Below are 57,671 nucleotides of genomic sequence, written 5' to 3'. Positions count from 1 at the left end.
TATCCGTTTTATCTAAGGGAAGGAGAAGCGGTTTTCTTCGCCATTTTTTGCTGTAAAATTTCATGAAAGGATAGACCTTGAGTGTTCTCATTTTCCTTTTTGGGTGCAGTGGTCGCCGTGTTGCGCGGATATTGGTGGTGATACGGGATCATTTGCTGAATAGGCATGCGGATCATCTTGGTTCCTCCTTACGTGCATGATGGACATGCATCGGTTGTTTATATGTATTTTCAACAGTAGTTTTGTTGGTCGAAATAAAATGAATTCACCCTGTACGCATATAGGTACTATGACTTGTTATATGAAGAAGCGGGAATTGAATCGTAATTCCGACTCGGATGTAGTGATTTTACCCAGTATTCAGAAGATGTAAACGGTTTTAGGGAAATTCAGGAATAAAGAACCTGATATGAAAGGCGGGATGTGGGAGCATGGTATCGGTTGTTATGCGAATGGTCCTAATTTTAGGGAAGTCAATGGTGCTTGCCTCTAAGGCATATGTCCAAGTGACTAGGTATGGTATATGCTAACTAACTTGGTCCTATGGTCGGGGTATAGTGCTCATAAAATGTAAAAAAAAGCTGCCAAGACCTCTTGGCAGCTACAGATTTTCTCATTTAATTAATTCTGTTACCTGCGTTCTTTTACCGCAATATATACATCCACCTGTGTATGCTCCGGGTCTAAACTCCGCTCATCGTAGTACTCAAAATCTCCCGTAAATGTGCGGTCACTCTGATGGCTCCACGCCCATACTGCTTCCCACACTTCACTGACCACTTCAACCATCGGTCCGGTTCTCGAAGTAAACACTGCATAAGTAGCAGGAGGTAGCTGCACCTCATCGAATCCTTCAGGCAGCAGTTCACTCTCACCGACTTCATGTCCGATCAAAATGGTATATTCACCAACAATGCCATCCGCGTAATCCGTGTAACAGCCGTAGCGGGCAGCTTCAGCAGCCGGAATATGTTCGGAGGCAAAATAACGCCCCCATAACGCACCGATGCTGCCTTGGCCGCTCATCTCAATCGCGTTGGTCGTACGTGCGGACAGTCCGGCTAGGCGTTTGCCCGGAAGGGTGACATAACGAACGGGTTCCCCGGCAAGCAAAGCATCGTTAACCGCAGAAGAAGCGTCAGATGACGGTGCTCCTGCATGAATAGGTGCATTAGCGACAGTCGCTTTCCCGTCCTGACCGTTCCCTACATTTCCTTCATTACGCCAGCGTTTCAAAAAGGGCAGTTGATTGCGTAACATCGAGCGAGCAGATTCCTCATCCATGCCTTCTTCCTTCAGAATGGTGGTGCACATCTCCGTCATGGCTTCAAGCGAAATTCCTGGCTGTGCAAACTTGCCATCCTTGTAACAATATATGCAGTATTCGCGGGTTGTACTGCCATCCATTTCTGTGCCGAATTGATCGGTACTTGTAAGTGGCATTCCACAGCTTTGACATACCGTAACGTTCATGTTTCATTCCTCCTTGGGTATATATGCAACTTCAACCTGAACATATTTGAAGTATACGGGGAGGAACTGGACAACAGTCTGTCAGGTTTGAGCGGAGGTTTTATAAGTTTGAACAATTTGTTCGGCTATACGGCACACGTTATCCCGAATATGTAAGGGTTCCAGCACCTCTACATCCGCTCCAAACCCCAAGATGAAGCCATACAGCCAGTTATCTTCTGGAAAAGCGAGCTGGCTGATATAATACCCGTTCCCATCAGGCAATACATTTTCAATACCGAACCATTCTTCCGCAAGATGACGGATACGGGCATGGAATCTCAGGGTAATCCCAATCTGGTTGTCTGGCCGACTCCATTCCTGCTGCCACGGCCGGTCTTGAAGGTTGATGGATTTTCGTTCAAAGTGTTCTGCCCCAAGAGAGACCTCTTTCATACGAACCAGCTTGAACATGCGGAATTCATTTCGTTCATGGCAAAAAGCATACAGATACCACGCGTGCCTCTTCAGCACAAGCGTGTGGGGTTCAACTGTACGATAGGTCTGTGCACCTTCGGCGCTGCAATAGGCAAAATAAATGCATTGAAGCTGATCGATCCCCTGATCAATAACTTTTAATTTCTGTTGCAGCGCTTCAGGGTGCGTCCACGTGGAATGATCCACGATGAATCGGTGCGTGCTGGCTTGAAAATCTTCATTTTTGGCTTCCGGAACGATACTGCTTAGCTTTTCCACCAACAGTTCACGTGCAGCATTTGTATGTGAGGTGGATATGCTGCGCAGGGCGGTGACGATGGAAACAAGATCCTTGTCGGTTAACAGATTGCGATCCAGACGATACCCTTCGGCTAGCCCGATGCCTCCGCTTGCTCCCTGATAGGTCACGACTGGAATTCCGGCTTGTCCCAATGTGTCGATATCCCGATAGATCGTACGGATGGAAACTTCAAACATATCGGCCAGGTCTTTTGCCTGTAATCGCCCCCGGTTGATAAGCAATACAACGATGGCTAACAAACGCTCCAGTTTCATAGTTTAATGTCCTCTCCGTTAAAGTGTAAAAGAAAAGTCCAACTTATATAACATTGCTTTCAATTGTTTATCTGGTAGTTATCTGTTAGATTCATAGGTGTTATATTGCCCAGCATCCCATATAGGAGTGAAATAAGCAATGAAGCGAATTACGATTCTGATTGCGGACGATGAAGTAGAGATCGCGGATCTGGTGGCTTTACATTTACAAAAAGAAGGCTATCATACCGTCAAAGCATCTGACGGACAGTCAGCACTACAGGTGATTCAGACACATGCCATTGATTTGGCCGTACTGGACATTATGATGCCGGGTATGGACGGGTATGAGGTGACCCGTAAAATACGGGAGCAGCATCATTTTCCGATCATTTTCCTGAGTGCCAAAACCTCGGACATGGATAAAATTACGGGGCTTGTGATGGGTGCCGATGATTATATGACCAAACCGTTTAACCCGATGGAACTTGTAGCACGCGTGAATTCTCAATTGCGGCGTTCATTGCAATTCAGCCAGTCTACAGCGGCGGTTCAGCGCTCGATTTTGGAAAAAGGCGGACTTGTCATTGCACCGGAGCAGCATAGCGTGACGCTTTACGGTAAACCGCTGGAGTTAACACCGAAGGAATTTGATATTTTAGTGCTGCTCGCGAGCAATCCAAAACAGGTATTCAGCGCAGAAAGCATTTTTGAAAAGGTATGGGGAGAGGCTTATTTCGAAAGTGGCAATACCGTTATGGTCCATATTCGGACACTGCGCAAGAAGCTCGGAGAAGATGTGGACAAGAATAAGTTTATCAAAACCATCTGGGGTGTGGGGTACACGTTCAATGACTAAACGCAGAAGCTTTCGCACAACGATGATTATGCTGCTCGGTCTGAGCATGCTGTCTTCTGGCGCCGTAACATTTATCGTGTACAGGCTGTTGCAGATGTATTATGCAGGGGTCAGGAGAGAGGATCCGCTGGCGGAATATCGTAATATTATGAGAAGTATTGGCGATATATATGTTTTTATGCTGCTTTTCATCCCGCTTGCGATTTTATTTTTCTACTTGTTTACGAGACCTTATGTTACGTATTTCAAAGAGATTTCCGCAGGCATTAATCACTTGGCCAATGGAGATTTTCAGCATCGTGTGCAGATCTCCTCGAAGGACGAGTTAGGTACGATTGCGGAGGATGTGAATCTGGCAAGTGAGAAGCTGAGGGAAGCGGTGGAACGAGGTGATTTTGCCGAGACCAGCAAAGACCAGCTCATTGTAAACCTTGCGCATGATCTGCGTACACCGTTAACCTCCGTGCTGGGCTATCTGGATCTTCTGATGAAGGATGAGCAATTGACGGAGGAGCAGGTGCGGCACTTTACATCGATTGCATTCACCAAATCACAGCGTCTGGAGAAGTTGATTGATGATTTGTTCGAAATTACCCGCATGAATTATGGCATGTTGCCTATAAATAAAACACGGCTGGATCTTAGCGAACTGCTGAAGCAGATGAACGAAGAACTCTATCCTGTATTTGAAAAGAACCAACTAGCCGCACGACTACAAATAGACACTGACCTTACGGTCTCCGGTGATGGCGAGTTGTTGGCACGTGTGTTCGAGAATCTGCTGATTAACGCTGCACGGCACGGCAAGGATGGCATGTACGTCGATATTAACGGATATCAGGATGCAGAACAGATCATCATCCAGGTGATTAATTATGGTGGACATATTCGTCCGGAGGAATTGCCGCATATCTTCGATATGTATTACACCGGAGATCGCGCCAGGACCCCTCAAGAGGGTGGGACAGGTCTTGGCTTATTTATTGCTCGCAATATTGTAGAGCAGCATGACGGTACGATCTCGGCTCAGAGCGACGTGGTACGGACGTTATTCGAAGTTCGTTTGCCCGTATTCCGATAAGGCTCGACGTTAAATTTAAGAAAAACTTTAAAATTGCCCTGCTTTTTCTTTAACTTGTGTTGTCTATCCTTGATGTATGAGGTAAAAGGAGGAACAAGTATGAAAAAGTGGGGCTTTTTGATATGTATCATTTTGATCGGATATATTGTTACGCAATCACCGGGATGGATTCAGCAGAAGGATGAGCTGCCCATCGAGATTCAGAATACGCGTGAAAATCCCGCAGGTTATACGGTATCCGTCACAGGAAATATTCAGGATCAGGTACATAAGGGCAATTTGTTACTGGTTAATAAGCAATACCCCGTTCACGAGGAGGGGATTAGATCCGATATTGTATATGTGGCGGATGAGGATGATCTGCTTCGTGGATATGGAATAATGGATCGGAAAATCATGTTGTCCCGACTGGTGGCGCAGGAGTTTCAGAAGATGGTTGAGGCAGCAGGGGAAGAGGGAGTTCGATATTTTCTCATGAGCAGTGGGTACAGGGACTTTGAGAAGCAGGACGAGCTATATCAGGAAATGGGATCAGACTATGCACTTCCTGCAGGTCACAGTGAGCATAATCTTGGCTTATCCCTGGATGTCGGTTCAAGTCTGGCTGCCATGAATGAAGCACCGGAGGGTGACTGGCTGGAGAAAAATGCATGGAAATACGGATTTATCTTGCGTTACCCGAAAGATAAAGTAAGCATCACGGGTATTCAATATGAACCATGGCACTTTCGGTATGTGGGGTTGCCCCACAGTGCGATCATGCATAAGAACAATCTGGTACTGGAGGAGTACCTTGATATGTTGAAGGAGAAGGAGAACATCTCTGTTGAAGTAGAGGATGAGACGTATCATATCCGCTATTATCGGGCCACTGGAGATACGACTGTATACATACCTGAGCACGGCGAAACTGAAATATCGGGTGACAACATGGATGGCGTCATCGTCACCGTTAAGAAATAACAGGGCAACATAAGGGGGCCAAACCACATGAAACACAACAACCAGAAGAAAAGCAAACATAACATCCTTTGGACTGCCGTGTTCATTATCTATTTATATCTGCTGACGAAGCTGATCCTGTTCAAAGGAAATCCAGTCGACGTTGGCATCGTGAAGGTCCAACTTATGGCATTCTTGCAACAACCGGGTCTGATCCATACCCGAACCGTCAACCTGACGCCATTTCAGGAAATATCACGAGACTGGAACAGCCTGTCGTTACATCGTCCGGGTACTGCAATCCATCTGGCAGGGAATATTCTGGCCTTTATCCCGCTCGGCATCTTCATTCCTGTGTTGACGGGCAACAAGTTGTTCTCTGGAGTAAAGGTGTTCCTGCTGTCCCTATTGCTCAGTCTGGGCTATGAAGTGACACAGTTAGTGACGGGCATGGGCATATTTGATGTGGATGATCTGATGCTTAATACGCTCGGCGGCTTGATTGGATATATTGTTTTTACCATGGCTATGGGTCTGAAAAAGGTGCTGGTGGGAGGAGAATCCCGCGAGACGACGAAGTTAACCTCTAAGGAGAGTCACGTGTAAGGAGGGAATACGTTGATTATCATCGCGATACTGTTCATTAGCGTAGGGCTAATGTTTCTCGTGTATCCACACAAGGTAACGGATGCTTCGGAGAAACAGATTACGGAGCGATTGATCATGTCTAGATGGGTCGGAGGCTCGTTAATTGCTCTGTCGTGTCTGTTTCTGATCATGGGTACGATTCAATTGTTCGATCAAGCCTCACATCACATCGGGCATTAGCAGGCAGTTGGCCTTGAAGCAACGGAAAATACACACATACTGAAACCAAAGGCTCTCCATCACTGTGCAGATTGCACGTTACGGGGAGTTTTTTGTTGTTTCATAAGGTATCGAATTTAGCATAGGACCAGTGAACTTTGCGAGTAACATCGCAAATGAGGTAGAGTAGAGATGATGCGTTAGTGCTTATTCCTTACAAAAAAGGAGGACATACATTGTATTTATTAGCTAAAGAACTAGCAGGAACCATGAAAGCCATTATGCAAATTGAAAGCGAAATTGCTGAAGCTAAGAATAATCAACAGGCTGAAGAGATCATACTTGGTATCGAAGAGAGAAGATCGGCTTTAATAAATAATGTCACACGTGATGAATTAATGGTCATTCAAACAGTGATGAACGTAGGAAGGTCAGAAAGAGGGGATCGTTATCATTTTAATTCGGAAGACGTTGAGATTATTAACCTTCCCATTGAGTTAAACGAGCATGAGTTGATGCAGAAATATTCCTATTATCTGATACATAAAACCAAAGAGGAATTAGCACATGGAATTGAATATCATACGCTTGTGTCATCATTTCTAAAAGAAGGTATAGAGATCTTAAAACTCTAGACCGTTACCCGACATGCTGATAGGAGGCCTGCAAGATGATAATGAAAATTTCGTATTATACGCCAGATGGTTTCTACTATTATGTCCCCGATCAATATGCAGAGAAGATGGAACAGTGGAGAATTGAATTTTCAGATTTTTTGCAGAGTATAGAGGGGAAACATCCATTCACACAATACATGGAGTCCATTAATTATGAGGGTGAGCTGGAATATGCCGTTTTTGTAAGATGCTACGGAGGAGATGAGTTTGTAGACTGGATTAACGTGGAAAAAATAAACTGCAGAGGGCTATACCGCATTTCTGCACCAGCTGATGATTCAGAAGTTGGATTGAAAATTGATTTTTGAACTTATCCTTATTATAAAAAGCAAAGCAAAAAAAGCTCCCCATCACGTGCTGATTGCACGTAATGGGGAGCTTTTTGTATAACTTCATTACATTAATGAGTCATGTCATTAAGCTTTTTTCATCATTTGACGCAATACGGTTTGCAGGATACCGCCGTTATGGTAGTAATCCACGTCAACCATGCTGTCCAGACGAGCGATAACAGGGAAGTCGAACTGTGTACCGTCTTCACGAGTTACGGTTACTTTCAACTCTTGTCCTGGCTTCACATCATTGCTAAGGCCAGTAATGTCATACGTTTCACGTCCGTTCAGACCAAGGCTGGACCAGCCATGACCTTCCTGGAATTGCAATGGCATTACGCCCATGCCGACCAGGTTACTACGGTGAATCCGCTCGAAGCTTTCTGCGATAACGGCTTTGACGCCGAGCAGGAATGTTCCTTTTGCCGCCCAGTCACGGGAGCTTCCTGTACCATACTCTTTACCAGCGATAACGATCAGGTTCTGTCCTTCATCCTGATACTTCATGGAAGCATCGTAGATGGACATTTCTTCGTCCGTTGGCAGGTACTTCGTGATACCGCCCTCGGTGCCCGGAGCCACCTGGTTACGAATACGAATGTTGGCAAACGTACCACGCATCATGACTTCATGGTTACCACGACGTGAACCGTAGGAGTTGAAGTCTTTGCGCTCTACGCCATGCTCTTTCAGGTACAGTCCAGCCGGGCTGGATACGGCAATATTACCTGCTGGCGAGATGTGATCCGTTGTTACGGAATCCGCAAGCAATGCCATAACGCGTGCAGAACGGATATCTGCGATATCGTTCAACTTGTCGCCAAGCTCCTGGAAGAACGGAGGATTCTGAATGTATGTGGAGTTCGGATCCCACTCGTACAATTCGCCTTCCGGTACAGAGATCGCATTCCAACGCTCGTTGGCTGTAAATACGTTCTCGTACTTGTTGCGGAACATCTGAGCGTTCAGGGAACTAGCGATGGTATCCTTGATTTCCTCGGAGCTAGGCCAGAGGTCTTTCAGGAATACAGGCTCATTGTTCGTATCATAACCGATTGGATCGGTTTCAAAGTCAATATTCACAGTACCTGCAAGTGCATATGCCACAACGAGTGGTGGGGATGCCAGGTAGTTGGCCTTAACTTGTGCATGCACACGGCCTTCGAAGTTACGGTTACCGGACAATACAGCCGCTACGGTCATATCGTTCTCAGCAATAGCTTCGCTCACTTCGTCCGGCAGTGGGCCGGAGTTACCGATGCAAGTCGCACAGCCGTAGCCGGCAACGTTGAATCCGAGTTGGTCGAGATACGTGATCAGACCTGCTTTTTCCAGGTACTCGGTAACAACAAGGGAACCTGGTGTCAGACTGCTTTTCACATATCCTGGTTTGGTCAGGCCGCGTTCAACTGCTTTTTTCGCCAGCAGTCCCGCTCCAACCATAACACTTGGATTCGAAGTGTTCGTACAACTTGTGATCGCCGCGATCACAACAGCGCCAGCTTTCAGTTCACTGGTGGAACCGTTAGGGTGCGTCACAGGTACCGTTTGCTCAATTTTCTCATCGCTCAGCCCGTAACCACCTTTATCTACAGGTGTGCGGATGATGCTATTGAAGCTTTCTTTCATTTGTGTCAGCTCGATGCGATCCTGTGGACGTTTTGGTCCTGCAAGACTTGGTACAACAGAGCCGAGATCCAGTTCAATCACATCTGTGAATTCAGGGTCAACGGTGCTGGAAGTACGGAACATGCCTTGAGCTTTGTAATAAGCTTCAACCAATTCAACCTGTTCGTCAGGACGACCAGTACTGCGCAGGTAGTTCAATGTTTCGCTATCTACAGGGAAGAAACCGATCGTTGCGCCGTACTCTGGTGCCATGTTGGCTACTGTTGCACGGTCAGCCAGACCGATGTTGGCAAGACCTGGTCCGTAGAACTCTACGAATTTACCAACAACGCCTTTTTTACGAAGCAATTGGGTAACGGTCAGTGCCAGATCCGTTGCTGTTGCGCCTTCACTCAGGCTGCCTGTCAGTTTGAAACCGATAACGTCCGGTGTTACAAAGTAAAGCGGTTGGCCCAGCATACCTGCTTCGGCCTCGATTCCACCAACACCCCAGCCAACAACGCCAAGTCCGTTGATCATGGTGGTGTGGGAGTCTGTACCTACGAGGGAATCCGGGAATACAACGGTCTCGCCGTCAACGGTTTTTGTTGCTGCCACAGAAGCGAGATACTCCAGGTTAACCTGGTGAACGATCCCTGTGGATGGTGGAACTGCACGGAAGTTGTTGAATGCCGTTTGCGCCCAACGCAAGAAGCGATAACGCTCTTCATTACGCTCGAACTCAACTTTGATATTGTAATCAAGAGCATCGTTGGTACCAAAAGCATCAACCATAACGGAGTGGTCGATAACGAGGTCGACTGGTACGAGTGGGTTGATCTGTTTTGGATCGCCACCTGCTTTTTTCACGGTATCACGCATTGCAGCGAGGTCAACGACAACCGGTACTCCGGTGAAATCCTGCAGAACGATACGTGCAGGGATGAATGGAATTTCCTTGTTATTATCACGGCCATCTGCCCAGCCGGTCAGTTGTTTTACATGTTCTTCGGTAATGGCACGTCCGTCGAATTGACGAATTGCTGCTTCAAGCAACACTTTAATGGAGAAAGGAAGCCTGGAAAGATCGCCGTGGCCGTTTTCCTGAAGAGCATCGAGACTGTAGTAGCGGTAAGACTTGCCTCCAACCTCAAGACTGCGAGCGGCGGAGAAATGATTCTTTGCTGACATACATGTACCTCCTTGGGATGTGTCGGTGAGATGAAGAAAACGTTCATTTAGGTGAAGAACAGGCCTTCATCGTTCCGTGTTCTTGTTTGTTAGTTTCATCTGATGAAACGTAATTTCATAATCATGACTTTAGTTTTAAGTATACCGTTTTCACCTCCGTACGTAAAGGTCTTTTTGCCTGATCAAGCAAGCTTTTGCACCAATGAAGGCGTTTTCGTGAAGTGGGCAGGAATAAGATATCTGGTGTACCTGTATTTGCCGAATTTTGGATCTCCTTCCCGAGCCGTGTACATACAACTGAGGACCCTCTCATATGAATAGTAGGAGTTTATATACGCCATGAAATATTCCGGACAGAACTCATGCCAAAGGGGGACATAGGCTTGGAACGGGAATGGAAGAGTGCCTTATATACTTACGTGAACCAGTACAATCGCTGTGAGATCGACTACCGTCCACAGACCAGCGAACGGATCGTTACCGATCCTGACTTCGTGGTGGAACGGGGAGAGCGTATGGCAAGGCTGGATGAATGGTATCGTAAGCGGCGCGCCGTGCCTCTTCGCAGCGAGACCAGCGCCAAGCTTGTGCGCACGCTTATGGATGGACAGGAAGAAGCGGTGGTGGATGTACAATTGTACAGCAGACTGTTCTACGAAAAGAGCGGTATCACCCACCGGGAGGACCGGATTGAGCGGGAGCGGTTAACCTTTCTGCGGCAGAGTGGTGGATGGATCATTGGACGGGTCGAGCGAGAAGTGCCGGAGCGTCGCCCTGCTGGGGAAGGACGTCCGTTTCAACAAGCTGATTTTGTACAGGCGATGAATCGCCCGCTGCTGAATCGGGAAGTGTTGGGTCAAGGAAGAAGCTCAAGGCAACAATCATATCGCAGAGATCTGGCGGTCGCCTATGCAGATCGGTGGTGGAATGCGGGGAATCCGGCATTCGAGGAATTTGATGTGGATTGCACCAATTACGTGTCCCAATGTCTCTTTGCAGGGGGCGCACCCATCCACTATACTGGTAGAAGAGAAGCTGGCTGGTGGTATAAAGGGTATGTCAACGGCTCCGAAATGTGGAGTTACAGCTGGGCAGTCTCCAATAGTCTGGAGCGTTATTTATCAGGCAGCAGCTGGGGTCTGACTGCGACAGAAGTGGAGCGTCCTGAGCAGCTGATGCTCGGCGATGTCATTCTCTACGATTGGGATGGAGATGGGCGATTTCAGCACAGCACCGTTGTGACCGCATTTGATGCGGGTGGTATGCCGCTTGTTAACGCACATACGGTTAGTAGCCGTCACCGATTTTGGGATTACCGGGATTCTTACGCTTGGACGGAGCGGACGGTATACCGGCTTTTTCATATTGCAGATGAGTTTTGATGACGAAAGATTTTCGGGATGCGGTGACGCAGACATCCAGTTCCGTGTAAAATAAGATCAGATAACGCAAGCAGAATAACAAGGATGCTGAGCATGCAAGGGTGACAGCATCAGGCACAGATAATCGGAGGGTACACATGAGTATGGATAAATTAAAAGTAGGCGTCGTTTATGGCGGAAAATCAGGCGAGCATGAGGTGTCGCTGCAAACGGCGTTTGCTGTAACAAACGCATTTGATTACGAGAAGTATGAACTGGTTCCTTTTTATATCTCCAAGCAGGGGACGTGGAAAAAAGGACCTGTCATGCATGCGCCGTTTGCGCAGATTGAAGATTTGAAGCTGGAGCAATCAGCGGGTGGAACGCAGGATGCGCTGAACGCACTGTTTGGCCGTTTGTATGGCGGAGCGGAAGCGCTGGACGTGATGTTCCCTCTGCTGCATGGTACATTTGGAGAAGATGGTACCATTCAGGGCATGTTCGAGATGGCGGATATGCCATATGTAGGTGCAGGAGTACTGGCATCGGCTGGTGGTATGGACAAAGTGGTCATGAAAAAGCTGTTTGCACAGGCTGGCATTGACCAATGTGAGTTTACGTATTTTAACGCTACACAATGGAAACAGACCGAGCACGAAATGATCGTACAGGTCGAAGATCAGCTGGGATATCCTTGTTTTATCAAACCGGCAAATCTGGGCTCCAGTGTGGGCATCTCCAAAGCGCGTAACCGCGATGAGCTGAAGACAGCTGTTGAGTTCGCACTTCGGTACGATACGAAGGTTGTCATTGAGGAGTTCGTTGAAGCACGCGAAGTTGAGGTCAGTGTCCTCGGCAATGACGAGCCAATGGCTTCCGTTCCAGGCGAGATCGTATCCTCCGGTGAGTATTATGACTATGCAGCCAAGTATATTGATGGTCAATCACAGATGTTGATTCCAGCTCCACTGGACCCAGAGGCCGCAGACCGCATTCGCGAGGCAGCTCTGCAGGCGTTCCGTGCGATTGAAGGTAACGGCATTTCACGTGCGGACTTTTTCATTCGGAAAAATGACGGCGCATTGCTTATTAATGAAGTCAACACCATGCCTGGTTTCACACCATATAGCATGTATCCACTTCTTTGGCGTGAAACAGGTGTATCGTATGCCGAACTGCTGGATCGCATGATTGAGCTGGCGCTGGAGCGTTACAACCGCAAGCAGGCACTGAATTACGAGAACGGCGTACAGGCGTAGCCTGCGACCACAAGATCAGGAGGGATATGCATGGGATTTCAGACTGAATTCAATTCCGTATGCAAGTTCAAGAGTGAGCAGGAGCTGTTCGAACTGCTTGAATACGGTCGCGGCAAAATGGTCAAACAGGGCTTCCGGGTATTTCCTACCGGCCAGAAAGTGATTGCATACACACCGGATAACGTGGCTGTAGCCATCGTCAAGATCGTGGTTTCCATTGCAGAGATCAACTTCCAGGGGCAAGAGGTAACCGAGGTGGAGATGCAACTCATCCGCAAATTGACGGAGGAAGAATCACGCATCCAGACTGCCCTTGCAGATGAGATGTTCTTTGGAGAGCAAGCACAGGAATAGTTGTTGACTGTGAGTGCTGGTCGGAAGGACTGATTTGTCTGAGTACGATTATGGTCACTCTTTTAGGGTAAAACTTGGTTATATACAGTGACGGTACATCCTGACGGCTGAATATGCCTTGCGGGTTCTCCGCCCTAATAGAGAGGAAGAAATTCATGCTCGTACGCTTTGGTTACGTGGCCATGTCCGTGCTTATAGAGAACGCCTCGCCTTCCCGGACCATGACCATGTCGAGTTTTAACAAAATCGATGACAGGGAAGCAGCGATCCGCAAACTCGAACGGATTGCAGCCGAGAACCTGCACAATACATTACGATTGCTCAGACACAACAAGGGTAGCCATATTCATGTATATCGCTTCTCTTCCAAATTGATTCCACTGGCAACACACGAGGACCTGAATGACTGGGACCCGTTCCCGGCACTGAAGCAGGACTTTGCTGCCATTGGTGATTTTGTGAAGGAAAATCAGATGCGTGTGTCTTTTCATCCGGATCATTTTACCGTACTTAGTACACCCCGCGAGCAAGTTCTGCGCAACTCAATTCGCGACCTTCGTCATCATGTTCGGATGCTGGATGCCATGGGACTAAATGCCACTGCCAAGAACAATATACATATTGGTGGTGCATACGGGGACAAGCCTTCGGCGGCACTTCGTTTTGAAGAAAACTTTTTGAAGCTGGATCGGGACATCCAGGAGCGGCTGACACTCGAAAATGATGACAAAACGTTCAACGCGCCCGAGACACTGGCCGTGTGCCAGCGCCTGGGATTGCCCATGGTACTGGATATCCATCACCAGTGGGTGAACAACGAAGGGGAACAGGCATGGGATCTGTGGCCTGATATTCTAAAAACCTGGCAGTCACCGCTTGCCCAGGCAGATTCACCGGCTGATCAGCCATTACCACCCAAAATCCATGTCTCCAGTCCAAAGAGTGAAAAGGATCTGCGAGGTCATGCTGATGGCGTGGAGGTAGAGCCTGTGCTCGATTTTTTACGTCATATCGCAGCAGACACCCCAAGACTTGACGTGATGATTGAGGCTAAACGTAAGGATGAGGCTCTTGTGCAACTGATGCAGAAGCTGGCATTCTATCACGAAGAGGGCGTGGAGTGGGTGGACGAGTCTACCGTCATCATTCATCCGTAAAGCCAAAAGGGGCTTGGGCAACCAGAAACTTTACGACCTGTGGGGCGTATACTTTTAACAAGTATTTCAACTTTTCGTAGATTGATATAGAAAGTAGAGTGAACGCTTTGAATGAGAAGGAAAAGATACCTTATGTCGTGACAAGCAAAAGCTATACTGCCGTTGCCATTAATGCAGCTTCCAAAGCTGGCGAATGGATCAAAAGCCGTCTTGGGACGGTAGCTGAACTTGGCACCAAATATTCACCCCAGGATCTGGTGACCGAAGTGGATAAAGGAGCGGAGCAGATGATCCGCCGCCTGATTCTTACGCATTTCCCTCACCATGCCATTCTGGGTGAAGAAGGTGTGGAGCCGGGACCGGAAGCTTCGGCAAAAGCATTGAAAGAGGCCGAGGAAGAAGAGTTCCTCTGGATTGTTGATCCTGTGGACGGAACGACGAACTTTGTACACGGATTCCCTTTTTATTCGGTGTCCATCGCATTGGCTCATAATGGTGAAGTCATTGTTGGCGTGATATACGACCCTTCCCGTGATGAACTGTTTGTTGCGGAAAAAGGTAAAGGAGCTTACGTCCACGGTAACCGGATGCAAGTATCTGGTGAACAGGAACTGGCTCAGAGTCTGATTGCGGTTGGATTCCCGGCAGATACAACCTTTGCGTTGCCATTGAATATGGCAGCTGTGCAGGCACTTGCTCCGCAAGTTCGTAACTTGCGTGCAGGCGGATCCGCCGCCCTTCATCTGGCGTATGTTGCCGCAGGACGTCTCAGCGCCTATACCGAAGTTGGATTGAAACCGTGGGATATTGCCGCAGGTGCGCTGCTGGTCGAAGAATCCGGCGGTAAGGTAACGGATACCATCGGAACACCTTATCAACTGTCTGTGAGTCATGTGGTCGCCAGCAATGGCAAAATCCATGATGCATTAACAGGTGTGTTGAAGGAAGCAAAGGCTACCGGTCTGGAGTGAGTTTGTTTAACTCATCCATGCTTTAATTACTTTTAATTGTACATTAACGGAGGGGACAGAAAGTATCTGAAGAAGCGGGGCTAAAAGCTTTCTGAAGAAAGCTGCTTCGTAAGCATATGCTACGCCTGTAACAGCGATCGGAAGATGGTTCTGTACACGAAGTGAAAGTACAATAGTATAGGTAACGCATGTATGACTTTAATTAAAGGAGCGAGAACAATGGATGAATCCAAAGAACTGGAACGACGGCTCAGTGATATGCTGACGGAAGGGGACATGGAAGAGTCCGGCGACACCAATCAGCGTGAACGCCAGCTGATTCCTCCCAAATATGAAGTACGAATCCAGACAGAACGTGATCCAATTGTCGAGGAAACGTTAAAGTACCGGAAGATGGCACGTGAATTGGATGATCGGTATGATCGATATCTGGAGCGGGCTACCGGGAATAAACCGGAGAGCGACACGGGTCATTCGAATGCTGAGGACTCGAATAAGCCGCAATCTTAACTAATCACTGAACGTTATAGCTGTGCTTCACCAATAACAGGCTCCCCATCAGGGAGTCTGTTATTTCATGCGCGCTTCCAGCAGAGAGGACAGCGACTACTTTAAAATGATAGAATAGAGTAACACGAACCCATTGTCATTTATATATCAGTGTGAAATTATTATAGATTCACGAAAAGGAGTGTTACCCCGAATGAAGCGTAAACGTATATGGGAAAATACTGCTGCCGGTTTAACGGTAAGCATGTTGGCAGGAATGCTGCTCTTCACATCTTCTGCACTGCCTGCACATGCTGCTGACACCAAGACCGCTGTATTGCCTGTGGGTACCAACGAGGCTTCGCTGACTGCGAAGAAAGATGCAGTAGCCGTAACCAAAGAGTTACGCATCGTCACATTGGGAGATTCCATAACCGTAGGGTATGAGCCCAACACAAAAGAATTGCCTTATGGTTATGTAGAACGTCTGCAGGAGCAGGGTTTGCTGCATGGACGTACACAGGTGGATAACTACGGGATTGCGGGATTAAAAACCAGTGGCCTGAAAAACTTCACTACTGCAATTAAGGATGGCAATACGCTGACATCTGAAGCCATTCAACCAAGTCTTCCTGATCCAAGAGCGGGACAGATTGGAGCCAATACTGCTGCAATTCGCGAGGATATCGCCCAGGCGAATCTGGTTGCAATCACCATTGGGGGTAATGATGTATCGGAGCTTCTCGGTACAGCAGACAAACTGAGTGATGAGGAACTGCAAGCGAAGGTAAAAGAATTACTCGCAACATATACAGCTAATGTTAGTGCAACGATTAATGATATCCATGCAATTAATCCGACAGTTACAATTGTCATCGCCGACCAGTATCAACCGATGCCAGAAGTAGCAGGCAAGGCACTCTATGCCAAACTGATGGAGGCATCCCAAGGCTTCACTCAGACCATTGATGGCATTGCAGCACAATTCACTGCTCAGGGTACCGATGTCAAAGTTGCACACGTGGCCAAGGAGTTTGTTGGCGGTGAGGGCACGATGACTCATATGATCAAAGATCGTGATTTCCACCCCAATCAATTTGGATATGCTGCCATTGCCGAAGTATTTGCCAAAACGATCTGGGGAGATTACACCAAGCTGACTGCACCTGCCACAGGTAAACCCATGAATATTATCGTGAGTGGCAAAACATTAAATACACCATACAAACCGATTATCCGTAACGGCAAAAACTTTGTGGCGATCCAAGACATCGTAAACGCTGTAGGTGCTACTACGGTGTGGGATAACAAAACGTCAACCGCAACCATTACATATGGAGACCGGAAGGTTGCTGTGAAGATTGGTGCCAATGCTGTGAAGGTAAATGGAGCATCGGTTACTGTGGATACACCTGCATTCCTGAATAAGGTAGGCAAGGAGTCCAAAACCTATGTCCCTCTTGCCATGGTGGCTGAAGGTCTTGGCTTTGATGTGCAGTATGTAGCGAAGCTGAAAACGGTTTTTGTTAATCCGTAAAGTGTAATTCATGCTTTAGCATGGTGTTATTCAACAGCCAGAATGCCTTGATCATTTCAAGGTATTCTGGCTGTTTTGTGTTCTTTTTGAATTGCTGACACAGATGTATACCTTCTCTAATGACCTGAATTGTTGCATAAATATATCTTGTCAGATGACCAATGGATGTGTAAATATGAAAATAACTTACAATAAACCCACTAACCCATAACACGACAGCACCCTTCGCAAGGCAAAGGAGCGCTTAGGATGAGCAAAATTAAGAACGCTTTCACAACACTTCCCATTCATCACAAAACGATTCTCCTCATCGGACTTTTGATGTTAATCAGCTTTACGTTTTATGCGTCTGTACTCCGATATGTGTTCAGCATCTATGATCGTCAGATTTATGAGAAATCCTCGCAAGTCCTCAATATGTCTTCAGTAGGCATTGAGAATCAATTGCGCGAGATGTCCAGTCTCTCTTTCAAGGTGATGTCAGATGAGCCGCTTCAACAATATCTGCTTCAACTTGAAAAGGCCGAGACAGGTTACGAGAAAAATGGTCTGCGCAAAAAAATTACTAACCGGCTAGTTGCTTATGCAGGGTCTGAGAAATACGTCTATTCCATGCTATTTATCGATAATGATAATAACGTCATGGCTGCAGGGAACCGGGAAGGAATTTCGGAGACAAAACAGAAGGAACTGGTGGCACTGGGAGACCGATATTCGGGGTCCAATGTGTGGCATACCAGCGGGGATCAACAAGCTAGGCTTTTATCCGTCCGACAGGTGAAATCTTTTACGGGTGGGGCGTTTACGTTGGAAAAACTCGGTACGCTGATTATCCGTGTCCGCCTGGACCGAATTGTCCAGGATCAGATGCAAGAACCGGCAGAGGACTCCCAGTTGCTGATTACGGATGGAAAAGAAGTGATCTATCCAACAGAATCAGCAGTCAGTGAAGCGGAGATAGAGTCCGAACTGAAGCGGACTCAACCTTATGGCATTGCCATGTTTGAGCATGGTCGTTATTTTGTCGCCCGGGCCAACTCTTCCTACACTGACTGGACTTACCTATATACGACGCCTTTTGACCAGATGTTTAAACAGATCCAGTTTGTCAAACAGTTGGTCACGGTGATCTTCATTATGATTTTTCTGGCGGCGCTGATCATAGGAGCGAGATTCTCTCGCAGTATCACCCACCCGATTGCGCAGTTGATCAAAAAGATGCGTAACATCGAAAAAGGCGATCTGGATAAACTGGAGGAGGCTGCCCTTGGCAATGTTCCGATATCTCCACAGAATGAGGTGGGGCTGCTGCATCGCACCTTCAAGATGATGCTTCAACGGATACGTGAATTGATTGATGAGAATTATGCCAAGCAACTAGTGATTCGTGAAACAGAGTTGAAAGCGCTTCAGGCACAGATTAACCCACATTTTCTATACAACACGCTGGAGTCGATTAATTGGCTGGCCAAAGTACAGAAGCAACGACAGATCTCGGAAATGGTTGAGGCGCTCGGATTTCTGCTACGCAGCTCTGTGAACATGTCCGAGAAGTGGATCACGCTGGAAAGAGAGCTGGACATTGTCCGCAGTTACGTTACGATTCAGCGCACTCGTTTTGAGGAGAGACTTGATTTTGACATGGAGATTGCCCCTGAGGTGGGAACGGCCCGGATTCCCAAGTTAACGTTACAGCCACTCGTGGAGAACGCCATACATTATGCACTCGAACCAAGCATTGAACCCTGCCGGATCCGTATTCGGGCGAGAACAGATGGAGATAAGGTGATGATTGAAGTTGAGGACGACGGTCCGGGGATGACTTCGGAATTTCTCGAACAACTACACGAAGGACGTATTCAGACAAGAGGACAGGGCATTGGGTTATCTAACATCCAGGAACGAATCAGACTGACCTTCGGTGATGAAGGTGAAATGGTGATGAGCAGCAAGCCCGGATCAGGAACTGTAGTATCGATCAGCATACCTTGGATCAGAGAGGACGATGACGATGTACAAAGTGATGCTCGTAGATGATGAACGTGTCATTCTGGAGGGGATTTCCCAAGTGGTCGATTGGGCCGCAGCAGGTACTGAATTGGTGGGGACAGCGAGGAACGGGATCGAAGCATTGGACAAAATAGGGCAGTCAAGACCGGATATTATTATTACGGATATTTCTATGCCGGGCCTGGATGGTCTCGGACTCATAGAGAAGGCATCTGAAGCATATCCGGGTGTACGTTTCATCATGTTATCCGGTTACAAGGAGTTCGAATATGCCCGCAGAGCGATGCAATATGGTGTGAAGCATTATTTGCTCAAACCCTGCAATGAGAATCAGATCCATGATGCGTTAACTGAACTGTTGCAGGAACATCAGGATGCCCAGGTGAAGGAGCATGTTGCCGGTGAGATGAAACAGCGATTGCAGCGTGTGCTTCCGCATGTGAAGGAGCAATTTCTGTTGGAGTTCATGACCAACCGCACCTATGGTCCGGTTGATCTGGAGTATTATCAGAAGCTGTTTGATCTGGAACTTGAAGAGAACGCAGTTCGGTTACTCCTGTTTCGAATTGTAGATGAACATGATTACAGTCACTTATTTGCGATCAAAAACATTGCCAGTGATCTGCTCCCCCATGTACTGTTAAGCACAACCATTGAAGGCAAACTCCTGATTTTGCTCGCGGATTCAGCTGATCCGGCTGGACTGAAAGAAAGCATTGAAGAAGTTCGGGCTGCATTTACCAGACTATATAAATTGGAAGTGACCGCTGCGCTGAGTGAAGCAGATCGAATGATCCAGTCCCGGCGGTTGTTTCGTGAGGCATTGCAGTATCTGAACCATCGCTTTTTTATCGGTGAAGGCAAGCTGATTACGAAGAATGATCTCGTCCTGGCGGGAGAATGTGACGGCGTGCATGTGGAACAGGATGCGGAGCAACTGTGTCAGTTGATCAAATCGGGCAATACCGAGGAAACAGCGGTAGAGGTAGATCGTCTGTTTGATCTATTATCACGTCAGCAGCTGGAGATTGACGTGACTCGCTCTTACGTAGTGCAGCTGTACTCGGCGATGGTTCATGTCTGTCCGCCTGAGGAGGCAACGGAATTCACCCAGCGTATGGCAGAGTTGCCCCATATCGATACGTTGTCTGGTTTGAAATCTTTTGTGGCAAGCAGTGCAGCCCGATTAACCTCCGGTTATTACAAAAACCATATCAGTCGCCAGTCTTCTGCCGTGGAGAAGATGATGGATATCGTGGATCGTCATTATGGAGAGGCGGATCTTTCTCTCAATGGAGTCGCCCATCAAATGTTGTATATGAATCCGGATTACCTGGGCAAGATTTTCAAAAAAGTTACAGGCGAGAATTTCTCCAACTACGTGAATCGCCTGCGCATTGAACGCGCATGTGACCATATTCGCAGAGGCGGGGATGTGAAAGTATTCGAGCTTGCCGAATTGTTCGGATTCGGGGGCAACTCGCAGTATTTCAGCCAGGTGTTCAAAAAGTGGACCGGTATGACACCTACGGAATTCCGCAGAATCGGCATATAACAATGGATTACCAATCATGTGATTCATATCTGGGGAGGGCGTACAGTGCCGTGAGGCGGCTGTTGTCCTCCTCTGTTTTTTGAACCAACAAGACGGTTTTGTGTATTCAACTCTGGTCGTACATTTGCGAAAATGACATTAACAAGTTTGTGAAAGCGTTATCAGAAATAAAAGGATAACTCGTTCACACAACTATATATCAACATAAAAGGGGAGATTGGCATGGTGAAAAAGGCAATATTCCTGATGATGGCTGCATTGCTCGTTTTTACAGCGGCGTGTAGTTCAGGTGGAGGTAGCGAACAGGGATCATCGGATGGATCGGTTACCCTGCGGATCGCTTGGTGGGGCTCGGATGCACGGCATGAATATACACAGAAGGTCATCGACCTGTACAAATCGAAAAACCCGAATGTCAAAATCGATGTGGAATATGCTTCATTTGATGACTACTGGAAAAAACTCGCACCACAAGCAGCGGCAAATCAGTTGCCTGACATCGTTCAGATGGATATTTCCTACATCAGCCAATATGCACAGAATGGTCAGCTTGAGGATCTAGCTCCTTATCTGGGCAACCAGATCAAAGTGGACGATGTGTCCGAGAATGTCATTAGCACAGGTGTAATTAATGGCAAACAATACGGTGTACCTGCCGGTGTTAACGTTCTTGGATTCCAATATGATCCGGCGTTGCTTAAAAAAGCAGGCGTGGATGCACTCCCTGAGAATATGACTTGGGAATCGTATGAAGCATTGGGTAAACAAACCGCAGAAAAAGGACTGTATCTGGATGGAGGAGTAGCTCCTGATATTTTCTTCCACTACTTCCTGCGTACCAAGGGGTTGTCGCTATACAATGCGGAAGGTACAGGTCTTGGTTATGATGATGACCAAATGTTTGTTGAGTTCTTCGGACTTATGCGCCGCATGATTGAACAGGGCGCAGCACCTACACCGGATGTAGCCAACCAAACCAAAGGCATTATTGAGGAATCGGATCTCGTGAAGGAAAAAGGAATTGGCGTATGGCAATGGTCCAACCAGTTCGTCGCTTTGCAACAGGTAGCGAACCGTCCCCTCGAAATTGCTCCAATGCCAGGACCGGATATGGAAAAAGGACTTTATATGCAACCAAGTATGTACTGGGGGGTAACATCCAACTCCAAAGTGAAGGAAGAAGCGGCTAAATTCATTGATTTCTGGGTGAATGACGTGGAAGCCAACAAACTGATCAAAGGGGAGCGCGGTGTGCCAATCTCAGGAGCAATCAAAGAAGCCATCGCACCTGAGCTGAGTGACGCAACAAAACAGGTCTTTGAATTCGTAGCAGCAATGGAGCCAAAAGCTTCACCAATGAGTTCTCCGCCACCAGTTGGTTCACCTGAAGTAATCTCTGCTCTGGCAGATGTGGTTGAAGAGTTGAACTTTGGCAAAATTACACCTGAACAGGCAGCAGAAACATTCCGCAAGAACGCCGAATCTGTACTTGCGAACAATAAATAACAGTTGAATGATGGCTTGCTCGTCCCACTGCAGGGATGGTCGGGAATGGGGCTACTCGCGAATGCGAGGGCCTTTCCCCGTCCAGATGACCGAAGCAAGGATGAGGGAGTAAGCTGATCCATGAAGGAGGTTCGTTCCATTGAGGCAGTATTCGTCGTTACGTAGAAACTTAACTGGATATGCGTTCATAAGCCCGTTTATTATTGGATTCTTGGGCTTCACACTCATCCCCATGTTTGTGTCCTTATATATGTCGTTCACGAGTTATAACTTGTTCACATCTCCGCGGTGGATTGGGCTCGATAACTACACCAAAATGTTTTTTGATGACCCGAAATATTGGAACTCGGTCAAAGTAACGTTTCTGTATGTATTCATTGGGGTACCGTTAAGGTTGATCTTTGCCCTTTTCGTAGCGATGGTACTGAACACCGGCTCTCGTATGATTGGAACGTACCGGACGTTGTATTACCTGCCATCCATTATCGGTGGTAGTGTGGCCGTATCCATTATGTGGCGTAACCTCTTCAGTAATGAGGGTGTTATCAACAGCGCTCTAACGGCAATTGGGATTGGTCCTATAAGCTGGTTTGGTGACCCGAATGCGTCCCTGGTTATGCTTATCTCACTGTCTGTGTGGCAGTTCGGTTCGTCCATGCTGATCTTCCTGGCTGGTCTCAAAAATATCTCCCCTGAGATGTACGAGGCAGCAGGCGTGGATGGTGCGAATCCTGTTCGGAAATTTTTCAGCATCACCTTGCCGCTTCTTAGCCCAATTGTCCTGTTCAATATGATCATGCAGACGATTGGAGCATTCATGACCTTTGTACCTGCTTACATTATCTCCAAAGGCGAAGGCGGCCCAATGGATGGGACCATGCTGTACTCCCTGTATCTGTTCCGTCAGGCATTTATGTTTAACAACATGGGTTATGCTTCGGCAATGGCCTGGATCATGCTCATTATGATCGGTGTGCTCACGGTAGCCGTGTTCCTGACATCCAAGTTCTGGGTATTCTACGAATCTGAAGGAGGGAAGTAACGATGGTTTGGAGAAATATAAAATGGCCCGTATATCACCTGTTCGTTGCAGCTCTTGCCCTCCTGATGCTCTATCCCGTACTCTGGATGCTCTTCAGTTCATTCAAGGAAAGCCGCACAATCTTTGTCACTGCCGACACCTTGTTTCCTACCGAGTGGATCTGGAGTAACTATGTGGATGGTTGGAAAGGCACAGCAGGAAGACCGTTCATGGATTACATCACCAATTCCCTTGTAATCGTAGTTATATCTACCATCGGTGCTGTGATATCATCATCGCTGATTGCTTTTGGTTTTGCCAGACTTAGCTTCAAGGGGCGTAGCTTCTGGTTCTCCATTATGATGTTGACGCTGATGCTGCCACATGACGTGGTACTGGTTCCTCAATACATTATCTTCACGAAGCTGGGTTGGCTGAATACGATTCTTCCAATCGTTGTCCCTACATTCTTCGGAATGCCATTCTTCATCTTCCTGATGGTACAGTTCATTCGAACGATTCCGAAGGAGTTGGATGAGGCTGCAACCATCGATGGATGTAACAAATTCAGACTGTATATCCAGATTATTATGCCGCTCATCAAGTCTTCTCTGGCAACAGCGGCGATTTTCTCCTTCTACTGGAGATGGGAAGATCTGCTCGGTCCGGTATTATACCTGAACTCGCCTGAGAAATACACCGTATCCATGGCGCTGAAAATGTTCCTGGATAGCGAGTCTGCCTCCAACTGGGGAGCAATGTTTGCGATGTCCATCGTCAGTCTGGTTCCGGTTGTAGCTGTATTCTTCATCTTCCAGAAACAAATTGTTCAAGGAATGAGCACTAGCGGATTAAAAGGATAAGGATGATTCACTGTATCTTCGTATCTTCGCCCGAATGAACGTTTACGAAAGTTAACCAAGGAGGTTATCGGTTTTGAATAAAGCTCAGGGTAGTCAGAGTCAGGCCGTTGCCATGGAGGCAGCGGCAGAGGGCCAGGCAGTGTCCGTGACCAGCTGGAAGTTTAACTTTGGACCGGACTCGGAAAGAGCAGATGAGACAGGGGATTATCTGAAAGTAACTGCAACCACCGCATATGAGGAACGTGGAGGATACGGATTCGAAGCAGGTTCCCTCGTGTATGAGAAACAACGCATCGGAGATGACGATGAGCCGAATTGCACGAGACAACATCATAACAATACGGGGCAGACAACCATGTCTGCCCGATTGCATTCCGGCTTCTGTATTCCACTCAAAGCATCCTTCATCGTGGATGTTCCCGATGGAACCTATCAGGTTTTACTTGTTGCAGGTGATGAATTGGCTGAGACAGTGACCCGCGTGAAAGCTGGTGAGGGCAGGCTTGTACTGCCAACCATTCGTACACTTCCTGGGCAATTTGCAGAGGTGCGATTCTCGGTCGTTGTTCGCGACGGCAGACTTCGCCTGTCATTCTCCGGTCCCGCGCCAAGAATTAATGCGTTGGAGATCACTCTTGCGAAGCAGACGATGACCGTATTTCTTGCCGGGGATTCTACCGTAACGGATCAGCCGGAAAGTGGATATCCGTATTGCGGTTGGGGCCAGCTCTTGCCAGCACAGTTCAAACATGATGTGGCAGTGGATAATCACGCCCAGTCAGGCCGAAGTTCCCGCAGTTTTATTAATGAAGGCAGACTCAGCGCCATTCTGGAGCGAATCAAGCCTGAAGACTTTCTGTTTATTCAATTTGGACATAACGATGAGAAGCCGGACCCTGAACGTGGGACCGACCCATTCACAACATATAAGGAATATTTGAAAAAGTATATCGATGCTGCCCGTGAAGCCAAGGCTCGTCCGGTGCTCATCACCCCGGTGCATCGTCGCTATTTCGCGGATGATGGCACATTGACCGATACCCATGGCGATTATATCATCGCCGTACGTGAGCTGGCGGAAGAGGAAGAGGTCCCGCTGATCGATCTGGCTGAGCGCAGCCGTCTGCTGTTCGAGCAGGCAGGCGTGGAAGCCACCAAGGACGATTTCATGTGGGTGCTGCCAGGTGAGTATGTGAATTTTCCCTCCGGCGTAGAGGATAACACGCATTTTCAGGAACGCGGTGCCCGCCGCCTTGCCCAACAGGTAGCAGAAGCCATCCGTGAGATCCAATTGCAACCGTTGCAGATGTATCTGCGGTAGGTTCATGTCTTGAACTATTAAGCGAGTTAAACAAAGTAATAAGCCATCAAAGTTGCCCAGCGAGCAGCGAAGGCAATAATCTTTTTAAATCAGTCCGCCGAATCGATTGCCCCGCGAGTTATTTAGGGTTTAAAAGCTATAGCGAGTTAAACGAAGTAACGAGCCGACAAAAAGTTGCCCAGCGAAGAGCGAAGGCAATAATTTTTTAAATCAGTTCGGCGAGCGTAGCAGCGGAGGAGGACGGAATCGGGTAGAGGGAGCGGAGCGTCCGCCTTTGGAGCGGGATTTCCCCTGCTGAGGGGGAATAAATAGAAATCCCGAGCCAACAGCGGCCCACAGCCCGATCCGTCCACCGGAGCGACTGCGTGCGAGCCCACCTGATTTTAACTTAATGATTGGAGGATAAATTTCAATGACATTGGACTCGACCAGCCAAGGCACATCAGCCCATAAGAACGATCCGACCGCCACAGGTCATACCTACTGGGTTATCCCTGATGGCTACATCCCGCCGGAGAGCAGCGGCACACTGGAGAGTCACGAAAGCATCTGTGTATTAAACACAGGTACAACGGATGCAGAGCTGAACATCACAATCTATTTTGAAGACAGAGAACCGCTCGAAGATATGGTGGCGGAGGTGCCAGCGAGAAGAACAAAACATATTCGTACTGCATCGCTGCGATCTGGAGAGTTGTCTATCCCGTCAGGCGTACCTTATGCGATCACTGTTTCCAGCAACATCCCTGTCATTATCCAGTACAGTCGCTTGGACACAACCCAGCCTGAATTGGCATTAATGAGTGTCATGGCGTATCCATTGGGATAACATTGCGACTTGGCATGAAATTCAACCCAAAAAGAAGACCGGTAACCTTGCATGTAATGCAGGTCTCAGGTCTTCTTTTATTTACTGTATTTATACGTACTTGCATTCAGGATATCCACATGGACCTCCACTTTGCCAAGCTTGAAACGCTCGATGGGATCAGCCCGTTGGGCAGCTTCCTGTTTCCATAAAGGTAAATTGTGGCGATATAGATGTTCCACAAGACCGTATGAATCAATCTTGCGTGACTTGGTTTTCTCAAACGTATCGCGAATTTGGGATTCGATCTGTTTTTCGGCTTCTTGTTCCATGGCATGAGGCGTGCGTGGGGCTCCATGGTCTTCGGTAATGGAACTTTTGACCGAGGTGACCAGATCAAATGTGACGCCGTCTCCTTGTTTCCTCGCCTTAATTTTAGTCTTGGGATCACGAAGCATCAGGGTTAGATCAGGAGTCTTCCCGCCGTTCCCATACACGTACAATGGATATTGATGAACACGCTCATAATTTACGTATCTTGTACCATCTGTGTCTGCTCCTGAAACTCTACCCTGACTTTTGCCATTGGAGATGACATAAAATCCATCCATTCTGACAAGGGGTGGAGTTTTATCGCCGTTGAACCAGGTTTCATTCCTCGTTGAAACCGAGGGTAAAAGAATGACGGAAGTGGGTTCCCGTAATCCATCAAGAAGCTGATGGAGCCGGATAGGTTCGTACCCGGAATGTTGTTTGTATAGCCTCATGGGCTCAAATAACTCAATGGTCTGGGCGGATTGGTTCAGCAGCGCAGAAGGGGAGAGCACTTCCGGAATGTCCTGCTCAGTCGCGTAAATCCAGGGTGTATATCTCAGTTGACCTGAATGCAGCAACGTGTTAAATATATCCTCGAGCTTCCCTTCCAGAGCATTTTTTGATAAAACAATGGCTTTGACATGAGTCCATAGCGTTTGTTGTTGTGAAGTTTCGTACAGATTATTAATAGCCATACTCAGTGTTGTGCCTTCACCCCGTCCAATCCAGATTTCACTCTTTTCTCGCGAAGTTGGCCCCTCCTGCTTGGCGATACTGGAGAAGTCAATTAATTGGGCATACGCAATATATTGGTTGTCCACATAGTCTACTCCAATGGCCGTGATAAAGTTAATACTTTGCACCTCTTTGGAATCCCAGCATCCCGTTAGCAGGATCAAGCACCCCGCAAGCAGGCCACTTATGGACGTCCATCTAATCATGACCGTTTTCTCCAGCGAGTGGAATCTTGGGTGTGAAGTGCTTCTGGACGCTTGTTTTTTTTCATGGAAGGGGGCATGGATACGGCCTGAGTGAAGTCTCCCGGAATGTAGGGAGATACGGGTGACAGATAGGATACGCCATAACACTCCAACGATACGAGGTGTACCAACAGCGCGAACAGTCCGATCATAAATCCAAATAATCCAAGGATCGACGACACAATGAGCATTCCGATACGAATGTGTGCAGTAGCCCCGCTGAGCACGGTATTCACGAGGATATAACTGGAGATGACCGAGATCGCTACCGTGACTATGATGGTGGGTGATGTAATCCCGGCACGAATGGCTGCATCCCCAATGATAAGTCCGCCCACCACGCTGACCGTCTGCCCTAACGCACGTGGTAACCTGCGACCGGCTTCGTTAAATAACTCGAACATAAAAATCATTAAAAAGGCTTCCAGCGTCACCGGCATGGGCAAGCCCATTCGAGTACCGGCAATTGTAGCCAAGAGAGGTAGTGGAATCTGTTCCACATTGAAACTGGTCAGGCCGATATAGAAGGCTGGGAAGAAACAGGCAATCAGCAGTCCGGATATGCGCAAAATTCGTTCAAAGGTAACGATGAAAAAAGGTGTGCTTTTGTCTTCAGGGGACTTCAACTGATTGAAAAGTGTAGTTGGTGCGATGACCGCGACAGGAGAACCTTCAATGAGAACGGCAAAACGCCCATTTAACAGGGAATCGACGACAAAATCAGGACGTTCGGTATTATCTGTGAGTGGAAAAATACTCCGAACTCCTCCCATGACAGCTCGCTCCATGATTGAGGTACCCAGTATGCCGTCAATCTCAATCTGATCCAGATTGTGTCTTGCTTCTTTCAGAATGTCTGGATTAATAATATCTTTTACATATAGAAGTCCAATGGCAGTTTGAGTACGACCGCCTTTGACATATTTTTCATAACACATCGAGGATGTTTTCATTCGTTTGCGAATAAGGGCCACGTTGGTCGTGAGTTCTTCGGTGAATCCATCGCGCGGGCCTTTGACTGATGTCTCAATAGCTGATTCTTCTGGACTGCGTCCCGGGATGTCGGCGATATCCAGACTGCAGGATTGCACGCCATTACCGAAAATGATCAGTAGTTGTCCGCTAAAAATCAAGAGATTAATTTTCTTGAAATTGGTGATATCCTCAATCGGGTTTAAGGTTAATCCCAGTTCTTTGGGATGTGATTCCTCAATGATCAGCGAGTGCTGCTCCAGACGGGGAATAATAAATTGATTGATTTGTTTACCATCGACCAGTCCTTCGCAATAGAGTAAAATAACGGGCTGATCGGATTCATCTTTGACAGGAAAGGTCTGAATAACAACATCTGCACATGGATTGAACTGCTCTTTCAAAGAGGCAAGCAGTGTTTCATGGGACGTGGTGTCAATCGCTTGATGCTCCATGATGTTTCCTCCTCTGATGGCGTGAATGGATAAAGGCAACCGTCGTCGCGATAAGCGCAAGTCCGCTCAGATACACGAGATTGAACGGAAATATGTATTCGACCAGAAGCTTTTCGAAGGTCATATCATCCAGAGGATACAACATGGTTAGAATAAAGAAGACACCTAACGAGATACAACTGATAAGCCTTCTGGTAGAGCTCTTAATATTCCATATTTCTACTACAATATACATGGCGAGACTAATCCGGGTGAACGAGCCTGCGAGCCATTGGTAGATGGAAAAGAAGTCGGTTTGGGCGATGTATTTGCCCAAGGAGGCAATTCGCCATTCTTCAAAGGCGGGATATCGCATTTTGGCAGCCTCAAAAGGATCAAATTCCACAATCGCCCCGATGAGTGGGCCGACAGTCAGTCCCACAAGAATGAGTGCGAGCATCAGATACTGCCATACACGTATACGTTTGGAGAGATGAGGCTGGATATACCAGATGAACAGCAGTTCAAACATGCCTGCAAGACTGTAAATCATGCCATTCAGCACCGGATGCCAGCCATGTTCTAATACAGGCAGGAGACGGCTGTAATCCTTGTATTGGGTGTTCACAATTGCAACATAGAAGCCCAGCAGTACCACTAGTGGAAGGATCAATCCTGCCGTAAATGCCAGTGAGCGTAAGCCTTTATATGCCCCATAGGCACAGAGAGACATGAGGGCAATACTGGTTACCAGAATTGGCGTTTCTGTCAGGTAATTTGTTTTGGCCCAAGTCGTGGTATCGTGCAGGGTGAAATAGATTGCGCTCAGAAAAAAGAGACTGTTCCCAACGCGAAATAACATGCCAATGGGCTTGCCGAGACGGGATGTTAACCATTCATGCAGGGTTTGATGCTGGAGGAAACGAGAGACATAAGCGAGCATTAATGCAAATATCAGAAATGGTCCGGCCGATAACAGGACGGAAATCCAAGAATCCCTTTTGGCCGCAGCCAAAAGGGCAGGAATAATCAGAACGTGGCTGATCAAGCCAACGGACAACATGATCAACATCATAGCTTGCAAAAAAGAAGGCTGTGTTCGTTTCATGCTGAGAGGTCCCCTTTTCCCAATAGACTGTCCTCAGCAGTGTTCACGGGATTGGAGCGCTTCATACCGTCAGTCGAAATAACGAATACCCATGGCTTCTTGTATAGAAATTACCTCATGCTTTGATCCCAGTGACCAGCCTATGTTTACGGCTGCTCATATTGGTACCAAGGACGCCGGCAATGATCAACAATGCCCCAATATAGTGGTAGCTGCCCACCGGTTCGTGCAGTATCCATGCACCCCCTACGATGGAGATGAGCGTGGATAGATTGCTGAATACACTCATTTGGGAAGCCTCCAGATATGTCAGGGCATAGCTCGCGAGCAGGGTGGAGATCATGGTGGAGAGGATCGCCAGATAAGCGAGGGCACCCAGATAGGATGCATCTCCAAGTGGCTTGATGTAATCCATCATGGAGCCGCTGGAAGCATGACGGATCAGGGAAGTTGCGTTAAATACGATACAACCAACCATCAGAGTGACCCATGTTAATTCCATCGGTTTATACTTCTGGGTTAATGGTCTTGCAAGCACACCATAACCTGCAAAACAGACCGTCGATAATAGCAATAATGCAATGCCCTTCAGGTTACTTATAGACATGCCACTTCCTTGCATGATGAAAATAAAGACCACACCAGCGACAGACAGAAGCAGAAACAGCTTCTGCATCGTGGATGTGCGTTCTTTGAGGAAGACTGAAGCGAGAACAAGTGTGAACACAGGCGCCATTGCCTGAATAATACCGGCTTCCGATGAGTTGGAAGATACGAGTCCAAAGGCTTGAAAAGCAAAAAATAAGACGGGAGATAAGAGCCCCAGTGGAATGATCCGCCATAGATCACGAAGGCTCAATCGGATTTTGATCCAACCCAAAATGACAGGAATGCTGACAACAATTAGCGATAGCGCGAATCGGTGGGCAAGCACATCAATCGGATGTGCAACAGTGACAGTCATTTTAACAAATAAAAAAGATAGGCCGATAATAGCCGCGTATAATACAGCTGCGATATAAGCGTATCCCCGAGTGTGAGTGTTCATAAATGCTCCTCCAATACAATAGTCATACCGTATTACCTTTAATTATCCTGCAAACATGTCAGGTTCGAGGTACGTGCTGGCCTTATTCAATATACCGCCAGGTGCTTCGTGCTACAATAGATAAAAGGTTAAACTGTAACGGTACAATTGTGGGAGAGGGATGGGTGCAGTGAGAAAATACGAAGTGATCGCCGAAGCCTTAAAGCAGTGGATTCAGGAACAGATGCAGCAGCAGGATCGTCGCCAGTGGGCAGATAAGGGCATCCGGCTTCCAGCCGTTCGAGTTGTAGCTGAACAATATCAATGCAGTATAAGCACAGCAATTCGTGCATATGAGTGGCTGGAACAGAGGCATTTGGTGTACGCCATACCTCAATCCGGCTATTATGCCGTACAGAACGGGACAGGTGCTCAGGACATGGACTGGCAGGGAGCGTTGGACTTTGCTTCCGCTGCCCCTGATCCGCGGGTGTTCCCTTATGCAGATTTTCGTCATTGTGTGGATCAGGCGATGGAGAAGAAACAGGCAGAGTTATTCATGTATGGCACGAATCAGGGATTACCTTCGCTCATTCTGCTGTTGCAAAAGCAGTTTGCGGATTATCAGGTGTTTGCGAGAAAAGAGCAGTTCTTTATTACATCAGGTGTGCAACAGGCGCTGGCTGTACTTGCATTGATGCCTTTTCCCAATGAAAAGAGAAAAGTAATGCTTGAACTCCCGACCTATCACAATATGCCTTCCCTACTAAGTGGATTGAATGTGCCTATTGCTGGTGTGAGACGTACCCAAAATGGGTTGGACTGGGCATCGCTTGAACGTCAGTTCGCTGAGGAAGAGTTCAAGTTTTTCTATGTCATGCCGCGCTTTCATAATCCGATTGGCACATCGTTAACTGTTGCCGAGAAGAAGAGACTGATCCGGCTTGCACAGCGGTACGATGTGTATCTGGTGGAGGATGATTATCTAGCTGATCTGGAGGACAATACAAAACAGGACCCGTTATGGTCTTATGATACGGAAGGCCGGATCATCTATCTGAAGAGTTACTCCAAAATTTTGTTTCCAGGCTTGCGCATTGGTGTAGCTGTTCTGCCTTCGCCTTTAATTGAATCGTTTGGTGCATACAAAAAAATGCTCGATATCGACACTTCCGTCCTGTCTCAAGCTGCGCTGGAGATCTATGTCCACAGCGGAATGTTTGCTCATCACAGGAAAGTGATTCGTAATCGCTATGCTGCCCGGATGCACACGGTGCATGAGCAACTGGACACATATCCAGACTTTGCTCCGTTTAAGGACGCTCCTCGAACAGGAGGAGAGCATACGGTGTTACCTTTAGCTGGTGATATGCCACTTCGTGTTCTGCTGTCCCGGCTCCAAAAGCGCGGAGTCATCGTTGATACGACAGAACGGTATTATCCGGAGGGGACATATCAGGTGCATGAGGATCAGATGCTGCGACTGAATATCTCCAATGTGCCGAAGCAGCGAATCGAAGAAGGGATGCAGGTGATCCGGGAGGAAATTTTGAAACTGCAGATCAGTCAGAGATAAAGACAAGACTATAAGAGCAAGGCGATAACATTTAAACGCATAAAGTTGTTGCACATAACATCTAGCCGTATGTGACCACTCACCACTGTCCGTATATAACAAAAGGCGTCCACACAAGTTGATCACTTGTCGGACGCCTTTTAACGTGAGTGTTATCCATGAAGCATCGGCTTTAAAGCTACATGTGTATGGAATGAATTCTATTTATTCCTGAGCCATCGCCTTGAAGGAAGCTTCGGCGGCTTCCAATGTAGCCTGAACATCCTCGTCTGTATGAGCCGTGGTCAGGAACCAAGCCTCATATTTGGATGGAGCGAGGTTAATGCCACGGTCCAGCATGTGACGGAAGAAGGAAGCAAAACGTTCTCCGTCCGTGTCTTGAGCATGATCGTAGTTGGTAACTGGGTGGTCACAGAAATGGGTGGAGAATGCACCACGAATCCGGTTGATTGTCAGTGCAATCCCATGACGATCAGCAGAAGCCTGCAGACCAGCCGTCAGGTCGATAGCAAGGCGTTCCATCTCTTCGTATACACCCGCGCCTTGCAGGACCTCCAGACATGCGATACCCGCCGAGATGGATGCAGGGTTACCAGCCATCGTACCTGCCTGATAAGCAGGTCCGAGTGGGGCAACCTGCTCCATAACATGTTTGCGTCCGCCATAAGCACCAATTGGCAGGCCACCCCCAATAATTTTACCAAGAGCCGTCAGATCCGGTTCAATCTCCGCATGATTATCGAGTCCGGCATACGTTTGCGTAGAACCGTAATGGAAACGGAAAGCCGTAATAACCTCGTCATAGATAACCAGTGAGCCGTTGGCGCGTGTCATGGCACAGAGACCTTCCAGGAAGCCAGGTTCCGGCATAACCATACCGAAGTTCCCAACGATCGGTTCAACCATGACCGCGGCAACATCGTCACCCCAGCGCTCCAGTGCAGCTTTCAGGCTATCCAGGTCATTGTAAGGCACGGTGATGACCTCTTGCGCAATACTGGTAGGAATGCCGGCACTATCCGGGATCCCCAGCGTGGAAGGGCCAGAACCTGCAGCCACAAGCACCAGATCCGAGTGTCCGTGATAACATCCGGCAAATTTTACGATCTTGTTGCGTTTGGTGTAGGCACGAGCTACCCGAATTGTGGTCATGACCGCCTCTGTACCGGAGTTAACAAAGCGCACTTTATCCATGGAAGGAATGGCTTCTTTCAGCATTTTGGCAAGTTTGATCTCAAGCTCTGTCGGGGTACCGTACAGGACTCCATTTGCTGCTGCTTCCGTAATGGCCTGCGTAATATGAGGATGGGCATGTCCTGTAACAATTGGACCGTAAGCGGCCAGATAATCGATATAACGGTTGTCATCAACATCCCAGAAGTGGGCGCCTTGGGCTTTTTTCATAAATACAGGTGCACCGCCACCAACGGCTTTAAACGACCGTGAAGGGCTGTTAACACCTCCTACAATATGTTCAAGTGCTTCTGCGTATAGAAGTTCGGATCGGGAACGTGATGGTTTCATAAGATAACTTCCTTTCGTAATTCAAAATATGATAAAGGTACAAGCCACAGAAAGATATGATGATTTTCTCATAATAGTACAGCCGGGCACAACGAGAGGGCAGCGTAATGGCTGCCCTCTGCATGTTTAGATTACTGAGCCGGTTGTTCTGACTTCTGATCGTCACCACTGGCTGTTTTATCTTCGGTGCTGGTTGTACCATCCTCTGTTGTAGCAGGCGGGTGAATAATATCCTGAATATGCTGCTTCAATTTCTCTTCATTGGTAACCGTCAATACTTGTGCACCGCCTGCTGTACGTTCTTCTTTGAGCAGGTTCATTGGTGGAATCTGCTCACTGCCGTTCATGCTGCTCTGATAGCCGAGTCCACCCAGCTTCCACATATCGGAGAGTGTCAGATTGGTATCCACGTAAGGATTAACCTGTTCCAGAATGGCTGGCAGTTTGGCAATGGTAGTTGTTGACTGCATTTTCGCCGTTACAGCTTTTAGCAATTCACGCTGACGCTCCGAACGGGCGAAATCCGACATTGCATCATGACGGAAACGAACGTACATGAGAGCTGTCTCGCCATCCAGATGCTGATACCCTTTTTTGAGATCGATATCGTATTCGTTATTGTCTGCTTTACTTGTATAGTGCATGTCTTTCTCCACATCAAAATCAACACCGCCAACGGCATCCACCAATTTGATGAATCCCTGGAAATCCGTATACACATAATACTGTACAGGAATGCCGAGCAGGTCGCCGGCAGCTTGCATCGCTGCATTAGGACCATGGGTGATGGCGGTATTGATCCGCTCCTTGCCATATCCGTCAATATTGACGTAAGTGTCGCGCAGAATGGAGAACAGATTGATTTTTTTGGTAAGCGGGTCGAGCGATACGACCATCATGCTGTCAGAGCGGGGAACTTCACCTTTTTTTAATCCGCGTGCATCAACACCCATGACGAGAATATTTACCGTTTCAGTGCCTTCCCATTTTGGAGGGTCGGGCGTATTTACTTTTTCCACATTCTCGATCCCTGCGAAGGGTGAATCGTCGCCGTCCTTTGCCAAACCGTCCAACTGATTGAGAATAGAACCGAAATAATATGCCGCTGCTCCTCCAATAATCAACACGAAGGCGGCAAGAGAAATCCAGATGGTTCTCTTCGTCTTTCTGGTCATGCTAGCTCTCCTTTGTATTTGAGATGAAATAAAAAACGAGTTCGGGTATTGCTGAATTTTGACTGATACCATTATAATTTCTTTTTGGGCTACAAGCAATTTCAACAAAATCCAAGTGAGGTATAATCATGCTGGCGATTGATGTCAAAGATTTGCGCAAGTCGTTTAGCGTCCAGAAAAGCCGAGGTGGGCTGAAGGGCGCGTTCCAGGATCTGTTTGCACGTCAATACCAAGAGGTATTGGCTGTAAATGATATTTCATTTCAGATTCCGCAGGGCGAAATATGCGGATATATTGGGGAGAACGGTGCCGGTAAATCAACAACGATCAAGATGTTAACCGGCATTTTGGTGCCTACTTCAGGGCAAATATCAGTTGGTGGATATGTTCCGTATCAGGAACGGGAGAAGTTTGTACAGAATATTGGTGTTGTTTTTGGTCAGCGCAGTCAATTGTGGTGGGATATTGGCGTTATCGAATCCTTCCATTTATTGCGCAAAGTATATCGTGTAGGAGAGACAGACTTCCGCAAACGGCTCGATGAATTGGTTGAGCGGTTGCAGCTTCAGGATCTGCTAAGTCGTCCGGTACGGAAGCTCAGTCTCGGTCAGCGTATGCGCTGCGAGTTAGTGGCAGCATTGTTGCACAACCCGAGTATTGTTTTTCTGGACGAGCCAACCATTGGTTTGGATATTGTGGTGAAGTCGGAAATTCGGGATTTCTTGAAAGACATGAACAAGGAGCATGGAACAACCATTTTGCTCACCACCCACGATTTGCAGGACATTGAGGCCCTGTGTTCCCGGGTGATCATGCTTGATGCAGGCAACATCATCTATGATGGGGGTCTGGATCATCTGAAGTCCCAGTGGGGCAAGGAGCGGGAGATCCGCTTCAAGTTTGGCTCAGCTCACAACATCAGTCAGATGCAGGAATGGACTGCTGCGTTACCTGTGCGTTGGACGGTAGAGAATGAATTGTCCGCATCTGTATGGATTCCACTGGAACTGAATGTTTCGGATGTACTCGGACGTGTCGTTGGACAGGCTGATATTACCGATATTCAAATTATCGAGATTAACACGGATGAGATTGTGCGGAGTATATACCAGTCCGGTTCCGCCGAGCGTCCCGAGATTGTGGGAGCAGGGAAAGAAGCGGCGGGTGTATCCTGAGATGAATAGTGCATTTATTGATTTTATGCGCATCCGTTTTCTAACGATGCTGGCATACCGGGTGAATTATTACTCCGGCATTTTGATATATACGCTGAATATCGGCGTGTATTACTTTACCTGGCAAGCCATTTACGGCAGCAGTGGTGAACTTGGCGGCTTCACGGCAGCGCAGATGACAACTTATATCGCTGTATCCTGGATGGCACGTGCTTTTTACTTTAACAACCTGGACCGGGAGATTGCCGCAGACATCCGGGATGGCTCCATTGCGATTCAATTCATCCGGCCGATCAATTACGTTATGGTCAAAATGATGCAGGGTCTTGGTGAAGGCATCTTCCGCTTCCTGCTCCTCATGATTCCAGGGATGCTCATTGCCATTCTGCTGTTCCCGGTTGAACTGCCTACGGCGCCATCGGCGTGGATTGGCTTTCTTGTCATGCTGTTCTTCAGTTTCCTCATTAATTCCCAGATTAATGTCATAACGGGACTGGCAGCATTTTTTGTGGAAAACAATGAAGGCATGATGCGTATGAAACGCGTCGTGGTTGATTTGTTCTCCGGTCTGATCATCCCGATCAGCCTGTATCCAGGCTGGATGTCTGCGGTGATGAAGGTATTACCTTTTCAGGCCATTACGTATCTGCCCGGTTCGGTTTTCACTGGAAGAGTGGAAGGTACCGCCATCTGGAATGTACTCGGTATTCAGGTGTTCTGGTTTGCCGTGTTACTGTTTCCGATGGTACTGATCTGGCGTAAGGCGCGCAAGCGTCTGTTCGTGCAAGGGGGATAACGGAATGTACTATATGGGTCTGATCTGGGAATATTTAAAAAACTACATGAAAACACGACTCACGTACCGTGCCGATTTCTGGGTGGAGATTCTATCGGATCTGCTGTTCCAGGCAACCAACCTGATCTTTATCTTTGTGGTCTTTCGCCATACGGATAACCTGGGCGGTTGGAGTGAGAGTGAAGTGCTCTTTGTTTATGGATATTTTATGGTGCCCTATGGCATCTTCAGTTGTTTTATCAATCTGTGGGGATTCAGTGAGCGGTATATTGTCAAAGGCGAGATGGATCGTATCCTGACACGCCCTGCTCATAATCTGTTCCAGATCTTGCTTGAAAATGTAGACCCGCCTGCACTTGTGGGCTCGTTTATCGGATTGATCATCATGATCTTTAGTGGAGCAGACATGGGTCTGGTGCTGGAATGGTGGCATATCCCTGCCTTGATTATTTTGGCACTCAGCTCAGTCATGATCTATGCCGGGATCTATACCACACTGACTTCGTTGTCCTTTTATTCGGACGCACCAACAGGTATTCTGCCATTGATGTATAACATTCAAGGGTATGGGCGTTACCCGGTAACGATCTATAACCGTGCCATTCAGGTGCTGCTAACCTGGATCATTCCGTTTGCCTTCGTGGGCATATATCCGGCAGCTTTATTCCTGGAGAGGTCCGAGATGCATCGTATGGCGCTCCTTACACCTGTGATGGGGTTAGTGTTTGGTTCCATGGGCTTGCTTCTGTGGAATTATGGTGTGAAACGGTATCGCGGAGCAGGATCATAATAGCGCCCCTGTGGCAATTCATGGGCGAGACTAGGGAGGAACTGACATGACGTTAAAAGTAGGCGAAATGGCACCGGATTTTGAGCTGCCGTCCAGTACGGGAGAGCCGGTGAAGCTGTCGGATTACCGCGGACAGCGGGTACTGCTTTATTTTTACCCCAAGGATATGACCTCGTCCTGTACGCAACAGGCTTGTGATTTCCGGGATCGACATGCTGAATTTGAAGGGCTGAATACGGTCATTCTCGGGATTAGTACCGATCCGATGAAACAGCATGACAAGTTTATTGCCAAGTATGGACTGCCGTTCACCTTGTTATCGGATGAAGAGCACGTTGTAGCCGAGCGATACGGTGTATGGCAGCTGAAGAAAATGTATGGCAAGGAGTACATGGGTATGGTTCGCTCCACTTTTCTGATTGATGAAGAGGGGAAATTGATCAAGGATTGGTCCAAGGTTCGAGTCAAAGGACATATTGAGGCCGCACTTGATGCCTTGAAGACCATGTAGTCCTGCCAGACAGAATATTCAACAACCAGCTAAGGCTGTGCTCGCGGAACTTGCCGTGAACACAGCCTTTTAACTGTCGAATTTATAACATTTAATCTGCGACTTATGTTTAGGGAATTATACGATCTGAGGAGATCGTTTTGCTTTTGCGGGAACGAATTCGGTAAACCAGTAAGAGGAAGAGTGGGATAAGGAAGCTGACGGTGATATCCCAGTCGACCCAAGCAGGCATGATTGTATCCGTATAGAAAATAACATTCGGAGCAATCAGGATACCGAGTGCAAATAATAACAGGGACGAAGGCAGAATAAGAGGTTTATATGTCTTTAATCGAAATAATTGTGCTGTTCCCAGTACAAAAGCAAATAGATACAGCAAACTTTTGAAATAGGTAGAGATTAACCACGCGATCGCCATGAATGCTTCAATTCGTTCAAAAAAATTGCCGATATTAATTTTCTGTGAAAGTACATATGAGATGTAAATGCTGTGTTGCGTCACAGTTGCTCCCATCACCATGATTGAGAGCAGCAATAGCAAGGTTAACAGTAAACCTCCAAAGAGGGTAGCCAGCAAGAAATCCCGTTTGAAATGGGGCCCGGGGTTCACATAGGGGAGAAACACGGACAGAACAATAAGTTCACCAAAGGAAGTAAATGCTGCTCGGATCGTGGAGTCGATTATGCGGATCAAGGGCAAGTCAAAGTATGGCTGAAGATTTGTACTTTTGGCTTGAGGAATTAACCCCAAAAAGAGAAAAACGATAAATACGACAACGATGGGAGTTAACAGTTCTGAGGTTAATCCTAACGTGCGAAAACCATGCATTAGCCCCCAGACTAGAGAGAGAATGATCATAAGAATAATGACCCGGATAGGGGTCTGCAGATAGGTCTGGGTTGTCATAAAATCGCCAACCTCACGGACACATATGGCTGCACCTATGACGAAATAAAACAGATAGGCAATTGAAAAGACGGAACCCACCCAAGTGCCGAGTAATTTGGTACAGATTTCAAAAAGAGATAATTGGGGATGTGTTCGGTGGAGTTTATACAGAACCCACATGATCCCAAGACCAATTGGCAGACCAAGCAGAGAACATAACCATGCGTCCTGCTTGCCTATTGCCGTAACGAGTGAAGGGTAGATCAGAATCATGTCTCCAACCATAACCAGGAAAGTGAGCAAAGTGAACTGCCGTATGGAGAGTTTTTCTTTTATCAACATGTCCTTCTGCTCCTTCCCATGAACTAACGTTCTAATATACCCTCCAGATTTATCCTTCGGTTGTTGGTTGGGGTGTTGAATTGGATTTTCTGCGGGATTTTACTAATGCTATCAAAAACAGTATACCTGGAAGAATGATACCTAATGTTGTGTCCCAATCTACCCAGTACGGAACGATGGTGATGATGATAAACGTCAGACTGGGCGCAACAAGATTGGCCATTCCATATACGAGCAGGGCCGAGGGTAGAATCAACATCTTGAACTGCTTTAGCTTGAAGAGTTCTGCGCATCCCACAATAAAAGCATACAAGTAGATTATCGCTTTGAAGTAGGTAGAGATGAGCCAAGAGCAAGCCATAATCACCTCGATTCGTTCAAAGAATCCGCCAATGCTGATCTTCTGAGATAAAATAAACGAAGCGTATATATTATGTTGGGTGAGGAAGGGGCCAAGTACAAGCATGGATATGGTAACTAAAATAGCCAGAATGAGGGTACCCAGCCCTGCTGAAATAATCATGTCACGCATAATATGACGGCTCCTGGCAACATAGGGCAGGATCATCAAAATGGGGATAGTTTCACCAACGGGATAGATGATGCTAACCAGAATACCCTGCGTTATGGGGACAACGCCCGTATCTGTTACGGGCTTCAGATTACTTGTGTCTACCTGTGGAAGAAGACAGAAAGCCAATACCACGATAAACAATATAGCGATAGGCATGAGCAATTCACTTGTCCTCGCGATGGTCTCCAAGCCATGGTACACACCCCAGCCGATGGCAATAACAAACATGAGTATGATGACACGAATAGGGGTGTATTGAAAGATCTGGGAAGTCATGAAATCCCCGACTTCCCGGGTATGTGTAGCGGTGCCAATTAAAAAGAAGAACAGGTAGAAGCAGGAAAACAGGGTGCCAGGCCAAAAACCCAAAGTGCTTCGAGCAAGTTGTACCAGATTTTTCTCTGGATGCATAGTTCCTAATTTGATAAACAGAGCCATGAGAGCCATCCCTAGTGGGACGCCAATCAGAGCACATATCCAGGCATCTTGTTTGGCATAGGATGTGATAACGGAGGGGTAGATCAGCATCATATCTCCAACGACTAACATAAATGTAAGGGTGGAAAATTGTCTTGTTCCGATCCGTCCCTTTTCAAGCATAATATACCCCTCCCTTATCTCCTAAGTTCCAGTCAGTCGTGCTAATGCATGGTTCACAGGGTCGTAGATCCACATGATGATATAGAGTGGACTAGGGAACTCCCAGAGATTGGATGCTATAACGCCGAAGAACGTAGCCGTGAGCAGCATTACACTGTACACAACCGTTTCTCGCCATTCTTTCCGGCGAATGAGACCGGGCAGATCAACCCAACCAATAATCGTTGCTACGACGATAACTGCGAGTGTAATCAACATGCTTATCTCACTCCTTCATTTCATTCTTGAATGAATCGTCCAGTGTACCCACGCGTTTAATCTGTACATTGGCTTTATACTTGATATCCAGTTCTTCAAAATGTTTGTCCCAGTCCTTTTCCATCTTCTTGAACAATTTTGGATCTGCATGATACACTTCCTGTCCAAAACCAAATATATCAACATGGAATTTGCGTTTTACCGAATTGACAGAGTTCTGCATCAGTTCAATCAACCGCTCTTCACTATCAGATTCCAGTTCTTTGAGCACTTTCATCGAACCAATTTTGATTCCGCATTCAACCGCACCGATGGATGAGACATTTTTGACATCAATGCTGATTATAGGCTTGCCGTTGACCACTTTAGCTTTTCTTTTTGTAGATGTGCGGAGTGCCTTAAGCGTCACATTACCCTTCTCGCGACAAGGCAGGTGGCTGACGTTTGATTCTACATTGTCTCGGATATAATTGTAGCCTTTGGATTCATCCTCCGTTAACCAACCAATCAGTTTATCTTTCCTGAATACACTTAGTCCTGTCGTATTGAGGCGAGCTGGTGAGCGAATCGTAGATATGTTTTCTTTACTACCACTTTGGTTCTTGTTTCCTAAAATTTCCACTCCTGTAATGACGGGCTGGATCCCTGGTGATAACATGAACTCCATTAGCTCATCCCCGGTTACCGTGGTAGTAGGAGACCAGGTTTTGGAAGATATATCAAGAGAGTTAAAGATTTTTTCAGCAGGAATATTATCCAAAGGTGTGAGTACGTTAAGCAGTTGGGAAGCGGTAGTGTTCTTGGCGACCAAGACGTAATAATCGGGTCTTGCTGTAGGCTCGCGCATTAACGCCTCGATGACATCATATATTCCGTCCTTGCGTGCATATTCTTCGCCAAAAACCAGAACACGGATATGCGCCATGAATATGCGGCGTGGGCTGGTCTCCGTTAATTTCTGAATGGCTTCGAACAAGGTGTGAGCAGATGCTTCGTACTGTGTAACAGGTGTACCTTTTCCTCCACCTGCCTTGGTTACCTCATTCGGAACAACAACCTGAGCACTGACCTTAATCATGTCGCCATCTTTGTCCACACCGAGACCAAGCATAATGCCAAGTTCATTCAATTCCTGGCGATCCCAGCATCCGGTAAGGAGAGGAATCAGAATAGCACAGGATAATATTAAGCGTAAGCATCTATTCATGGTGTGCACTCCTTACCGAATTACCGCTTCGTTTTTTTAGAGGACTGTCTAACTTCATTTGTTGTACTAATAGAAAGTGGACGAGTTTTCATACGGGACCAGGGTACACGAAAGATCGTGTCTTTGAGATCCTTCTGAATAAAGGGCGCAAAAGGAGACATATAAGGGACCCCGAAAGAACGCAAGCTACAAAGGTGAGTTAGAGTAATTAACAGCACAATCAGGATGCCATAGAATCCAAAGGCAGCGGCAAGGATCATTAATACGAACCGTAAAATACGTACCGAGATGGAGAGCCCATTTTCCGGGATGACATAACTGGATATCGCAGTGATGGATACAATGATGACCATCGCAGCGGATACAACCCCTGCATCTACTGCGGCTTGTCCGATAACAAGCGTCCCGACAATGGACACGGCCTGACCGACCGTCTTCGGTATCCGAATGCCCGCTTCTCGCAGAATCTCATAAGTTAGTTCCATGAGCAGCGCTTCAATAAAAGCCGGAAATGGTACGCCTTCTCGCTGGGCAGCCAAGCTGATCAGCAGGTTGGTAGGAAGCATCTCCTGATGGAACGTGGTAATGGCAATATAAAAGGATGGGGCAAGCAGTGCGATAAAAAAGGCCAAATATCGGATCAAACGAATCAGCGTACTGATATCCGCTCGTTGATAGTAGTCCTCCGGAGACTGGAAGAATTGAACAAATAAAGCGGGAACAAGTAATACAAATGGTGTCCCGTCCACAATAATTGCAACTCGACCTTCAAGCAAAGCTGCAGACACGGTATCGGGCCTTTCACTGTTGTAGACCGTGGGGAAAATTGTTCCTGTCTTGTCCTGTACCAGTTCCTCGATATATCCACTCTCAAGGATGCTATCGATATCAATAGCATCGAGTCTTTGACGCAGTTCCTGTACAATCTCCTGATCCACAATATGTTCTAGATAGAGCACGGCTACCCGGGTCTTGGTCACTCGACCGATCTCTCTTTCCTCAATCCAAAGATGAGGATCTCGGATTCGTTTGCGAATTAATGAAGTGTTAGTACGCAAATTTTCATTAAAGCCCTCCATCGGACCTCGAACGACGGTTTGGGAGACCGGTTCCCCAACGGATCGATCTTCCCAACCGGCCGCACCAATCTTTAGCCCTCGAACAGAACCTTCAAGCAGAAGTATCGCTGATCCCGACAGCAGTGCATTGAGCACTTCATCCATATTACCGACGAGCATGACATTACTTGCGATCAGAATATCATTCTTAAGATAGCTGAGATGTTCATCGTCTGCTGAGAATTCAGGGAGATCATGTTTTTGTAATAATGATTCCATGATGGAGTGATTCAGAATGTTCACATCCACCATTCCATCAATGTACAACATGACAGCAGGCCATTTATGTAAACACTGGAGAGGGCGCATCATCAAGTCGTTGCTGTTCCCCATTACTTGTTTGCAGTATTCCATATTTTTACTGAGATCCGGAGAGATTTGCCTCTGATCTTGACGGTCCACTTTTGATTCACTCATGCCCTCGCCCCCTATACATCCTATATTTGCAAGTTAGTATGACCTGGATGAATTCGGATTATCACAAAAAGAATGATAGTTCATCATTCCGTTAAGCAAAAAAAAAAGAAGCCGCGATGATTCGCAACTCCTTGCTAATTTACTTACTTATAGATGGACGTTTATCCGCATTTACTTTTGTCTTTGTCGAACAGGGGCTGGCTTGGACACGGTGGACCTTGATGCCCATGCTTTGCGGTAACGGTAAAGCACGGCTACGATGAGCAATAGGCCGATTCCTCCCACGATATATGCTGCATATTGATGAGCCAGATGGAATACGGCATTCCACTGGGGGCCGAATATTTTGCCAATGCCCAGAAAAAGTACAACCCAGAACAGTGCGCCTGAATAGGCGTAGAGAGCGAATTTGCGAAAAGGAACAGCAGCTATGCCTGCGAAATATCCGGTAAAATGCCTTACACCCGGAATGAAATAACCGATGAAGATTAAGGCATTCCCATACTTGGCAAACCACTTTTGCGTTTTATCGAGCTTGTCCTGCTTTAGCAGAAACCATTTTCCGTATCGTGTTATAAAGGGCAGTCCTGCTTTGGCTCCAATAAAATAAGTGATGGTCATGCCTATCGTTGTTCCCAGAAAAGCCAGTATGGTGAGGATTCCGAAGTCGAGGTGACCCTTGTAGGAGAGAAACCCTGCGTAAGCCATCGTTGTTTCACCAGGAAAGGGAAGTGCGATGAATTCAAGCAACAAGCCAAAAAACAATACGCTGTATCCGTAGGACCCAAATAGATGTTGGATCTTCTCAAGCAATTCCAATAGATTTCACTCTCCTGAAGACGGGGTGGGAGCATGAATCCTCTCCAAGGTGTTTTGAATATGTTTTGCCTGTCCATTATGCTACCTAATCTGAAGCGAAGAATCAATCACGCACCATACCCAATTGTGAAAAATTATTAAACAAAATCGCGTCTTTTTTCAATGTAGTCTCCATATAATTCTAACAAATCTGCTGAAGTCTATCAGCAAATGACTAGAGACGGTGGAGGTCGATTCGTAAATGGTACAGAGACCAGAATTGGGAATCAAGGAAAAAGGGGAAATCTCCGTAACATCCATACATACGTTTTTATCTGGACAATGGTCTGTCATTCTCGTGCGAATTGCGATATTGCTATGTGCATTCGCGGTATATGCTGCATTTTCTGCGTATACAGGCATAGCTGATGCATCTTCTGCTTCGGGCTCAGCAGAGCCTTCCTCGGCAGCCAAGAATACGCAAGACAAGGTAGTCTATTTGAGTTTTGACGACGGACCGGGTAACCATACCCGTGAAGTATTGGATATTTTACGCAAGGAGCAGGTTACGGCTACATTTTTTGTGCTGGGTGAGCAGGCTGAGCGTTATCCTGAATTAATCCGGTCGATGGTGGAGGATGGACATGCTTTGGGCAATCATACGTTCAATCATCAATACGAACAGTTGTATAGTGATTTCAAAGTGTTCTGGAAACAGATCAAGCAGACAGAGGACGTATTGGAGCGTATCACGGGTTTCCGTCCGAATCTGGTGCGAGCACCAGGCGGTACCTATGGACATTTTGACCAGAGTTATTTTGACATGCTGCAACTGGGTGGGTACACCGTCATGGATTGGAACGTCGATAGTGGGGATTCCAAACGTAAAGGTGTTCCGGCCAAAGAAATCCTCAGCAATTCGACCAAAGTACCGGCGGGAGCTCGTTCGGTCATTGTACTGATGCATGACGGTGGTGCACATGCTGAAACGGTAAAAGCACTTCCCGGTATTATCAAGTACTATCGTGATCACGGATACCGTTTTGACACCATCAAGAGTACGGATCAACCGGTCCAATTCCGTGTACATCCAGATGGTAAGTATAAGTTTCGCAAGGCGCCTGGAAAGGCGTGGATCGCAGAACATGTAGAAACAAATGCGACGTTGTGGCTTGCAACCAAGAAGCTGAAGGTAGAGGTGGGATTGGCTGCAGCTACCTTGCAACCGGGCGAGTTCCGTATGGAGGGTCAGCGAATCATGGTGCCATTGCGTACATTCATGAAAAAATTCGGGGGCAGCACTCGCTGGGACCCTGAAACAAGGATAGCGAAGGCTGTATGGAAGGAAAGAACGATTCATGCAGACGGTGTGAGCGGAACACTGACTTCGACAGGGGTAATTGAAACAGGAGCAGTACAGAGCCAGGGGGGAACCACCTGGGTTCCGTTACGTGAGTTGCTGGAGCAGATGGGACTAAGGGTGAATTCCTTAACCAGTAATGAAGCAGAGTGGACGGTGAAGGCAGGCGCTTCCAGATCCATTTCGGCAATGAACAGTATATTTAAGTATAAAATGATCTGAAGAAAGTCATTCTTGCAGGACTATTCTCTCTACTTCCGGGCAACACTGAATCATAGATTACTATGGCTCAGGAATGCCGATGGATGGAAGGAGATCAGGAGAAATGTCTTATATCCGAATGGAACATGAACATGCTGTTGAATTGTTAAACAGGGTCATCAAGCGTGTTGAGAGTGTGATTATTGGCAAAAAAACAGAGATTCGTTATGTCCTCACTGCAATGCTCAGCGGGGGTCATGTACTTCTGGAAGATGTGCCTGGGACTGGGAAAACCATGCTGGTTCGTGCCGTTGCTTCTGCGCTCGATTGCTCCATGGGCCGGATTCAATTCACGTCCGATGTCATGCCGACAGATGTTACGGGCACGTCAATCTATCATCCACATACAGCTGAATTCAAGTTTCGGCCCGGACCTGTTATGTCCAACGTTGTCCTGGCTGATGAAATAAATCGTGCTTCACCCCGTACGCAGTCTGCCCTGCTGGAGGCAATGGAGGAACGACGTATTACGGTTGATGGCACAACCTATGCCTTGCCACGTCCGTTCTTTCTGCTGGCGACACAGAATCCGTTACAGTTCGAGGGTACGTACCGTCTGCCTGAAGCGCAGCTGGATCGATTTATCATGAGGATTGGACTGGGGTATCCCGATCCGGAACAGGAACTGGAATTGCTAAGCCGCATGCAAGGTAGAGAAGCACTGGATGAACTTCGCCCTGTCCTGCTTGCTGAAGAAGTCGTAGCCATGCAGCGTGAAGTCAAACAGGTACATGTTGATCCGGTCGTCAAACAGTATCTGGTGGCCGTTGCTGTAGCCTCTCGCAGTCTTCCGGCGGTCAGACTGGGCATTAGCCCGCGTGGAACACTGGCCTGGATGGCTGCGGCGCAGTCATTTGCCTACCTTCAAGGACGCAGTTATGTCATTCCGGATGATGTGAAAGAGGTGGCTGTGCCGGTTCTATCCCATCGAATTCAATTGAAGACCCAGAATAGAGCGGAGGTTTGGGGGCAAGCACAAGTCATAGAAGAAGCGTTGTCATCGGTCCCGGTTCCTGTACAAATGGCGTCACAGGGAAGGGGACGGAGGTAATGACTGCGCTGGGACAACGGATGGTTAGTGCTGTCATGGTAGTTGCTTTCGCTTCCTTGTATCAGTGGCATGGGGGCAAAGCGGCGTTGTTTCTATCTATTATGGCTTTCTTGATGTTCACAGGTGGTCTGCTTCTCCATTGGTTCAGACCACGGCGTATTCACATCCGTCGAAAAATACACGCGAATCGGATTGAGGCAGGTGAGCGGGTACGGGTTCTGGTCAAACTGGAATTCGATTGCCGTATTCCATTGTTATGGATCGTTCTGTGTGAGAACTCACCTGCAGGTGTTCATCGCAAATTGATTTTCCCGGGAACACGGCGACAATTTACCTATCAATATGAATGTTCCGGTTTGCGCAGAGGATTGTACAGATGGGATACGGGCAGATTGTACTGGGGTGATATGTTTGGCTGGAATACTCTCTCCGCTGAGACCGCAGGAGGTACACCCCTGATTGTTGTTCCTCAAGCAACGGCTTGGGGGAAGGGCGATTCAGTAGAATTCGCAGCGATGATCGAAGGGACTCTGTCGGAGCGAAGAAATAGCCAGGGAAACCGTAGCCCTGAATTCCGTGAATATCAGCAGGGTGACCCCCTGGGACGTGTTCATTGGAAAAGTACAGCCAAAACGGGAAAACTTCAGACCTTTCTGCCCGATACCACAGATCTGGCTTCGCTGGGCATCCTTGTGTATGAAGGTGCGTCGGGTTATGACGTAAAACAGCCGGAGATCATGGATGCACCTGCTTTTGAACGCGTGGTTCGTGCAGCTGCCCGCTGGATTCATACCGCTGAGCGGGATGATGTTCCTTATCAACTGTGGATGGAAGGCGGAGATCAGAGATATGATGCACAAGATCAATGGCAACATGGGCCATTCCATGCAGATGCTGAGAATTATGGACTGGACAAACTAGCAGGGGCGCGAATATCCAAGGCACAATCTGTGTCTGTTTCGCTCCGAACAGAGATGCTGGATGGCCTGGCAAGCGGTTCGCGAATTGTGGTTCTCACAGGTAAGCTGGACCAGGTTCTGGCGGAATGGATTATTTCTGCAATCGGGTTGGGTTATCGCGTAGAGGTGCAATTAACTGAAACGAGTCAGGTGGTATCAACGGATCGATTGATGAATGGATTGGGAGATGACTGCTTAAGTTTGGAGCGGGTTCGTCACAGTGGGGTGCCGATCCATTCGGTTACAGATCATGCGTTATCTTCATTGGGAAAGGTGGAGGTAACAGATGTGGGAGCGTAATGGTAACCAGCAACCAAATTCCACTGTGGCAGACATAAAGGATGAGGGATATGTTACCGTACCTGTCCTGTACAGAATTTTTATTTCGGCCATTTTACTCATACTGTCTTTGGAGTGGATATATCCTGTTACGTCATCAGCTCAGCAGGGCAGTGAACGGTTCTTGTCCGTAATGGCGGGGTTAACGGGAGCATTACTGCTCGCGGGATTATTTCGTACAGGATGGGTCACCGGAGTACTGATTCGATTACTCATTGCGCTCGCTGCGTTATGTCTGATGTACGGAGGAAGTGATCCTGTCCGCTGGGCGATTGCCTACCCAAGAATACTTTCATCGGATATGGACACCTTTATAACGAACTGGCGATTCCACTCGATTAGTACAGAAACGAAAGGGTTGTTCATGATGTGCGGCTGGAGCATGCTCATGGCTTCGGTACAATCCCTTGTATTGCACCGTCGAAGCGTCATGCTGTTTGGCAGTGCAACACTGGTGTATTTACTTCTGCTTGAATCCTTTGCGGGGCTGGATGTGTATGCTTCCGTAATACGGTCTGTCCTGTGGACTTTTTGTATTCAGGCTTTGCTTCAGCTACTACGTCTCAACGGAGGAGTAACTACCCCGAGTTATCGTGGCAGTCCCTATGGTCGTTGGAGTGTTATCACCATTCTGGCTTCCATAGGTGTGGTACTTTTCTCTGCGTTACCTGGTCAGTTCGTTTCGATACCTCAACCGGGACGCATATCTCTGGAACAGATGGGTGAACGCATCGCTCGCTGGGCAGGTTACACACAACACAGTAGTATCCCTGCTGCAACGGCAGTCACGGGATATAGCTCAGCGGATGCGCCTATGGGAGCACCGTTGGTGCAAGGGGATTCCATCTTTTTTTCGGCGAAGAGTCCGGAAGTGACGTATTGGCGAGGGGAGACTCGTTCATATTATAACGGAAGTACCTGGAGTGATCCTGAGCAAAGCTTTGAAACGGCCAGTCCGTCCGGCATGCTGCGTGCGGATGGTTGGGAGAATCAAACCTACTGGAAGCGTATCCGCCAAACGGTCACGATGAAACGGGAATGGAAAGGGCCAAACCCGTTGTTTACCGGTGGGGTACCGCTCCATGTATCGTTCCAAGATAAGAACAGCGATAATGAGGAGAACATGCTTTCTTTGTTGTCTAATCGGGATTCTGCAACGTTGTGGATCGCGGCCTCCGGGGATGAGAAGATGGTTAAAAATTATACGGCAGACATCATGGTTCCTGTGGCATCGCCTGAACAGTTACGTCTGTTAGAGAAGACGAATAAACGGAAAGATCCTGCAGCTATTCGGAGGACATATCTTCAATTGCCCACATCACTCCCGGGTCGAGTGCAGACGCTCGCCAACGAAATCATTCAAGGGAGTGAGACTCGGTACGATGCTGTGCAAGCCGTCAAGACTTATCTGGCTGCTCATGCTGAATATACGCTGGATACCCGTATGCCACCGCGAGGAACCGACTTTGTGGACGATTTTCTATTCGTCACACGGGAGGGATACTGCAATCATTTCTCTACAGCCATGATTGTGCTGCTTCGTGCAGAGGGCATTCCCGCACGCTGGGTTAAAGGCTTTGGGCCTGGAGTGGCTGACCCGAATACACCCGGTCAGTACATCGTATCCCAAGGAGATGCACACTCCTGGGTAGAGGTGTATTTTCCAGGTGCAGGCTGGATGCCGTTTGAGGCTACGCCAGGCTTCACCATGGCGCAAGGCGCGGGCGAAGAGGTGGCAGCGCTCGCCGGGCCGCAGGCAGGTGAGTTGAATCCGCCGAATTCGAACGGCGGATTGGCTAAAGCGGGCGCATGGCTGCTCGCCCGCGCACAGGCCCTTGCCGCGGAGCCATGGCTCGCGGCAGCCCTTGTGGCAGCGGCCCTGCTGGGCGCCGCTGCTGTGATCCGCATGCGGCGGCTGCGCCCCGCGCTGCGGATCAGGCTGCTGCTGGCATGGCCACGCAGCAGCTTTCCAGACCGCGAGCGGCTGCTGGGCGCCGCCGCTCCGGTCTGGGCCGCGCTCGCGCGCCGGTACGGCCCGCGGCCGCCGGGGATGACGCTGCGTGAATATGCAGCGTCACCGGCTGTGGCCGCAGGCGCGGACGGCGCGGACATCGCGCGGTTTGCAGCCGACTGGGAACGGCTGCTGTACGGGCCAGACCGTCCGCTGCGCGCGGACAGCCTGGACTTCCTGCGCCGGGCACTTCATCTGGCCCGGCAATTGCAGGCGTTGTAACACAAGGATGTTACAACAAGGGTGGCACACAACCTGCCGTGGTCTAACTCTCGCTATCGCATTCCGATACAGTTTGGCAGGTTGTTTCAGAAGATGATCACCACTGGCACATCTATTCTATTGTGCATGAGTTGTTGATCGTGCATGTTATACATAAGACGCCTTTCGCGCTACGCTGCGAACGAGGCGTCTTTCCACGATCATACATTTGAGCTAGCATCTTGCTGCCATGTTTTCTGTTCGGAATTTCATATTTAAAGGCATTTGGTAATACTGTTTTGATATGTCGAAAAAAGGAGTTTCGCCTTTCCTTGACGGTATGTTTTGTCGTTGCGTATAATTAGTTTCATTGAATTGAGGGAGGCACGGTTATGAATAAGCAGAATGAGATTGTGGTTGTCCTTGACTTTGGGGGCCAATACAACCAGTTAATCGCCAGAAGAATCCGGGATCTTGGCGTATACAGCGAGCTTTTGCCGTATAACACACCGGCGGAAAAGATCGCAGAAATGGCACCAAAAGGAATCGTATTTTCAGGTGGGCCGTCCAGCGTATACGCTGAGAATGCTCCACACGTGGACCCGGGTGTTTATGACCTAGGCCTGCCAATCTTCGGTATCTGTTACGGTATGCAGCTTATGGCCCAGCAGCTCGAAGGTAAAGTAGAACGTTCCGAGAAGCGTGAGTACGGTAAAGCAGACCTTGAGTTTGCTGCCGGGTCTGCACTGGCAAAGGGCATTGAAGGCGAACATACGGTATGGATGAGTCACGGTGACCACGTGGTTACCCTTCCTCCAGGTTTCAAACTGGATGCAGGCACGGAAAGTGCGCCAATCGCTGCCATGAGCGACGATGAGCGCAAATTGTATGCTGTTCAGTTCCATCCAGAGGTACGTCACTCTGTTCGCGGTAATGACATGATTCGTAACTTCCTGTTCGAAATCTGTGGTTGCGAAGGCAACTGGACGATGGAGACATTCATCGATGACACCATCAAAGACATTCGTGAAAAAGTGGGCGACAGTAAAGTACTGTGTGCGCTCAGCGGCGGCGTGGATTCTTCCGTTGTAGCTGCATTGCTTCACAAAGCCATTGGTGATCAACTGACATGTATGTTTATTGACCACGGTCTGTTGCGTAAAGGTGAAGCTGAAAGTGTAATGGAGACGTTTGTTGGCAAATTCGACATGAAAGTTGTCAAAATTGATGCTCAGGAGCGCTTCATGTCCAAACTGGCTGGCGTGGATGATCCAGAACAAAAACGTAAAATCATCGGTAACGAGTTTATTTACGTATTTGACGAAGAGTCCAAGCAGTTCGATGATTTTGCATTCCTGGCGCAAGGTACACTGTACACGGACATCGTGGAAAGTGGTACAGCGACTGCACAGACCATCAAATCCCACCACAACGTGGGCGGTCTGCCTGAGGACATGAACTTCAAACTGATCGAGCCGCTGAGCACGCTGTTCAAGGATGAAGTACGTAAAGTAGGTACCGAGTGTGGCCTGCCGGACGAAATTGTACACCGTCAGCCGTTCCCTGGTCCGGGTCTTGCAATCCGTGTTCTTGGTGAGGTTACTGAAGAAAAACTTAAAATTGTTCGTGATTCAGACTACATCCTGCGTGAAGAGATTGCCAAAGCCGGTCTTGACCGCGAAATCTGGCAGTACTTCACAGCTCTGCCGAACATGAAGAGTGTTGGCGTTATGGGTGATGCGCGTACGTATTCCTACACCGTAGGTATTCGTGCTGTAACATCCATCGACGGTATGACTGCGGACTGGGCGCGTATCCCTTGGGACGTGCTGGAGAAAATCTCCGTACGGATTGTTAACGAAGTAGACAACGTAAACCGTATCGTGTATGACGTAACATCCAAACCACCTGCAACGATCGAGTGGGAATAGAACGTAATGTAAATTTGAATGTATAATTAAAATACTCTTCTCTATCTGTGAATTTAAGCAAATAGAGAAGAGTATTTTTTGTGCTCAAGCTATTTTGTTGGGTATTAAGGTTTGGAAGGATACTCTATATACAATTTCTTAGTTGCATTGCTCCATTTAATGTTTGCGCCAAGTAGAGACGGGATATCCTTTGCTTTAACATAAGAAATTCCTGAGATATTTCTGGACTGTGTCAGGGGACTGCCATAGAGCATTGGTAGCTTCTTGGAGGAATCATAGCTTACCACAACACCGAAAGATTCGCTGATAGCACGTAAAGGAATGTATACGGACCCATTAACGATGCGGCCTGAATCTGAAATTATTTTGCCATTTATAATAACTTGAACCTCTATCGGCTTGGAATCTGATCTAACTACGGTAGCATATGGCTCAGGCTCTGCATTCAATATGGCGGCAGTGGCAGGTGTTACAACTTTAATCATTTTCTCACCAGTTATAGAACCGAATGTGACCTTTATTGAGGCAGTTCCTAAGCCTACAGCTTGTACATTACCGTTTCCATGGGGCTTTAATACCTCTGTGTTTGTTGATTGCCATGTGACCATATCTGTTACATAGACAGCATCCCCATTATCAAAGTATGCAAGTGCATTCAGTTCGTTGCCATCATTTAACCTGAAAATGAAGGGGAGAAAGTCAGGTCGCATTGTCCCCGCAACAACGAAAATGTTCTTTGGCATAGAGACGAAAATATTTGCTGGTGTTGTGTTATAATTTTGAATCGATTCTCCAGTGTGATTTACCAAGAGAGTCATAGCCGGTAAAACTTCAATAGACGTTTGTTTATTCAAACTGTCTTCTTTAGTTTTTAGATGAAAAGATATAAATGCTTCGCCGGAGGAAGAACTAATTGATTTACCATTTTTGGCTGAAATCGAAATAATAATTTCTTGTTTACCGTCATTAGGGTCAAGATCTTTGGGTTCTGGATTTTGGATCGTGTAATCCTTGGATTCAAAATAGTCGGTAGGAATGATAAAGGCATCGTCTCTCCATATGTATTTTCCAAGTGTTTCGTCAAACCGTAGTACTTCATCTTCATCCGTTGTAAAGATATTCTCATCGTAGCTTAAAACGATAGTTGCTGATTGGACGTCTCCATTTTCATGGGGGGCGCCATTGTTGAGAATTCCAACGTTCACCGATATACCCTGACCAGGTATTAGGGTTGAATCGCTTGTTACATCAATAGACAACCCCTTGCCTGTTGAATCCTTTGCTACGACAGCGCCAGCCAGACACCCTGCTATCAATAGCAAAGACAACATTCCCATAATTATTTTTTTTTCAAAATACATCTCTTAACCTCCATAATACGTAATTTTTCATGTTTTATATCGGTAATTTTATAATAATAGTTAAGTTTGTAGAGGTAGTCAGTAACTTTTCATTAGATCCAAATAATAGTCTCTACCTGATACTTGTTTGGAATTTCAAAATTCATCCCATTTTAAAGTTCACTTCATGATCCTTTCAGGTCCGGCCTGTACAATAAGTTCATATTAAGAGTTATATGGCTACTGAAAGGAGAATTGAATGTATGCGTAAAACCGACTATATGAGCAAATGGAAGATGGGCATTGGAAGTGCGTTTCTGATGGTGATGCTGGCAGGATGCGGTTCAGGTATGCAAGACCTGGCCTCCGGTTCGGGAGACTTTCCATTTGTGAACTTAGAGGCAGCGGATGCTTCTTCCGATCAGAGCAGCAACAAGGAGTTATCCTCTGACTTAACAACGAACACAAATCAGGAACAACAAGAGATACACGATACTCCGCAGACAGAGATATAATTAACATAGGACTGATCCGGTAAAAAAGTGCTCCGGAACATGTCGAAATTTGCTCCATATACCTAATGAGTATACGCCTTCCGAATACGAGACATCGTTATTCCTGGATCACCATTCAGCTGATTGCTAAAACGCATCAGAAACATAAGCCAACCTGATTAGAGAGCTTCTTGCCCTTTGATCTGGCTGGCTTTTTTATGTTGAATTGCTCAACTTTCAGTCTGACAGAATGGACATATTGGATGGAGGTTTCACCGAAAAAAGCGCATACAATTGGTTTGTAAACCGCTGAACTGGTTCAATCTGTTAAATAATACGAACGATATTATATGAGGGTGATATTAATATTCGTTTTTCTCATTGACAAAAACTTGCTGCCCTCCTAAAATAGTGATGGGAAACAAACAAATAGCGCATACTAATTCGTATAATCTCGGGAATTGGCCCGGGAGTCTCTACGAGATCACCCTAATGATCTGGCTACGAAGAGGAGAAGGCTAAGTACATGAATTCTACATGATTGCGGGGACATCACGCACATTAGAATTTTTTTTGTTCTTAGCAGAGGCATCGTGCCACTCCTTGTCAGCTGAACCCTGGGTGAAGAATCTTCATCAGGGTCATTTGTCGTTTTTCAATATGGCTTCAACATCTCTAAGGGGGAGTTAGTGAATTATGGATCGTTTTTTTAAATTAAAAGAAAACGGAACAAACGTTAGAACGGAGATTGTTGCGGGTCTTACTACCTTTATGACAATGGCTTACATTCTTTTTGTGAATACGTTGTTCTTGGGTCAGGCCGGGGCGGGGATGTCGGATAATGCAGTATTCTTTGCAACAGCCGTCGGCGCCGGATTGATGACCATTATTATGGGATTGTTCGTGAATATTCCGATTGCGCTCGCACCAGGTATGGGATTGAATGCATACTTCATGACTGTAGTTTTGAGCTCCAATGGGGCGATTACATGGCAGGCTGCCCTCGGAGCAGTATTCCTTTCCGGTATCGTGTTTATTATTTTGACCGTGACAAAGATTCGGCAAATGCTGCTTGTTGCAGTTCCGCAGTCGATCAAAATGGCCATTACGGTGGGTATCGGTCTTTTTATTACCATTATCGGTTTCAAACTTGCTAATCTCGTTGCCGTAACCGTTAATGTTGCACCAGACGCAGATCTGAGTCAGCCGATTCCAGGCAGCAGTTTTAACCTGTCATTGGGCAACTTTATAACACATCACGATGCATTGTTGGCTCTGATTGGTCTGCTCCTTATTGCTATACTGATGGTTATGCGTGTGAAAGGCGCTCTGCTGATCGGGATCGTAGTCACAACGCTGATTGGTATTCCAATGGGGGTTACGAATCTGAGTGGTCTTTCAGGCGCAAGCTGGTTGCCTAACTTCAGCGATCTGGCAGTAGGACAACTGGATTTGAAAGGTGCCATCAGTCTCGGTTTGTTCGAGATCATCTTCATCTTTACCTTTGTTGAATTGTTCGACACGTTTGGTACGATGGTAGGTACGGCAACACGTATGGGGATTATGAAGGATAAGAAAAAAGGCGAGAAAACGATCGGTAAAGCGATGCTCGTTGATGCAGTTGGTGTCAGCGCAGGTGCTGCACTGGGTACAAGTACCATTACGGCATACGTTGAAAGTGCTTCAGGCGTTGAAGCGGGTGGACGTACAGGACTGACTTCGGTAACGACAGGTTTGCTGTTCATTTTGGCGCTGTTTATCGCTCCGCTTGCGCTCGTTGTTCCATCCGCTGCGACGGCTCCGGCATTGATCATCGTGGGTGTGCTTATGATGAGTCAAGTACGCAGCATCGAGTGGGATGATTTCCTGCAAGCTTTCCCTGCGTTCCTTACGATTGTATTGATGCCTTTCACAGGTGGAATCGCGAACGGGATCTCCGCAGGTATCGTATCGTATGTCATTCTGGCGGTGTTCAGTAACTTGGTTACAGAGCGTAAAGTGAAAATTCACTGGCTCATGTGGATCTTGGCGATCATTGTAGTCTGCCGATATGTATTTATTGGCGGGGAGTAAACATACAATAGTTGTGATAAAGAATACTGCATTAAGTATGTAAGCTTATAATTATGAAAGAAGCGGAAGCCACGGGATCTAAACCCGGCGCTTTCGCTTTTTTTGTTATCATTTCTTGAGTAAAATGAATTTAAAATGTTTTCCTTCTATATATAGAAGGAATGAATATCATGCTCTATAATTTGTTGATTGTTTATTCAATGAAATCACGGATATTAAGTTTCTATAATAGAAGTATCTATACTGTTCTTTCTTTCAATAGGCGGATGATGATGAAGTGAGCTTTTCGTGATATAAATGTAATCAACAGAGTCAGTAGGGCGCTTATGCATAATGAGTTTCTCTACAATTTGATTAGAGCTCATATGGTAGTCTTATGCATATGTATCATTGGCTGGCTATAGGTAATTGCTTGTTAAAAGGAACAAAGGATACTTTCTTTTATAAGAATTAAGGTATTTCGAAAAAAGACTTGCGTTCCATAACTGTACATGGTATATTCTATTTCCGGCCAAAAAAACACGAGATACACGGTGCGGCAAGCGAATGAAATAAGCTTCGAAAGAAACTTAAAAAAAAGAACTTGCAAAGTTGGTTCGGACATGATATTATATAAGAGTTGCTGAAGAGAACGACATTCGGTAACGAAACAAGTTTGATCTTTGAAAACTGAACAACGAGTGAGTAAACATTCTGCTTGCAGAATGAACGCAAAAGTTTGAAACAAGCCCTGGCTTGAATCGGCTGGAGCACAAAATGAGATTTTTAATCTCGTCAGATTCAAAATGAGCTTATCGCTCTTTTCAATACTTTATTGGAGAGTTTGATCCTGGCTCAGGACGAACGCTGGCGGCATGCCTAATACATGCAAG

At 47.2% G+C, this 57,671-nt stretch carries 50 protein-coding genes, 1 rRNA gene and 1 riboswitch; of the genes, 34 read left to right on the top strand and 17 right to left on the bottom strand.

Annotation, left to right across the window (positions count from 1 at the left end; genetic code table 11):
• Positions 1–8: 8 nt before the first annotated feature.
• The 3 genes from ACE3K2_RS00255 to ACE3K2_RS00245 all read right to left on the bottom strand — a co-directional run bounded on the left by ACE3K2_RS00255 (position 9) and on the right by ACE3K2_RS00245 (position 2,505).
• On the bottom strand, positions 9–176 hold the full coding sequence (locus ACE3K2_RS00255) for a hypothetical protein (protein ID WP_165980452.1): 168 nt from the start codon (positions 174–176) through the stop codon (positions 9–11).
• 454 nt (positions 177–630) lie between these two features.
• Entirely contained in the window at positions 631–1,473 is an 843-nt protein-coding gene (locus ACE3K2_RS00250; protein ID WP_421885355.1) for a zinc ribbon domain-containing protein, read from the bottom strand.
• Positions 1,474–1,554: 81 nt separating this feature from the next.
• On the bottom strand, positions 1,555–2,505 hold the full coding sequence (locus ACE3K2_RS00245; RefSeq protein ID WP_421885353.1) for a helix-turn-helix transcriptional regulator: 951 nt from the start codon (positions 2,503–2,505) through the stop codon (positions 1,555–1,557).
• Between the two features lie 139 nt (positions 2,506–2,644).
• On the opposite strand from ACE3K2_RS00245, the gene ACE3K2_RS00240 reads away from it, so the two are divergent.
• The 7 genes from ACE3K2_RS00240 to ACE3K2_RS00210 all read left to right on the top strand — a co-directional run bounded on the left by ACE3K2_RS00240 (position 2,645) and on the right by ACE3K2_RS00210 (position 7,158).
• Positions 2,645–3,343, top strand: a complete 699-nt coding sequence (locus ACE3K2_RS00240; protein WP_421885351.1) for a response regulator transcription factor — start codon at positions 2,645–2,647, stop codon at positions 3,341–3,343.
• The gene (locus tag ACE3K2_RS00235) at positions 3,336–4,424 is read left to right on the top strand and encodes an ATP-binding protein (protein WP_421885348.1); all 1,089 of its coding nucleotides are present in this window, start codon (positions 3,336–3,338) and stop codon (positions 4,422–4,424) included. The genes ACE3K2_RS00240 and ACE3K2_RS00235 overlap by 8 nt, the downstream gene beginning before the upstream one ends.
• Positions 4,425–4,523: 99 nt before the next feature.
• Positions 4,524–5,387, top strand: coding sequence for a M15 family metallopeptidase (locus tag ACE3K2_RS00230; RefSeq protein ID WP_421885345.1), 864 nt, complete (start codon positions 4,524–4,526; stop codon positions 5,385–5,387).
• A gap of 27 nt (positions 5,388–5,414) precedes the next feature.
• The gene (locus ACE3K2_RS00225) at positions 5,415–5,972 is read left to right on the top strand and encodes a VanZ family protein (RefSeq protein WP_421885342.1); all 558 of its coding nucleotides are present in this window, start codon (positions 5,415–5,417) and stop codon (positions 5,970–5,972) included.
• Positions 5,973–5,984: 12 nt separating this feature from the next.
• Positions 5,985–6,194, top strand: coding sequence for a hypothetical protein (locus tag ACE3K2_RS00220; protein WP_339304239.1), 210 nt, complete (start codon positions 5,985–5,987; stop codon positions 6,192–6,194).
• A 215-nt stretch (positions 6,195–6,409) separates the two neighbouring features.
• A complete protein-coding gene (locus tag ACE3K2_RS00215) occupies positions 6,410–6,808 on the top strand; it encodes a hypothetical protein (RefSeq protein ID WP_421885340.1) in 399 nt (132 codons plus the stop codon).
• A gap of 35 nt (positions 6,809–6,843) precedes the next feature.
• Positions 6,844–7,158 (top strand): hypothetical protein, encoded by a 315-nt coding sequence (locus ACE3K2_RS00210; RefSeq protein ID WP_421885338.1) that lies wholly within the window; start codon positions 6,844–6,846, stop codon positions 7,156–7,158.
• Between the two features lie 108 nt (positions 7,159–7,266).
• On the opposite strand, the gene acnA is transcribed toward ACE3K2_RS00210, so the two are convergent.
• On the bottom strand, positions 7,267–9,981 hold the full coding sequence (gene acnA / locus ACE3K2_RS00205) for an aconitate hydratase AcnA (protein ID WP_421885335.1): 2,715 nt from the start codon (positions 9,979–9,981) through the stop codon (positions 7,267–7,269).
• 383 nt (positions 9,982–10,364) lie between these two features.
• On the opposite strand from acnA, the gene ACE3K2_RS00200 reads away from it, so the two are divergent.
• The 14 genes from ACE3K2_RS00200 (at position 10,365) to ACE3K2_RS00135 (ending at position 26,214) form a co-directional block, all read left to right on the top strand.
• Positions 10,365–11,363, top strand: coding sequence for an amidase domain-containing protein (locus tag ACE3K2_RS00200; RefSeq protein WP_370511462.1), 999 nt, complete (start codon positions 10,365–10,367; stop codon positions 11,361–11,363).
• A 137-nt stretch (positions 11,364–11,500) separates the two neighbouring features.
• A complete protein-coding gene (locus tag ACE3K2_RS00195) occupies positions 11,501–12,601 on the top strand; it encodes a D-alanine--D-alanine ligase (RefSeq protein WP_421885332.1) in 1,101 nt (366 codons plus the stop codon).
• Between the two features lie 30 nt (positions 12,602–12,631).
• The gene (locus tag ACE3K2_RS00190) at positions 12,632–12,955 is read left to right on the top strand and encodes a hypothetical protein (protein WP_062837611.1); all 324 of its coding nucleotides are present in this window, start codon (positions 12,632–12,634) and stop codon (positions 12,953–12,955) included.
• A gap of 155 nt (positions 12,956–13,110) precedes the next feature.
• On the top strand, positions 13,111–14,112 hold the full coding sequence (gene uvsE, locus ACE3K2_RS00185) for a UV DNA damage repair endonuclease UvsE (protein ID WP_421885329.1): 1,002 nt from the start codon (positions 13,111–13,113) through the stop codon (positions 14,110–14,112).
• 107 nt (positions 14,113–14,219) lie between these two features.
• Positions 14,220–15,083, top strand: a complete 864-nt coding sequence (locus tag ACE3K2_RS00180) for an inositol monophosphatase family protein (protein ID WP_421885326.1) — start codon at positions 14,220–14,222, stop codon at positions 15,081–15,083.
• 219 nt (positions 15,084–15,302) lie between these two features.
• Positions 15,303–15,593, top strand: a complete 291-nt coding sequence (locus tag ACE3K2_RS00175) for a hypothetical protein (RefSeq protein ID WP_421885324.1) — start codon at positions 15,303–15,305, stop codon at positions 15,591–15,593.
• Positions 15,594–15,786: 193 nt separating this feature from the next.
• Entirely contained in the window at positions 15,787–17,109 is a 1,323-nt protein-coding gene (locus tag ACE3K2_RS00170; protein WP_421885321.1) for a stalk domain-containing protein, read from the top strand.
• A gap of 249 nt (positions 17,110–17,358) precedes the next feature.
• A complete protein-coding gene (locus ACE3K2_RS00165) occupies positions 17,359–19,146 on the top strand; it encodes a cache domain-containing sensor histidine kinase (protein ID WP_421885318.1) in 1,788 nt (595 codons plus the stop codon).
• The gene (locus tag ACE3K2_RS00160; RefSeq protein ID WP_421885315.1) at positions 19,121–20,674 is read left to right on the top strand and encodes a response regulator transcription factor; all 1,554 of its coding nucleotides are present in this window, start codon (positions 19,121–19,123) and stop codon (positions 20,672–20,674) included. Before ACE3K2_RS00165 ends, ACE3K2_RS00160 begins: the two co-directional genes overlap by 26 nt.
• Positions 20,675–20,896: 222 nt before the next feature.
• Entirely contained in the window at positions 20,897–22,180 is a 1,284-nt protein-coding gene (locus ACE3K2_RS00155) for an ABC transporter substrate-binding protein (protein ID WP_421885313.1), read from the top strand.
• Positions 22,181–22,319: 139 nt separating this feature from the next.
• Entirely contained in the window at positions 22,320–23,222 is a 903-nt protein-coding gene (locus ACE3K2_RS00150) for a carbohydrate ABC transporter permease (protein ID WP_421885311.1), read from the top strand.
• 2 nt (positions 23,223–23,224) lie between these two features.
• Positions 23,225–24,064 (top strand): carbohydrate ABC transporter permease, encoded by an 840-nt coding sequence (locus tag ACE3K2_RS00145; RefSeq protein ID WP_421885308.1) that lies wholly within the window; start codon positions 23,225–23,227, stop codon positions 24,062–24,064.
• 112 nt (positions 24,065–24,176) lie between these two features.
• Positions 24,177–25,385, top strand: a complete 1,209-nt coding sequence (locus ACE3K2_RS00140; protein ID WP_421885488.1) for a rhamnogalacturonan acetylesterase — start codon at positions 24,177–24,179, stop codon at positions 25,383–25,385.
• 412 nt (positions 25,386–25,797) lie between these two features.
• Positions 25,798–26,214 (top strand): sensory rhodopsin transducer, encoded by a 417-nt coding sequence (locus ACE3K2_RS00135; protein ID WP_421885305.1) that lies wholly within the window; start codon positions 25,798–25,800, stop codon positions 26,212–26,214.
• 77 nt (positions 26,215–26,291) lie between these two features.
• On the opposite strand, the gene ACE3K2_RS00130 is transcribed toward ACE3K2_RS00135, so the two are convergent.
• The 4 genes from ACE3K2_RS00130 to ACE3K2_RS00115 form a co-directional block, all read right to left on the bottom strand.
• Positions 26,292–27,449, bottom strand: coding sequence for a Ger(x)C family spore germination protein (locus ACE3K2_RS00130; RefSeq protein ID WP_421885302.1), 1,158 nt, complete (start codon positions 27,447–27,449; stop codon positions 26,292–26,294).
• The gene (locus tag ACE3K2_RS00125; protein ID WP_421885300.1) at positions 27,446–28,915 is read right to left on the bottom strand and encodes a spore germination protein; all 1,470 of its coding nucleotides are present in this window, start codon (positions 28,913–28,915) and stop codon (positions 27,446–27,448) included. Before ACE3K2_RS00125 ends, ACE3K2_RS00130 begins: the two co-directional genes overlap by 4 nt.
• Complete coding sequence (locus tag ACE3K2_RS00120; RefSeq protein WP_421885297.1) at positions 28,896–30,002, bottom strand: GerAB/ArcD/ProY family transporter; 1,107 nt, start codon at positions 30,000–30,002, stop codon at positions 28,896–28,898. Before ACE3K2_RS00120 ends, ACE3K2_RS00125 begins: the two co-directional genes overlap by 20 nt.
• Positions 30,003–30,117: 115 nt before the next feature.
• The gene (locus ACE3K2_RS00115; RefSeq protein ID WP_421885294.1) at positions 30,118–31,050 is read right to left on the bottom strand and encodes a DMT family transporter; all 933 of its coding nucleotides are present in this window, start codon (positions 31,048–31,050) and stop codon (positions 30,118–30,120) included.
• 160 nt (positions 31,051–31,210) lie between these two features.
• On the opposite strand from ACE3K2_RS00115, the gene ACE3K2_RS00110 reads away from it, so the two are divergent.
• Positions 31,211–32,605: a PLP-dependent aminotransferase family protein gene (locus ACE3K2_RS00110; RefSeq protein ID WP_421885291.1), complete on the top strand. Its 1,395-nt coding sequence runs from the start codon at positions 31,211–31,213 to the stop codon at positions 32,603–32,605.
• A 204-nt stretch (positions 32,606–32,809) separates the two neighbouring features.
• Here ACE3K2_RS00110 and ACE3K2_RS00105 read toward each other — a convergent pair whose 3' ends face one another.
• Positions 32,810–34,129 carry a glutamate-1-semialdehyde 2,1-aminomutase gene (locus ACE3K2_RS00105; protein ID WP_421885289.1) on the bottom strand — a complete coding sequence of 440 codons (1,320 nt, stop codon included), beginning with the start codon at positions 34,127–34,129 and terminating at the stop codon, positions 32,810–32,812.
• A gap of 131 nt (positions 34,130–34,260) precedes the next feature.
• Positions 34,261–35,304, bottom strand: a complete 1,044-nt coding sequence (locus tag ACE3K2_RS00100; RefSeq protein ID WP_421885286.1) for an LCP family protein — start codon at positions 35,302–35,304, stop codon at positions 34,261–34,263.
• A 128-nt stretch (positions 35,305–35,432) separates the two neighbouring features.
• On the opposite strand from ACE3K2_RS00100, the gene ACE3K2_RS00095 reads away from it, so the two are divergent.
• From ACE3K2_RS00095 to bcp, 4 genes are read left to right on the top strand one after another with little or no spacing between them, the layout of a single operon-like run.
• Positions 35,433–36,479, top strand: coding sequence for an ABC transporter ATP-binding protein (locus ACE3K2_RS00095; RefSeq protein ID WP_421885284.1), 1,047 nt, complete (start codon positions 35,433–35,435; stop codon positions 36,477–36,479).
• A 1-nt stretch (position 36,480) separates the two neighbouring features.
• Complete coding sequence (locus tag ACE3K2_RS00090) at positions 36,481–37,275, top strand: ABC transporter permease (RefSeq protein WP_421885282.1); 795 nt, start codon at positions 36,481–36,483, stop codon at positions 37,273–37,275.
• A gap of 4 nt (positions 37,276–37,279) precedes the next feature.
• A complete protein-coding gene (locus ACE3K2_RS00085; protein ID WP_421885279.1) occupies positions 37,280–38,065 on the top strand; it encodes an ABC transporter permease in 786 nt (261 codons plus the stop codon).
• A 46-nt stretch (positions 38,066–38,111) separates the two neighbouring features.
• Positions 38,112–38,576: a thioredoxin-dependent thiol peroxidase gene (gene bcp, locus ACE3K2_RS00080; protein WP_421885276.1), complete on the top strand. Its 465-nt coding sequence runs from the start codon at positions 38,112–38,114 to the stop codon at positions 38,574–38,576.
• Positions 38,577–38,685: 109 nt separating this feature from the next.
• Here bcp and ACE3K2_RS00075 read toward each other — a convergent pair whose 3' ends face one another.
• From ACE3K2_RS00075 to ACE3K2_RS00050, 6 genes are all read right to left on the bottom strand, one after another.
• A complete protein-coding gene (locus ACE3K2_RS00075) occupies positions 38,686–39,807 on the bottom strand; it encodes a GerAB/ArcD/ProY family transporter (protein WP_421885273.1) in 1,122 nt (373 codons plus the stop codon).
• A 49-nt stretch (positions 39,808–39,856) separates the two neighbouring features.
• Positions 39,857–40,981, bottom strand: coding sequence for a GerAB/ArcD/ProY family transporter (locus tag ACE3K2_RS00070; protein ID WP_421885269.1), 1,125 nt, complete (start codon positions 40,979–40,981; stop codon positions 39,857–39,859).
• A gap of 21 nt (positions 40,982–41,002) precedes the next feature.
• Positions 41,003–41,239, bottom strand: coding sequence for a hypothetical protein (locus ACE3K2_RS00065; RefSeq protein ID WP_421885266.1), 237 nt, complete (start codon positions 41,237–41,239; stop codon positions 41,003–41,005).
• A 7-nt stretch (positions 41,240–41,246) separates the two neighbouring features.
• Positions 41,247–42,446, bottom strand: coding sequence for a Ger(x)C family spore germination protein (locus tag ACE3K2_RS00060; RefSeq protein WP_421885263.1), 1,200 nt, complete (start codon positions 42,444–42,446; stop codon positions 41,247–41,249).
• Positions 42,447–42,466: 20 nt separating this feature from the next.
• The gene (locus tag ACE3K2_RS00055; protein ID WP_421885260.1) at positions 42,467–43,981 is read right to left on the bottom strand and encodes a spore germination protein; all 1,515 of its coding nucleotides are present in this window, start codon (positions 43,979–43,981) and stop codon (positions 42,467–42,469) included.
• A gap of 171 nt (positions 43,982–44,152) precedes the next feature.
• Positions 44,153–44,800: a DedA family protein gene (locus ACE3K2_RS00050; RefSeq protein ID WP_421885258.1), complete on the bottom strand. Its 648-nt coding sequence runs from the start codon at positions 44,798–44,800 to the stop codon at positions 44,153–44,155.
• Between the two features lie 241 nt (positions 44,801–45,041).
• Here ACE3K2_RS00050 and ACE3K2_RS00045 point away from each other — a divergent pair, with 241 nt between their 5' ends.
• The 5 genes from ACE3K2_RS00045 (at position 45,042) to guaA (ending at position 52,892) form a co-directional block, all read left to right on the top strand.
• Positions 45,042–46,361, top strand: coding sequence for a polysaccharide deacetylase family protein (locus ACE3K2_RS00045; RefSeq protein WP_421885256.1), 1,320 nt, complete (start codon positions 45,042–45,044; stop codon positions 46,359–46,361).
• Positions 46,362–46,464: 103 nt separating this feature from the next.
• Entirely contained in the window at positions 46,465–47,451 is a 987-nt protein-coding gene (locus ACE3K2_RS00040) for an AAA family ATPase (protein WP_421885254.1), read from the top strand.
• On the top strand, positions 47,451–48,710 hold the full coding sequence (locus ACE3K2_RS00035) for a DUF58 domain-containing protein (RefSeq protein WP_421885251.1): 1,260 nt from the start codon (positions 47,451–47,453) through the stop codon (positions 48,708–48,710). The genes ACE3K2_RS00040 and ACE3K2_RS00035 overlap by 1 nt, the downstream gene beginning before the upstream one ends.
• Positions 48,697–50,982 carry a transglutaminase TgpA family protein gene (locus ACE3K2_RS00030; RefSeq protein WP_421885248.1) on the top strand — a complete coding sequence of 762 codons (2,286 nt, stop codon included), beginning with the start codon at positions 48,697–48,699 and terminating at the stop codon, positions 50,980–50,982. Before ACE3K2_RS00035 ends, ACE3K2_RS00030 begins: the two co-directional genes overlap by 14 nt.
• Positions 50,983–51,353: 371 nt before the next feature.
• Positions 51,354–52,892, top strand: coding sequence for a glutamine-hydrolyzing GMP synthase (guaA, locus tag ACE3K2_RS00025; RefSeq protein WP_421885246.1), 1,539 nt, complete (start codon positions 51,354–51,356; stop codon positions 52,890–52,892).
• 104 nt (positions 52,893–52,996) lie between these two features.
• Here the strand turns inward: guaA and ACE3K2_RS00020 are convergent, their stop codons facing one another.
• Positions 52,997–54,253 carry a stalk domain-containing protein gene (locus tag ACE3K2_RS00020; protein WP_421885243.1) on the bottom strand — a complete coding sequence of 419 codons (1,257 nt, stop codon included), beginning with the start codon at positions 54,251–54,253 and terminating at the stop codon, positions 52,997–52,999.
• Positions 54,254–54,495: 242 nt separating this feature from the next.
• Here ACE3K2_RS00020 and ACE3K2_RS00015 point away from each other — a divergent pair, with 242 nt between their 5' ends.
• The 3 genes from ACE3K2_RS00015 to ACE3K2_RS00005 form a co-directional block, all read left to right on the top strand.
• Complete coding sequence (locus ACE3K2_RS00015; RefSeq protein WP_421885240.1) at positions 54,496–54,747, top strand: hypothetical protein; 252 nt, start codon at positions 54,496–54,498, stop codon at positions 54,745–54,747.
• Positions 54,748–55,150: 403 nt separating this feature from the next.
• A riboswitch (purine riboswitch) is annotated at positions 55,151–55,250 on the top strand.
• Positions 55,251–55,422: 172 nt separating this feature from the next.
• Positions 55,423–56,799, top strand: coding sequence for an NCS2 family permease (locus ACE3K2_RS00010; protein WP_421885237.1), 1,377 nt, complete (start codon positions 55,423–55,425; stop codon positions 56,797–56,799).
• Between the two features lie 811 nt (positions 56,800–57,610).
• Positions 57,611–57,671: ribosomal RNA gene (locus ACE3K2_RS00005) — 16S ribosomal RNA — on the top strand; the annotation flags it as partial.

This window comes from Paenibacillus sp., assembly GCF_048976745.1.
In the GTDB taxonomy this organism is placed as follows: domain Bacteria; phylum Bacillota; class Bacilli; order Paenibacillales; family Paenibacillaceae; genus Paenibacillus.
This window is presented reverse-complemented; position numbering and strand designations above follow the sequence as displayed.

Excerpts from the sequence above, each read along its gene's own strand:
- guaA (WP_421885246.1), top strand. The coding sequence starts at position 51,354 with ATGAATAAGCAGAATGAGATTGTGGTTGTCCTTGACTTTGGGGGCCAA.
- ACE3K2_RS00255 (WP_165980452.1), bottom strand. The coding sequence starts at position 176 with ATGATCCGCATGCCTATTCAGCAAATGATCCCGTATCACCACCAATAT.
- ACE3K2_RS00060 (WP_421885263.1), bottom strand. The coding sequence starts at position 42,446 with ATGAATAGATGCTTACGCTTAATATTATCCTGTGCTATTCTGATTCCT.
- ACE3K2_RS00115 (WP_421885294.1), bottom strand. The coding sequence starts at position 31,050 with ATGAACACTCACACTCGGGGATACGCTTATATCGCAGCTGTATTATAC.
- ACE3K2_RS00250 (WP_421885355.1), bottom strand. The coding sequence starts at position 1,473 with ATGAACGTTACGGTATGTCAAAGCTGTGGAATGCCACTTACAAGTACC.
- ACE3K2_RS00175 (WP_421885324.1), top strand. The coding sequence starts at position 15,303 with ATGGATGAATCCAAAGAACTGGAACGACGGCTCAGTGATATGCTGACG.
- ACE3K2_RS00055 (WP_421885260.1), bottom strand. The coding sequence starts at position 43,981 with ATGAGTGAATCAAAAGTGGACCGTCAAGATCAGAGGCAAATCTCTCCG.
- ACE3K2_RS00245 (WP_421885353.1), bottom strand. The coding sequence starts at position 2,505 with ATGAAACTGGAGCGTTTGTTAGCCATCGTTGTATTGCTTATCAACCGG.
- ACE3K2_RS00085 (WP_421885279.1), top strand. The coding sequence starts at position 37,280 with ATGTACTATATGGGTCTGATCTGGGAATATTTAAAAAACTACATGAAA.
- ACE3K2_RS00130 (WP_421885302.1), bottom strand. The coding sequence starts at position 27,449 with ATGATTAGATGGACGTCCATAAGTGGCCTGCTTGCGGGGTGCTTGATC.
- ACE3K2_RS00095 (WP_421885284.1), top strand. The coding sequence starts at position 35,433 with ATGCTGGCGATTGATGTCAAAGATTTGCGCAAGTCGTTTAGCGTCCAG.
- ACE3K2_RS00090 (WP_421885282.1), top strand. The coding sequence starts at position 36,481 with ATGAATAGTGCATTTATTGATTTTATGCGCATCCGTTTTCTAACGATG.
- ACE3K2_RS00020 (WP_421885243.1), bottom strand. The coding sequence starts at position 54,253 with ATGTATTTTGAAAAAAAAATAATTATGGGAATGTTGTCTTTGCTATTG.
- ACE3K2_RS00170 (WP_421885321.1), top strand. The coding sequence starts at position 15,787 with ATGAAGCGTAAACGTATATGGGAAAATACTGCTGCCGGTTTAACGGTA.
- ACE3K2_RS00225 (WP_421885342.1), top strand. The coding sequence starts at position 5,415 with ATGAAACACAACAACCAGAAGAAAAGCAAACATAACATCCTTTGGACT.
- ACE3K2_RS00120 (WP_421885297.1), bottom strand. The coding sequence starts at position 30,002 with ATGAAACGAACACAGCCTTCTTTTTTGCAAGCTATGATGTTGATCATG.
- ACE3K2_RS00100 (WP_421885286.1), bottom strand. The coding sequence starts at position 35,304 with ATGACCAGAAAGACGAAGAGAACCATCTGGATTTCTCTTGCCGCCTTC.
- ACE3K2_RS00235 (WP_421885348.1), top strand. The coding sequence starts at position 3,336 with ATGACTAAACGCAGAAGCTTTCGCACAACGATGATTATGCTGCTCGGT.
- ACE3K2_RS00035 (WP_421885251.1), top strand. The coding sequence starts at position 47,451 with ATGACTGCGCTGGGACAACGGATGGTTAGTGCTGTCATGGTAGTTGCT.
- acnA (WP_421885335.1), bottom strand. The coding sequence starts at position 9,981 with ATGTCAGCAAAGAATCATTTCTCCGCCGCTCGCAGTCTTGAGGTTGGA.
- ACE3K2_RS00105 (WP_421885289.1), bottom strand. The coding sequence starts at position 34,129 with ATGAAACCATCACGTTCCCGATCCGAACTTCTATACGCAGAAGCACTT.
- ACE3K2_RS00230 (WP_421885345.1), top strand. The coding sequence starts at position 4,524 with ATGAAAAAGTGGGGCTTTTTGATATGTATCATTTTGATCGGATATATT.
- ACE3K2_RS00125 (WP_421885300.1), bottom strand. The coding sequence starts at position 28,915 with ATGGAGCATCAAGCGATTGACACCACGTCCCATGAAACACTGCTTGCC.
- ACE3K2_RS00155 (WP_421885313.1), top strand. The coding sequence starts at position 20,897 with ATGGTGAAAAAGGCAATATTCCTGATGATGGCTGCATTGCTCGTTTTT.
- ACE3K2_RS00240 (WP_421885351.1), top strand. The coding sequence starts at position 2,645 with ATGAAGCGAATTACGATTCTGATTGCGGACGATGAAGTAGAGATCGCG.
- ACE3K2_RS00030 (WP_421885248.1), top strand. The coding sequence starts at position 48,697 with ATGTGGGAGCGTAATGGTAACCAGCAACCAAATTCCACTGTGGCAGAC.
- ACE3K2_RS00070 (WP_421885269.1), bottom strand. The coding sequence starts at position 40,981 with ATGCTTGAAAAGGGACGGATCGGAACAAGACAATTTTCCACCCTTACA.
- ACE3K2_RS00160 (WP_421885315.1), top strand. The coding sequence starts at position 19,121 with ATGTACAAAGTGATGCTCGTAGATGATGAACGTGTCATTCTGGAGGGG.
- ACE3K2_RS00040 (WP_421885254.1), top strand. The coding sequence starts at position 46,465 with ATGTCTTATATCCGAATGGAACATGAACATGCTGTTGAATTGTTAAAC.
- ACE3K2_RS00135 (WP_421885305.1), top strand. The coding sequence starts at position 25,798 with ATGACATTGGACTCGACCAGCCAAGGCACATCAGCCCATAAGAACGAT.
- ACE3K2_RS00165 (WP_421885318.1), top strand. The coding sequence starts at position 17,359 with ATGAGCAAAATTAAGAACGCTTTCACAACACTTCCCATTCATCACAAA.
- ACE3K2_RS00010 (WP_421885237.1), top strand. The coding sequence starts at position 55,423 with ATGGATCGTTTTTTTAAATTAAAAGAAAACGGAACAAACGTTAGAACG.
- ACE3K2_RS00195 (WP_421885332.1), top strand. The coding sequence starts at position 11,501 with ATGAGTATGGATAAATTAAAAGTAGGCGTCGTTTATGGCGGAAAATCA.
- ACE3K2_RS00145 (WP_421885308.1), top strand. The coding sequence starts at position 23,225 with ATGGTTTGGAGAAATATAAAATGGCCCGTATATCACCTGTTCGTTGCA.
- bcp (WP_421885276.1), top strand. The coding sequence starts at position 38,112 with ATGACGTTAAAAGTAGGCGAAATGGCACCGGATTTTGAGCTGCCGTCC.
- ACE3K2_RS00110 (WP_421885291.1), top strand. The coding sequence starts at position 31,211 with ATGGGTGCAGTGAGAAAATACGAAGTGATCGCCGAAGCCTTAAAGCAG.
- ACE3K2_RS00045 (WP_421885256.1), top strand. The coding sequence starts at position 45,042 with ATGGTACAGAGACCAGAATTGGGAATCAAGGAAAAAGGGGAAATCTCC.
- ACE3K2_RS00140 (WP_421885488.1), top strand. The coding sequence starts at position 24,177 with ATGGAGGCAGCGGCAGAGGGCCAGGCAGTGTCCGTGACCAGCTGGAAG.
- ACE3K2_RS00210 (WP_421885338.1), top strand. The coding sequence starts at position 6,844 with ATGATAATGAAAATTTCGTATTATACGCCAGATGGTTTCTACTATTAT.
- uvsE (WP_421885329.1), top strand. The coding sequence starts at position 13,111 with ATGCTCGTACGCTTTGGTTACGTGGCCATGTCCGTGCTTATAGAGAAC.
- ACE3K2_RS00190 (WP_062837611.1), top strand. The coding sequence starts at position 12,632 with ATGGGATTTCAGACTGAATTCAATTCCGTATGCAAGTTCAAGAGTGAG.
- ACE3K2_RS00015 (WP_421885240.1), top strand. The coding sequence starts at position 54,496 with ATGCGTAAAACCGACTATATGAGCAAATGGAAGATGGGCATTGGAAGT.
- ACE3K2_RS00065 (WP_421885266.1), bottom strand. The coding sequence starts at position 41,239 with ATGTTGATTACACTCGCAGTTATCGTCGTAGCAACGATTATTGGTTGG.
- ACE3K2_RS00075 (WP_421885273.1), bottom strand. The coding sequence starts at position 39,807 with ATGTTGATAAAAGAAAAACTCTCCATACGGCAGTTCACTTTGCTCACT.